At 43.4% G+C, this 57671-nt stretch carries 50 protein-coding genes and 2 tRNA genes (1 of these 52 only partly in view); 28 read left to right on the top strand and 24 right to left on the bottom strand.

The genetic code is table 11. The features are described 5' to 3' along the window. Window positions 1-227, top strand: partial view of a PAS domain-containing hybrid sensor histidine kinase/response regulator gene (locus OPS28_RS06355; protein WP_265608615.1) — the final stretch only. 3163 nt of this gene lie to the left of the window's left edge; the window shows 227 of its 3390 coding nt (coding positions 3164-3390); its start codon lies off the left edge, out of view; its stop codon occupies window positions 225-227. Window positions 228-721: 494 nt separating this feature from the next. Here the strand turns inward: OPS28_RS06355 and OPS28_RS06350 are convergent, their stop codons facing one another. From OPS28_RS06350 to OPS28_RS06340, 3 genes are all read right to left on the bottom strand, one after another. Then, window positions 722-1714, bottom strand: coding sequence for a 2-hydroxyacid dehydrogenase (locus OPS28_RS06350; protein ID WP_265608614.1), 993 nt, complete (start codon window positions 1712-1714; stop codon window positions 722-724). A gap of 924 nt (window positions 1715-2638) precedes the next feature. Continuing rightward, window positions 2639-3280 (bottom strand): response regulator transcription factor, encoded by a 642-nt coding sequence (locus OPS28_RS06345; RefSeq protein ID WP_265608613.1) that lies wholly within the window; start codon window positions 3278-3280, stop codon window positions 2639-2641. 104 nt (window positions 3281-3384) lie between these two features. Next, window positions 3385-5691 carry a TonB-dependent receptor gene (locus OPS28_RS06340; protein ID WP_265608612.1) on the bottom strand — a complete coding sequence of 769 codons (2307 nt, stop codon included), beginning with the start codon at window positions 5689-5691 and terminating at the stop codon, window positions 3385-3387. A 235-nt stretch (window positions 5692-5926) separates the two neighbouring features. On the opposite strand from OPS28_RS06340, the gene OPS28_RS06335 reads away from it, so the two are divergent. From OPS28_RS06335 to OPS28_RS06310, 6 genes are all read left to right on the top strand, one after another. Continuing rightward, on the top strand, window positions 5927-7222 hold the full coding sequence (locus tag OPS28_RS06335; protein ID WP_265608611.1) for a GntP family permease: 1296 nt from the start codon (window positions 5927-5929) through the stop codon (window positions 7220-7222). Between the two features lie 8 nt (window positions 7223-7230). After that, window positions 7231-8418: an E22 family MetX-like putative esterase gene (locus OPS28_RS06330; RefSeq protein ID WP_265608610.1), complete on the top strand. Its 1188-nt coding sequence runs from the start codon at window positions 7231-7233 to the stop codon at window positions 8416-8418. A gap of 7 nt (window positions 8419-8425) precedes the next feature. Next, on the top strand, window positions 8426-9433 hold the full coding sequence (locus tag OPS28_RS06325) for an extracellular catalytic domain type 2 short-chain-length polyhydroxyalkanoate depolymerase (protein WP_265608609.1): 1008 nt from the start codon (window positions 8426-8428) through the stop codon (window positions 9431-9433). Beyond that, on the top strand, window positions 9426-10193 hold the full coding sequence (locus OPS28_RS06320; RefSeq protein WP_265608608.1) for a 3-hydroxybutyrate dehydrogenase: 768 nt from the start codon (window positions 9426-9428) through the stop codon (window positions 10191-10193). The genes OPS28_RS06325 and OPS28_RS06320 overlap by 8 nt, the downstream gene beginning before the upstream one ends. 76 nt (window positions 10194-10269) lie before the next feature. Further along, on the top strand, window positions 10270-11145 hold the full coding sequence (gene nadK / locus OPS28_RS06315; RefSeq protein ID WP_265608607.1) for an NAD(+) kinase: 876 nt from the start codon (window positions 10270-10272) through the stop codon (window positions 11143-11145). A 103-nt stretch (window positions 11146-11248) separates the two neighbouring features. Next, window positions 11249-12247 carry an NADP-dependent oxidoreductase gene (locus OPS28_RS06310; RefSeq protein ID WP_265608606.1) on the top strand — a complete coding sequence of 333 codons (999 nt, stop codon included), beginning with the start codon at window positions 11249-11251 and terminating at the stop codon, window positions 12245-12247. An 84-nt stretch (window positions 12248-12331) separates the two neighbouring features. Here the strand turns inward: OPS28_RS06310 and OPS28_RS06305 are convergent, their stop codons facing one another. After that, window positions 12332-13435: a serine hydrolase domain-containing protein gene (locus OPS28_RS06305; protein WP_265608605.1), complete on the bottom strand. Its 1104-nt coding sequence runs from the start codon at window positions 13433-13435 to the stop codon at window positions 12332-12334. A 599-nt stretch (window positions 13436-14034) separates the two neighbouring features. On the opposite strand from OPS28_RS06305, the gene recN reads away from it, so the two are divergent. The 4 genes from recN to OPS28_RS06285 all read left to right on the top strand — a co-directional run bounded on the left by recN (window position 14035) and on the right by OPS28_RS06285 (window position 17695). Beyond that, the gene (recN, locus tag OPS28_RS06300) at window positions 14035-15720 is read left to right on the top strand and encodes a DNA repair protein RecN (RefSeq protein WP_265608604.1); all 1686 of its coding nucleotides are present in this window, start codon (window positions 14035-14037) and stop codon (window positions 15718-15720) included. A gap of 92 nt (window positions 15721-15812) precedes the next feature. After that, on the top strand, window positions 15813-16169 hold the full coding sequence (locus tag OPS28_RS06295) for an outer membrane protein assembly factor BamE (RefSeq protein ID WP_265608603.1): 357 nt from the start codon (window positions 15813-15815) through the stop codon (window positions 16167-16169). A gap of 176 nt (window positions 16170-16345) precedes the next feature. Further along, window positions 16346-17008, top strand: coding sequence for a hypothetical protein (locus OPS28_RS06290; protein ID WP_265608602.1), 663 nt, complete (start codon window positions 16346-16348; stop codon window positions 17006-17008). 228 nt (window positions 17009-17236) lie between these two features. Continuing rightward, window positions 17237-17695, top strand: a complete 459-nt coding sequence (locus OPS28_RS06285; RefSeq protein WP_265608601.1) for a hypothetical protein — start codon at window positions 17237-17239, stop codon at window positions 17693-17695. A gap of 127 nt (window positions 17696-17822) precedes the next feature. On the opposite strand, the gene OPS28_RS06280 is transcribed toward OPS28_RS06285, so the two are convergent. The 3 genes from OPS28_RS06280 to OPS28_RS06270 all read right to left on the bottom strand — a co-directional run bounded on the left by OPS28_RS06280 (window position 17823) and on the right by OPS28_RS06270 (window position 20642). Next, window positions 17823-19121, bottom strand: a complete 1299-nt coding sequence (locus OPS28_RS06280) for a DUF445 domain-containing protein (RefSeq protein ID WP_265608600.1) — start codon at window positions 19119-19121, stop codon at window positions 17823-17825. 69 nt (window positions 19122-19190) lie between these two features. After that, on the bottom strand, window positions 19191-19985 hold the full coding sequence (dkgB, locus tag OPS28_RS06275) for a 2,5-didehydrogluconate reductase DkgB (protein ID WP_265608637.1): 795 nt from the start codon (window positions 19983-19985) through the stop codon (window positions 19191-19193). 426 nt (window positions 19986-20411) lie between these two features. Then, on the bottom strand, window positions 20412-20642 hold the full coding sequence (locus OPS28_RS06270) for a hypothetical protein (RefSeq protein WP_265608599.1): 231 nt from the start codon (window positions 20640-20642) through the stop codon (window positions 20412-20414). Window positions 20643-20658: 16 nt separating this feature from the next. Here OPS28_RS06270 and OPS28_RS06265 point away from each other — a divergent pair, with 16 nt between their 5' ends. Further along, window positions 20659-21291: a YIP1 family protein gene (locus tag OPS28_RS06265; protein WP_265608598.1), complete on the top strand. Its 633-nt coding sequence runs from the start codon at window positions 20659-20661 to the stop codon at window positions 21289-21291. 69 nt (window positions 21292-21360) lie between these two features. Here the strand turns inward: OPS28_RS06265 and OPS28_RS06260 are convergent, their stop codons facing one another. The 6 genes from OPS28_RS06260 to OPS28_RS06235 are packed head-to-tail and all read right to left on the bottom strand — an operon-like array spanning window position 21361 to window position 25922. Then, window positions 21361-21948 (bottom strand): HD domain-containing protein, encoded by a 588-nt coding sequence (locus OPS28_RS06260; protein WP_265608597.1) that lies wholly within the window; start codon window positions 21946-21948, stop codon window positions 21361-21363. A gap of 54 nt (window positions 21949-22002) precedes the next feature. After that, entirely contained in the window at window positions 22003-22929 is a 927-nt protein-coding gene (gene rluB, locus OPS28_RS06255; protein ID WP_265608596.1) for a 23S rRNA pseudouridine(2605) synthase RluB, read from the bottom strand. Between the two features lie 46 nt (window positions 22930-22975). Continuing rightward, the gene (gene scpB, locus OPS28_RS06250) at window positions 22976-23569 is read right to left on the bottom strand and encodes an SMC-Scp complex subunit ScpB (protein ID WP_265608595.1); all 594 of its coding nucleotides are present in this window, start codon (window positions 23567-23569) and stop codon (window positions 22976-22978) included. Further along, entirely contained in the window at window positions 23556-24428 is an 873-nt protein-coding gene (locus OPS28_RS06245; protein ID WP_265608594.1) for a segregation and condensation protein A, read from the bottom strand. The genes scpB and OPS28_RS06245 overlap by 14 nt, the downstream gene beginning before the upstream one ends. After that, on the bottom strand, window positions 24425-25045 hold the full coding sequence (locus OPS28_RS06240) for an L-threonylcarbamoyladenylate synthase (protein ID WP_265608593.1): 621 nt from the start codon (window positions 25043-25045) through the stop codon (window positions 24425-24427). Before OPS28_RS06240 ends, OPS28_RS06245 begins: the two co-directional genes overlap by 4 nt. Before the next feature lie 4 nt (window positions 25046-25049). Continuing rightward, a complete protein-coding gene (locus OPS28_RS06235; RefSeq protein WP_265608592.1) occupies window positions 25050-25922 on the bottom strand; it encodes a PHP domain-containing protein in 873 nt (290 codons plus the stop codon). A gap of 256 nt (window positions 25923-26178) precedes the next feature. On the opposite strand from OPS28_RS06235, the gene OPS28_RS06230 reads away from it, so the two are divergent. The 7 genes from OPS28_RS06230 to OPS28_RS06200 are packed head-to-tail and all read left to right on the top strand — an operon-like array spanning window position 26179 to window position 33110. Beyond that, window positions 26179-27774: an anthranilate synthase component 1 gene (locus tag OPS28_RS06230; RefSeq protein ID WP_265608591.1), complete on the top strand. Its 1596-nt coding sequence runs from the start codon at window positions 26179-26181 to the stop codon at window positions 27772-27774. Continuing rightward, window positions 27774-28388 (top strand): aminodeoxychorismate/anthranilate synthase component II, encoded by a 615-nt coding sequence (locus OPS28_RS06225; RefSeq protein WP_265608590.1) that lies wholly within the window; start codon window positions 27774-27776, stop codon window positions 28386-28388. Before OPS28_RS06230 ends, OPS28_RS06225 begins: the two co-directional genes overlap by 1 nt. Continuing rightward, window positions 28381-29412 carry an anthranilate phosphoribosyltransferase gene (trpD, locus tag OPS28_RS06220; protein ID WP_265608589.1) on the top strand — a complete coding sequence of 344 codons (1032 nt, stop codon included), beginning with the start codon at window positions 28381-28383 and terminating at the stop codon, window positions 29410-29412. The genes OPS28_RS06225 and trpD overlap by 8 nt, the downstream gene beginning before the upstream one ends. Further along, the gene (trpCF, locus tag OPS28_RS06215) at window positions 29405-30802 is read left to right on the top strand and encodes a bifunctional indole-3-glycerol-phosphate synthase TrpC/phosphoribosylanthranilate isomerase TrpF (RefSeq protein ID WP_265608588.1); all 1398 of its coding nucleotides are present in this window, start codon (window positions 29405-29407) and stop codon (window positions 30800-30802) included. The genes trpD and trpCF overlap by 8 nt, the downstream gene beginning before the upstream one ends. Before the next feature lie 17 nt (window positions 30803-30819). Beyond that, the gene (gene trpB, locus OPS28_RS06210) at window positions 30820-32007 is read left to right on the top strand and encodes a tryptophan synthase subunit beta (RefSeq protein ID WP_265608587.1); all 1188 of its coding nucleotides are present in this window, start codon (window positions 30820-30822) and stop codon (window positions 32005-32007) included. After that, window positions 32000-32809 carry a tryptophan synthase subunit alpha gene (gene trpA, locus OPS28_RS06205; RefSeq protein WP_265608586.1) on the top strand — a complete coding sequence of 270 codons (810 nt, stop codon included), beginning with the start codon at window positions 32000-32002 and terminating at the stop codon, window positions 32807-32809. Before trpB ends, trpA begins: the two co-directional genes overlap by 8 nt. A 1-nt stretch (window position 32810) precedes the next feature. Beyond that, window positions 32811-33110 carry a YciI family protein gene (locus OPS28_RS06200; RefSeq protein WP_265608585.1) on the top strand — a complete coding sequence of 100 codons (300 nt, stop codon included), beginning with the start codon at window positions 32811-32813 and terminating at the stop codon, window positions 33108-33110. 62 nt (window positions 33111-33172) lie between these two features. Here OPS28_RS06200 and OPS28_RS06195 read toward each other — a convergent pair whose 3' ends face one another. Further along, window positions 33173-33637, bottom strand: coding sequence for a pyridoxamine 5'-phosphate oxidase family protein (locus tag OPS28_RS06195; RefSeq protein ID WP_265608584.1), 465 nt, complete (start codon window positions 33635-33637; stop codon window positions 33173-33175). 253 nt (window positions 33638-33890) lie between these two features. Between OPS28_RS06195 and OPS28_RS06190 the strand changes: the two genes are divergently transcribed. The 4 genes from OPS28_RS06190 (at window position 33891) to OPS28_RS06175 (ending at window position 37498) form a co-directional block, all read left to right on the top strand. Then, window positions 33891-34175, top strand: a complete 285-nt coding sequence (locus OPS28_RS06190; protein WP_265608583.1) for a PepSY domain-containing protein — start codon at window positions 33891-33893, stop codon at window positions 34173-34175. After that, window positions 34175-34849 (top strand): response regulator transcription factor, encoded by a 675-nt coding sequence (locus tag OPS28_RS06185; RefSeq protein ID WP_265608582.1) that lies wholly within the window; start codon window positions 34175-34177, stop codon window positions 34847-34849. Before OPS28_RS06190 ends, OPS28_RS06185 begins: the two co-directional genes overlap by 1 nt. Next, on the top strand, window positions 34846-36183 hold the full coding sequence (locus OPS28_RS06180; protein WP_265608581.1) for an ATP-binding protein: 1338 nt from the start codon (window positions 34846-34848) through the stop codon (window positions 36181-36183). The genes OPS28_RS06185 and OPS28_RS06180 overlap by 4 nt, the downstream gene beginning before the upstream one ends. Window positions 36184-36511: 328 nt before the next feature. Continuing rightward, window positions 36512-37498, top strand: a complete 987-nt coding sequence (locus OPS28_RS06175; RefSeq protein WP_265608580.1) for a WD40 repeat domain-containing protein — start codon at window positions 36512-36514, stop codon at window positions 37496-37498. Between the two features lie 161 nt (window positions 37499-37659). Here OPS28_RS06175 and OPS28_RS06170 read toward each other — a convergent pair whose 3' ends face one another. Continuing rightward, the gene (locus OPS28_RS06170; protein ID WP_265608579.1) at window positions 37660-42213 is read right to left on the bottom strand and encodes a chemotaxis protein CheB; all 4554 of its coding nucleotides are present in this window, start codon (window positions 42211-42213) and stop codon (window positions 37660-37662) included. 216 nt (window positions 42214-42429) lie between these two features. On the opposite strand from OPS28_RS06170, the gene OPS28_RS17065 reads away from it, so the two are divergent. Beyond that, window positions 42430-43128 carry a phosphatase PAP2 family protein gene (locus OPS28_RS17065; protein WP_265608578.1) on the top strand — a complete coding sequence of 233 codons (699 nt, stop codon included), beginning with the start codon at window positions 42430-42432 and terminating at the stop codon, window positions 43126-43128. 261 nt (window positions 43129-43389) lie between these two features. On the opposite strand, the gene OPS28_RS06160 is transcribed toward OPS28_RS17065, so the two are convergent. Next, complete coding sequence (locus tag OPS28_RS06160) at window positions 43390-44430, bottom strand: AI-2E family transporter (protein WP_265608577.1); 1041 nt, start codon at window positions 44428-44430, stop codon at window positions 43390-43392. 87 nt (window positions 44431-44517) lie between these two features. Here OPS28_RS06160 and folX point away from each other — a divergent pair, with 87 nt between their 5' ends. From folX to OPS28_RS06145, 3 genes are all read left to right on the top strand, one after another. Then, window positions 44518-44880 carry a dihydroneopterin triphosphate 2'-epimerase gene (gene folX, locus OPS28_RS06155; protein WP_265608576.1) on the top strand — a complete coding sequence of 121 codons (363 nt, stop codon included), beginning with the start codon at window positions 44518-44520 and terminating at the stop codon, window positions 44878-44880. A gap of 9 nt (window positions 44881-44889) precedes the next feature. After that, on the top strand, window positions 44890-45786 hold the full coding sequence (locus OPS28_RS06150) for a TIGR01777 family oxidoreductase (RefSeq protein ID WP_265608575.1): 897 nt from the start codon (window positions 44890-44892) through the stop codon (window positions 45784-45786). 199 nt (window positions 45787-45985) lie between these two features. Beyond that, complete coding sequence (locus OPS28_RS06145) at window positions 45986-46180, top strand: CsbD family protein (protein ID WP_265608574.1); 195 nt, start codon at window positions 45986-45988, stop codon at window positions 46178-46180. Between the two features lie 1217 nt (window positions 46181-47397). Here OPS28_RS06145 and OPS28_RS06140 read toward each other — a convergent pair. Both OPS28_RS06140 and OPS28_RS06135 read right to left on the bottom strand, forming a co-directional pair. After that, window positions 47398-49920, bottom strand: coding sequence for an ABC transporter permease (locus OPS28_RS06140; protein ID WP_265608573.1), 2523 nt, complete (start codon window positions 49918-49920; stop codon window positions 47398-47400). Further along, complete coding sequence (locus OPS28_RS06135) at window positions 49921-50619, bottom strand: ABC transporter ATP-binding protein (RefSeq protein WP_265608636.1); 699 nt, start codon at window positions 50617-50619, stop codon at window positions 49921-49923. A 21-nt stretch (window positions 50620-50640) separates the two neighbouring features. Between OPS28_RS06135 and OPS28_RS06130 the strand changes: the two genes are divergently transcribed. Further along, complete coding sequence (locus OPS28_RS06130; protein WP_442863971.1) at window positions 50641-51309, top strand: arylesterase; 669 nt, start codon at window positions 50641-50643, stop codon at window positions 51307-51309. 48 nt (window positions 51310-51357) lie between these two features. Here the strand turns inward: OPS28_RS06130 and OPS28_RS06125 are convergent, their stop codons facing one another. The 6 genes from OPS28_RS06125 to OPS28_RS06100 form a co-directional block, all read right to left on the bottom strand. Continuing rightward, entirely contained in the window at window positions 51358-52632 is a 1275-nt protein-coding gene (locus OPS28_RS06125) for an amidohydrolase family protein (RefSeq protein WP_265608572.1), read from the bottom strand. After that, complete coding sequence (locus OPS28_RS06120; protein WP_265608571.1) at window positions 52629-54050, bottom strand: amidohydrolase; 1422 nt, start codon at window positions 54048-54050, stop codon at window positions 52629-52631. The genes OPS28_RS06125 and OPS28_RS06120 overlap by 4 nt, the downstream gene beginning before the upstream one ends. A 152-nt stretch (window positions 54051-54202) precedes the next feature. Next, the gene (dusC, locus tag OPS28_RS06115) at window positions 54203-55153 is read right to left on the bottom strand and encodes a tRNA dihydrouridine(16) synthase DusC (protein WP_265608570.1); all 951 of its coding nucleotides are present in this window, start codon (window positions 55151-55153) and stop codon (window positions 54203-54205) included. A gap of 422 nt (window positions 55154-55575) precedes the next feature. Continuing rightward, a complete protein-coding gene (locus tag OPS28_RS06110) occupies window positions 55576-56490 on the bottom strand; it encodes a M14 family metallopeptidase (RefSeq protein ID WP_265608569.1) in 915 nt (304 codons plus the stop codon). A gap of 537 nt (window positions 56491-57027) precedes the next feature. Beyond that, window positions 57028-57103 (bottom strand) — tRNA-Glu (locus OPS28_RS06105). A 216-nt stretch (window positions 57104-57319) separates the two neighbouring features. Then, window positions 57320-57395 (bottom strand) — tRNA-Glu (locus OPS28_RS06100). Window positions 57396-57671 lie beyond the last annotated feature (276 nt).

Below are 57671 nucleotides of genomic sequence, written 5' to 3'. Positions count from 1 at the left end.
ACCTTGACCATGGTGAAGTCGGTACTGATGCAGTTCTGCAGTTGCGAGCTCACTGGGAAAAGGAAGTGAAGGGCATATTAATTACGGCAAATCGAAACGAAGGTATTCGAGACGAAGCTGAGTCAGCGCATTTATGTTATTTGCCTAAACCCATAAAATCTATCGCGTTGAAAAGAATGATTAAACAACTTCTTAATGAAGATCTTAAGGTTTATGGCGATAACTGATTATGCAAATTTCCTTCCCGCCCCCTTTTTGCTTCAGTACAAATTGCTGCGTTCCACGCTACGCTGCAACTGCATCCTAGTTCGACGTTACTTTATGGTTGTCAGCTAAACGTTTTAATCACTACCATTAAGCGGCATTAATTTGTGCAGAGTCGGCACGAGAACTATTCAACGTTTTACAGGTCACTTTATTGGAGTAAAAGGGTGGTTAGTGAAAATTTGCATCTATTACATAACTGTCCTCAACCGGCTTGGCTGAGCCAGCTTCGCATCATATCGAGAATAAAAACCTTTGCCCCTTCAGAGTTCTTTACAAATGCCAGGGAATCCTAAAGCCAATGCCAGAATAAGGCGCTTTATCGTAAAACGATACCCCGCGCATTAGGGAATGTGGTCAACTAACAAAACCTTCTAGCACATAAATATTTAGTAGACGTGCTTTTCCGTTACTCCAGCCCTTTATCGTAGCACAAGAACATGACAAAAAAGTGAGACTAACTTGCCACAACCACATGAACCTGTTTTAAATTACCCTTCGCAAATTGAGCTATATTGTTCATTGTTGTACGGGCGATTTGCTCAAGGGCTTCTTTTGTAAAGAAGCCCTGGTGTCCCGTAATGGTTACATTCGGAAATGTTTGCAGCCGAGCGAAGATATCGTCTTGAATGAAGGTGTCAGAGTAATTTTCAAAAAACAATGTACTTTCTTCTTCATAAACATCTATCCCCAAATAGCCTATTTTTCCTGATTTCAGACCGTCGATCACTGCTTTAGTATCTACTAATCCGCCCCTAGAGGTATTGATCAACATAACCCCGGCTTTCATTTGTGCGATTGCATTTTTATTAATTAAATGGTGAGTTTCAGAATTTAATGGGCAGTGCAGTGAAATAAGGTCAGAACTTGCTAACAATTTGTCTAATTCCACTCGTGGCGGTTCATGAGACCCGGTGGGATGATACTGGGGATCGGATACAATTATATTGCAACCAAAACCCTGCATAATATTAATGAACTTTCGACCTATGTTACCCGCACCGATGACACCAACCGCTTTTTTATACAAATCGAACCCTAATAGGCCGTCTAGCGAATAATCATTTTCACGTATACGATTGTGGGCGCGATGAATATTTCTATTTAGGTCTAGGATTAATGCGCATGCATGCTCAGCTACGGCATGAGGTGAATAAGCGGGTACGCGACATACTGTAATGTGGTGCGCCTTTGCAGCCTCAAGATCAACGTTATTGAAACCAGCACATCGAAGAGCTATGAGCCTTATTCCCTGGTCTCCCAATTGCGCAATAACGTTCGCATTTATGTCGTCATTCACGAAACAGCAGACACCATCAAACCCTTTGGCAAGAATGGCTGTGTCTTGGCTTAGCCTTACTGCGTGGAACTGCATATCGTAGTTAGCGCTGTTAGCCTCAGTTATAAAGCGCTTGTCGTATTTTTTACTACTAAACACGCATATTTTCATTTCACCGCCCCGGGTCTTGATACAAAAATTAGTAACAACAGCATTCGCCGATAACGCATACAAGACACTTGCCCCCTTTGGGGGCTGGATACAAGTTATTCCGTTATATACGAGCAATTTTTATATCTTTGTTGATCACAACATCTTTACTACACCTTATTGCCGCACGAACTACTATTTTAATAATTTTTAGTACATTGGTTAATTTAACCTATCCTTCTTCCATCGCTGTCCATTCGTATTAACGTTCTCAATTAATATATATGAGATAGCACGCTTCGATAAATTATTGCCGCCAGTGAAGATCATAGGATAGTTGCTTTAGTGATTTTTTGGCTTAACAGCCAGTTCTTATACACGTCCGCATCCGGAAGCTCTTTTGCGCAACCCGAATTTGCTTTTAAAACCACATGAATTAACTTTAGCCAGCAGAACTTACTCTGGGAAGTTTTATTGGAAAGTTTTATTTAAGCTTCATAAATTTTTGTAATATGCGGTTCTCTGCATCCCAACCTTTTACGGCGTTGCTTCAAAAATTCAACCAGACGGTCATTCAGGCGCTACAGCGAGACGGTGCAAACATAGATGCTAAGGTTTGTGTCACGAATAGAAATCACCACCGCGGTAGTGAATTTTTAGGTAAGAAAAAGTGAGTCGCTCGATTAACATTAATACTTATGCTTTTGATTATTTATGATTGGATGAACAGGTTTAGTGCTCACAAAGATATTCTTTCCAAAAGTCGAGTTCGCCCCACTCTCATTCTAATCAAACGGGGGAGAATACGCTTCCAGGGTGTAAGATTAAGGCAAACCAGCATCATTAAATACTTTTCTATCGTACGATTCTGCGAACCTGCGTAGCACGCCTACGGCCCCTGGGTTGACGTGACGCTTTTTACTTTTTTATCCAGTTTATTTTTGTTTAGATTTTTTCTATCAACTGCTTAAAGATGATGCCTGCTTGTGTACGATTAATCACGTTCAGCTTGCGAAGCACTGCTGACACATGTTGTTTGACGGTAGATTCAGAAATGTCGAGATGGTAGGCAATTTGTTTGTTTAGCAGGCCGTCTGCAATTAGTTTCAAAACCATGAACTGGTGAGGGGTAAGTTGTGTCATACGTTGGGCAAAATCCTGCTGTTCTTTGTTATGCAGGTCAGGTAATGCACCGCTAATGGTTTGAGGCAACCACTGATCACCTTCAATAATCTGTCTAACGGCATCGTTAAGCACGGGCAATGGGGTGGACTTTGGGATGTACCCGCTTGAACCTAAATCTATTGCTTTACGAATTAACTGTGGATTTTCTTCGGCAGACACCATGACTACTATCACATCTGGAAAACATGCTCTGATTTCACTTAATCCGGTTAAGCCTTCGTTTCCGGGCATATTAATGTCTAAAAACACAACCTCAACGTCAGGATCTGTTTGTAGAATTGAATGCGTTTGCGGATAAGATTCAGCTTCGACAAGGTTTTCGCCAACTATGTCGGCAAGCGCATACCGCATAGCGGCGCGGAATATAGGATGATCGTCAGCAATGAGTACTTTTGGTTGCATGAGGAAATTATGGTGTTTTTTTTACTGTGTAGAATCTGAAGAAAAAATGCAAGAAATTAAAAGAAAGGGCGACTGACTTTATGTATCGCCCTTTCTCGGTTTGGTTAGAATCGATAACCGACTGTAATATGAACAGTGCGCGGATCGCCATAGTATCCAATTAACGTTGTATCGCCGCCGAGGCCTGGGCCCAGTTCACCGGTGTCTGGATCAGGGGTGACAAAGTCATATCCCCCCACCAGGTATTCTTCATCGGTGATATTTTTCAAATGAAGTCCACCGAACCAATTACCATGTACACTTTCCCAGCTCACACTAGCGTTTACCATGCCATAGGCATCTTGTTGAATCAGGTCACTGGTTTCAAATAAAAGATAGCCATCGCGATAATAATAGTTTGCATTAAAGATAAAACTACCCCAGCTCGTATCAAGCAAATAATTAGCGGCGAAGTTAAAGGTATTCTCCGGCGTTGAAGCTAAGCCGATTAAGGGCGGAATTGCATCATTTTTAACGATATCGAAATCAATATAGCCATAAGCAACGTCGAACTGTAAATTGTCTGTTGCCACATAAGTCATCTCAATTTCTATCCCCTGGCCTTCCGTTTCAGCAGCATTTCTTAAGCGTTGCTGTAGCGCAGTTGGATCATCTGAGTCACCTTCAACCCCAATGTATTGGCGATCCTTATGCACATAGCTAAATAACGTGGCATTAAGGCGTAAGCTATCCGTCAGATCTGACTTCATGCCTAGCTCGAACGAATCTACTACTTCAGGCTTTACGCCAGGCTCTGGGCCACTCGCTCGGGGATTAAACGTCCCAGACTTAAAGCCTTGAGAGTAACTGGCGAAAAACATCATGTCACGGTTCATCTGGTACTCAACCCCGACTCTAGGGGTAAAGCGCGACCAACTTTCAACTGCGGGACTATCCAAGACATCGTCACCATTCGCATCTCTACCTAACACTTGCGGTACCAACTCTCCTGCTGGACGCTCGTACCCATCGAACCACCCGGAATAAGGGTATAAATTATAAAACACTAAACCGTTGTTAACGGTCGCTGATTTTTCTTCGTCGGTATAGCGGGCACCTACTGAAACTGAAAGTTGCTCGGTAATATCGTAATTAACTTGAGAATAGACGGCCCAACTTTCACTGTTGTTACAGCCACTGACTTCGCGGGTCAAGCCCGGTGTACTGAATGCTGCACGTCCTAAAAAGCCTAAAATAGCATCAAAGTTTCCACAAGATTCGCCGTCGTAGTAATAGACGCCAGACACCACTGAAAAGTCATTTCCGCTAAAATTAGCTTGCAACTCATGGGTGTCATTTTCGTCTTTGTACTCGGCCGGAACGTCAAAAATATCGAGTGATGTATTATCAAAATCAATATTAGTTGGAGAGTAGCTTTCACGATGAGAACCAATATATTTAAGTTCCAATGCATCATTCACATTATATTGAGCGAGCCAATTGTAACCCTCCAACTCTACTTTGTTCCAGGTAGGTAAGCTGGTATACGAATCAAATTTAGAGTCAGGTACAGGTGCATCGACCAATAAGCTTGGAAGTAGTCTGTAGCCGCCTTTTGCATTGGAATCATCTTCCGTTTTATCCCAACCAAAACGGAAGAATAAATCATCCGTTGCGTGCACTTCTAACGTCAATCGTGCAGCCCATAAATCCTTGTTATAGTTTTCGCGATCCTGATCCGGTAAAGCAGACTGCAAATAGGTTCCAAAGCCATCCCGGCTCAGGTTTGCGTATCCGAACCCCATATACACTACATCTTCGATGACAGGATATTGGCCTGTTACTTTCACATCTTGTTGGTTGTAACTACCTAAAGTAGCCTGCGCAGTAAATTGCGGGTCACCAGACATTTCTTTGGTGACATATTTAACCGCACCGCCAATGGTGTTTTTGCCGTAAAGGGTGCCTTGTGGGCCGCGCAATACTTCGATACGTTGAACATCTAATAAATCTAACACTGCGCCTTGAGGGCGTGCCATGTACACATCATCAATATATATTCCTACGCCGGGTTCATATCCCCAAAGTGGATCTTGCTGACCAACGCCTCGGATAAAAGCAGTTAAAGTAGAGTTTGTACCTCGGCTTGTTTGCAGCGTAGTATTCGGCGAAAACTGTTGTACTTCCGTAAGTACGCTTATTCCTTTTTCGGTCAACTCCCCTGCCCCTATGGAGGTGATAGCTACAGGCACTTCCTGTAATGATTCAGTTGTCTTTCGGGCAGTGACTTCAATTCGTTCAAGCTTTGAGCCTTCCTCTACTAGGCTTTGCTCTTGCGCACTGGCGAAAGAAGTGCTGAAACAGGCAATCGCGACAGCAGTCGCGCAGAGTGTCCTGTTAAAGCCTCTGACGTGTGTTAATGGGTGTTGCATAGCGGTTTCCTATTCGTTTTTGTTCTAGTAAGGCTAAATGGGTAATGTACATGGGTACTTATGTCACGACATCAGCGTAACTGAGTACTTCTCTAACCACTTTAAAACAAGCTAAAATTTTTTTATGTAGTACCATCGTACTATGGGCAAGTGCCTGAGTTCAGTTCACAATTTACTCAAATTCTGACTATCTGTATTTTTCAGATAAAGAGAATAACAATAAGCGGAATACACTATGTTAAGTTTAATAGGCCTGATTGGCGGTCTGGTTTTATTGATTGTACTGACTATTCGAGGAATGAATTTATTCATTGCAGCTCCAGCGTGTGCTTTATTAGTTGCACTCACCAGTGGCTTACCCGTTTTTATTGGTGAAAACAATTTTGTTGAAACCTATATGAGTGGCTTTTCTGGTTTCATTGCCAGCTGGTTTTTCATGTTTTTACTCGGTGCTATTTTCGGTAAATTTATGGAAGACACGGGCGCCGCAGATTCGGTGGCGCGCTGGATCGTCGGTAAGCTTGGTTTTAAACATGCCGTGTTAGCGGTAGTCATGGCGTGTGCCATATTGACTTATGGCGGTGTAAGCGTTTTTGTGGTGGCTTTTTCGGTCTACCCTATGGCGTTGAGCCTGTTTAAAGATGCCAATTTGCCGAGACGCTTTATTCCTGCCACCCTGGCGTTTGGTTCGGTTACCTTCACGATGACATCTGCTGGCTCACCTGAAATCCAAAACTGGATCCCAATTAAGTACTTAGGTACTTCACCGTTTGCAGGATGGGAAGTCAGTTTAGTGGTGGCCATATTCATGGCCAGTTTTGGTTACTGGTGGCTAAAAAAAATGATTGGCAAAGCAGTTGCCAATGGCGAAAAATTTGATAGCCGCGAGTACGACCCGCATATTCCGGAACGTGATTATCCCCATCCGATGACAGGCTTAATTCCTCTTTTTGTTGTACTTATTTTATCTTTTACCTTACATGAAGCACTGGCACAGTTGGCGTTAATTGTGGCATTAGGTGGCGGCGTGTTAACCATAATGCTGATTAACTACAAGCATTTTCACAATATGTCACAGGCGATTAATCTGGGTACAACAGGCGCTTTAATAGCCATCGGCAATACGGCCGCCGTCGTCGGGTTTGGATCAATTGCAAAAAGCACGATTGCCTTCCAGCAGACTGTGGAGTTGATGACACAGATTCCGGGAAATGAATTAATTGGTGCCGCCATTGCGGTCAGTGTTATCGCCGGCTTGACTGGTTCAGCTTCAGGCGGGCAGGCAATTGCACTCCCCTTAGTCGCTCCTCATTATTTGGATCAAGGCGTAGAACCGGACCAATTACATCGAATTGTTTCAATTTCTTCCGGCGCACTCGATTCCTTGCCTCACAATGGCTATGTGGTCACCACTATTCGTGCAATTTGTCATGAAACTCACAAGGCAGCTTATAGCGCTGTAGCCGCTTTAACCGTCGTTGTACCACTTATTGGCCTAGTCATGGCTATCGGTCTGTTTTCGATAATGTGAGGTAAAGAATGTATAAGTTTGCTCTTATCTGGTTAGTTCTGTGCTTATCCACGGTCACCGAAGGAAAACCTGCATCTGAAAATTTATTAGTTGAGAAACAGATATTTACTACACACCAGTTTGAGCTGTTCAACGGTAAAGTGCTACCTGAAGTAAAAGTGGGTTGGGAAAGCTACGGGAAACTAAACGCGGATAAAAGTAATGCGATACTCGTTACCCATTATTTTACCGGTACCTCCCACGCCGCGGGGAAATATCACTCTGACGATGAAACAGCAGGCTACTGGGATGCGATAATAGGGCCGGGTAAAGCCATTGATACCAATCGCTACTTCGTGGTAAGCGTCGATTCACTCGCCAACATTAATGCTTACGATGAGAATGTGGTTACCACGGGCCCAGCCAGTATCAATCCGCAAACGAATCAACCCTGGGGGTTAGACTTCCCTGTGGTGACAATTCGCGATTTTGTCAATATTCAAAAAGCCGTGTTGCAAAGCTTAGGAATAGAAACTCTTCACGCTGTAATCGGACCTTCTATGGGATCAATGCAGGCGTTGGATTGGGCGGCAGCTTATCCAGAACAAGTCAAACGAGTAATCTCTGTGATTGGTTCGGGTGAAAGTGATGCCTGGACCACAGCCATGCTTGAACAATGGACCTTGCCCATTAAGCTTGATCCCAAATGGAATAACGGAAACTATGCCAAAGATCACCCTCCTGTTGAAGGCTTGGTGGCATCTTTAATGTTAATAACTCAACAGGCTCTCACCCCAGCGTTCTTTAATAACCAAGGTAACATGCTTAGTTATGCGCCGCTGGAACGAGGGCCGCTTAACGATATTAACATGTCCCACACTATTGTTAATTGGCTAAAGCAGCGTGCCGCATCAAGAACAGAAAAGATGGATGCTAATTCTCTGCTTTATCTGGCGCGGGCGTGTCAGCTATATGTAGCGGGCCACCAACACTCTTTAAAAAAAGGGCTGAAACGCGTCACCGCGCCCAGCCTGTTTTTACCTTCAGAAAGTGATTTATTATTGATGCCATATCTGGCAGAGGGCCCTCATCAACTATTAAACCAATCCAGCAAACTACTTACTCTTGAAGGTCAATTTGGCCATCTGGAAGGCGTAGTGAATGTTCAGCAACATGCAGAAGCTATCACTACATTTTTAAATAACCCAGTCAGGTAACCTTAATATGAAGATAGCGCACCTTTCTTTACTGTCAGCAATATGCCTGCCCGTGTATGCAATCGCTGATAGTACTTCGGCAAAATTAAAACTCGATTTATCAGACATAACAGTATCGGGTTTGTCATCCGGAGGCTATATGGCAACCCAATTTCACATTGCTCATAGCGATAAGGTCTCAGGCGCTGGAATCATCGCCGCAGGGCCTTACTATTGTGGCCAAAACGATATCACTGTGGCACTCAATCAATGTGTCAGCAAAATGGAAACGCCAGTCGACCTGGCGCTATTAAATAATTCAGCGACGAAGTGGGCTCAAGAAGGTAAAATTCCTTCGCTGGAAAACCTTAAAGGCGATAAGGTCTGGCTGCTGCACGGTACTAAAGATAGTAAAGTAACTCCCGCAGCCACCGAGTTATTACATACGCAATATAAAAACTGGGTGGGCGTACAGAATGTGACATACGTGAATGACAAACCCTTCGCTCATTTATTCCCTACCAAAGAAAAAGGCGGTTCTTGTTTGACATCCGATGCACCTTATCTGGGTAACTGTGATTATGACGCTGCGGGTGCAATGCTTCAAGCCGTCGTGGGTGATTTGGCGCCACCGTCTGGAGAACTTTCAGGGGAAATAGTTGAGTTCAGTCAATCTAAATTAGCTGGCGAATCAGCTAAAACTATGGCCGAAACCGGCTATACCTATATTCCAAAACCTTGTCTTGAAGGCGCAGAGTGTAAAGTCCATATAAGCTTTCATGGCTGTAACCAGTATGCGGAAGCAATAGGAAAAGACTATGTGCTCAATACAGGCATTAACGAATGGGCAGATAGTAACAACATAGTAGTAGTCTACCCACAAACCAAAAAATCTATATTTATGCCCCTTAACCCACAAGGTTGCTGGGATTGGTGGGGGTATACCTCTGCCGACTACGCCACTGCTGATGGTCACCAAATTACAGCGGTAATGACTATCGTCGAGAAATTAGCTGCAGGTGACAATAATGATTAAGCGAAATATTCTGATAACAGGCAGCGCCAGCGGTATTGGATATGGCATAGCAGAACATTTAGCCGCGCAAGGGCATCACGTAGTTTTAGCGGATATAAACCTTGAAGCAGCCACCACAGCAAGTGAAAAATTAACAGCACAAGGTTTACGCGCCACACCAATAGCGTTAGATGTGAGCGACGCTGAGCAAGTACGAAAAACGGCTGAACAATTGTCCTCCACGCCTATCGATATCTTGATAAATAACGCAGGTATTCAGCATGTTTCTAAACTGGAACTTTTCCCAGCTTCAAAATGGCAACAGCTCATTAATGTAATGTTGGTGGGCCCAGCTTTATTGACCCAAGCTTTTTTACCAGGAATGCGTGAACGCAATTTTGGCCGCATTATTAATGTGGGCTCTATCCACTCCGTTATCGCCTCACCCTATAAATCGGCCTATGTGGCGGCTAAACATGGGTTATTAGGCTTTGCCAAAACCGTTGCGTTAGAAACGGGCGATTGTGATGTAACCATCAATACCCTTTGTCCGGCGTATGTTAAAACCCCCTTAGTGGAGCAGCAGATAAAAGCCCAGGCCAAAGAGAATGGCATATCTGAAGACGATGTGATCAATAAAATTATGCTTGAGCCAATGCCTAAAAAAGCTTTTATCAGTATTGATGAGCTGGCAGCGACGGCAAGTTTTTTAATAAGTGACAATGCGCGAAACATCACTGGGCAAACGATGATCCTCGATGGCGGCTGGACCGCACGCTAAAATTTCCTTAAACCCATTTAAATGTGCTAATGTCCAAAATAGAAACCCGATTTTTATTACGGACATCAGCACCTTAATGTTATACAAAACCGTTGGCTTAATTGGTAAACCAAGCCATGAAGCGACCCAAGACAGTCTTGATGAACTTATTGCCTATCTAAAAAACAAAGGGTGTGAAATCCTGATTGAAGAAAGCCTTGGCGCAGAGATGACAGATGCCGATAGTCAGTTTGCTAATTTAGTTACCATCGGTAAACAAGCTGACCTCGCGGTGGTGGTGGGAGGCGATGGCAGCATGTTAGGTGCCGCAAGAGTCCTATCCCGTTTTGACATTCACGTCGTTGGGGTTAACCGCGGTAATCTGGGGTTTCTTACTGATATTAACCCGGACGAAATTTCGTCTCAGTTAGATTTGATTTTTGCCGGCGAAACCGTAGTCGAACAACGCTTTTTACTCGAGGTAGGCGTTTATCGTCACGAACAGTTAAAAAGCAACAATTGTGCTGTAAATGAAGTGGTTCTCCATCACGGTAAGGTTGCCCATATGATGGAATTTGAAATATATATCGATGAACAATTTGTTTTTAGTCAACGCTCTGACGGATTAATCGTAGCTACACCAACTGGTTCCACTGCTTATTCACTTTCTGGTGGCGGCCCCATCATTATGCCTCGACTCGATGCGCTTACATTAGTACCAATGTTCCCTCATACACTCAGCTCCCGTCCCATTGTTGTAGACGCCAATAGTGAAGTCTCTATGCGCGTATCGAAGGTCAATAGCGACAGCTTACAAGTCAGCTGCGACAGCCATATTGTGTTACCTGTTTTACCCGGCGATGAAATTCGGGTGCGTAAGAGTGCCGATACACTGGCGTTAGTACATCCTAAGGGATACAACTACTTCAATGTACTGAGGAATAAGCTGGATTGGGGGAGTAAGCTATATTAGTCATATTTTATTCAGCGTACGATGTATAAATGTTAATGTTGTTAAGTTAGACATCATCCCCACTACCTGTAGATACTAATCAAATTAGATAAGGAAATTATGCATGTCTAACTACCATGAAGTCGTCTTGGTTCAACGTCCTACAGACGGAAAAATCGGCCCTCATTTATTCGAAACCAACAGTAAGCCTATACCGTCGCCTGGTGAAGGGGAAATGCTTATCAAGCAAACCCATATGTCTTTAGATCCCGCTATGCTGGGCTGGATGAGTGACGATAGAGAGAGCTATATTCCACCCGTAGAACTGGGTGAGGTTATGCGCTCAAGCGGTGTAGGCGAAGTGGTAGAGTCAAATCATTCAGACTTTAAAGTTGGCGACAAAGTAATGGGTATGACAGGCTGGCGTGAGTATCTGGTCAGTGATGGACAAGGTTTTAATAAACTACAACCGGGCGTTTCAGAAGAGATGGCATTATGCGTTTTTGCCCTGCCCGGCTTAACCGCTACCACAGGTTTATATAGTTTTGGCGAACCAAAAAAAGGCGAAACACTCGTTGTTACCGGCGCAGCTGGTTCGGTGGGTTCAATTGTGGGACAACTTGCCAAAGCCGACGGTTTGCGAGTCATCGGCGTGGTAGGCACAGATGAAAAAGCTGACTGGATAGTTAACGATTTAGGGTTCGACGGCGCAATAAATTACAAAAAAGATGATCTGGCCGCTAAGCTCGCAGAATTAACACCAGATAAAGTGGATGTGTTTTTTGAAAATACAGGAGGACCTATCCAACAGCATATTTTTAACCGTATGAACGCGCATGGTCGCATTGTAGTGTGTGGGATGATCGCTGACTATCAGTCTGAAAAACCTTCTCCCGGACCTAACTGGATACCGTTAATCAAAAAACGCATCAATGTACGTGGATTCGCCATGCCCGATCACTGGGATGAAATTCCGCAACTTCTCGGAAAATTAACCCCTTACGTTCAACAAGGTAAAATAAAATATCGCGCTCATACTGTAGAAGGATTAGAGAATGCGATCAAAGGGTTAAATATGCTTTTTGAAGGTAAAAATACGGGCAAGATGTTGTTAAAGCTATAGGCGAATAGTCGAATTAGGGAGAGAAAGAGACACTTGTGTCCCTTTCTTCTTTTTAGCAGCTACGTGAAAACTCCATACGGTACTCTATTCCAACCGTTTTCTGTTTCGGTTTAACCCTTCTGCGCCTACTGCGATTTCTTTTAGTTCAAAAGTCATTTTGCGAATAGGAAAAGCGCGTATATTTGCCAGCACTATCACAGTTAATCTGTCATCAATGTAGCGATGCAGGTTTGAATAAAATCCATCCATAGATCCTCCGTGCCGGGTTAACGTGCCCACGGTTTGAATTTGGGCAGCGCGCTGGTACTCTCTAACGCGAAAGCCATACCCATAGTTTCCAAACGCTTCTGATTCTCCAGAAAAAGCAAACTCAATCATTTCTTGCGATAAAAAATTATTTCCATACAAAGCTTGCTCCCATCTAAACAAATCATCGACCGTGGAATAAATATCACCAGAACCTAACGCATAAGAAACAATATTTTCATCATGTTTAACGCCGAAAGCCTCCTTTCTATAGCCTTTAGCTCTATTTGATGGAATATGACCTAATCGCTCCACTCCTGAATTTTTCATGCCCAAAGGCGTAAAAACCAATTCTTGCATTGCCTTTGCATAGCTTTTTTCAGTAATATTTTCGATTACCATCGCAGCCAAATGATGATTCAGGTTGGAGTATTGGTACGCCGAGCCTGGAACAAATGACAATTTCGAGGTATTGATTATGTCCAACATGTCCGCAGACGTAATATCTTTTTCTTCGAACTGAGTTAACCCTTCTAAATGGGGCACCAGGCCTGATTGATGCTTTAATAAAAGATGGAGCGTAAGCTTCTCAGAAAGCGTCTTTTTAAAATCTGGAATATATGTACCAAGCGGCTCGTGTAAATCAAGTTTTCCCTTATCGACAAGCCTAAGTATGGCAACAGCAGTGAATGATTTTGTAAGCGAGCCAATTAAAAACTTCTTACTCACTGTGTTTGGTAAATTTGATTCGATATCTGCGTATCCGTATGCTTTTTTAAGTAATATATTTCCCTTTTCCGCAACCAAAACTACGCCTTGAAATTGCTCCTGTTGAACGTAATGTTGTACTTGTTGATCAAGTTTTTCAGTTAAGATCAGTTCAGCTCTCGCATGAGCTATTCCACACAACATTATTGCTGCCAAAAAAATAAATTTATTCATAGATATGTTTCCTTACCAAAGTATTCTTTCCATTAATCGTAAAGCGCTGTACTGCCGAACTTATACTATCTACGCATGACTAGTCACAAGCGCCATTGACCAACACTATCTGTGCGTGTGCATTGTGCAAGAGCTTGTCCCTTTAAACTCCGAGAAAATCTTTAACGAATGTGATTTATTGATACCACCCTTGCAGGGCAATTGAACTTAATATCCGAATTTTCAATCTGTTAAACGAATAATAGCCAACTTGCGAAAGACTGGACGCCCCGCCTAAAATAATAGTCTGAAGCATTTGTCACCATTCAAAACAAACTGCTATGTCCATCGGTTCAATGAGTTCAGGTTATATTGTTTTACCTAAAGCCCCCCCTAGTTTCGACAGAACTGGTAATTGAGGAGTCAAATGGCAAATCAATAAAATTCATCCCAATTTATTGAGTATTAGGTTTATGCGGTGGGGTTGAATAAAAAGAAAATAGCTATCTATGGATAGGGCCAGAAGGTGAAATTATAGTAATGTCAAAAATTCCACTTTACATTACCGAGATACTGTATATATTTACACTAACTGTATATTTATAAAGTATTGTGAGTATATGCTAGTTCATCTTTCAGTTAAAAATTTCGCTATTGTCAAACAGCTTTCAGTTAGCTTTGAACAGGGCATGACGGCCATTACCGGTGAAACAGGTGCGGGTAAATCCATTGCAATAGATGCATTAAGTTTGTGCTTAGGTGCCCGGGCTGATGCAAATGCTGTGAGAAATGGCGCAGAAAAAGCTGAGATAGTAGCGCATTTTTCGTTGGCTGATAATCAGGCAGCTGTAAAATGGCTTGATGAACTCGAGTTACGTACTGAAGATGAAGCTGATGTATGTTTTATCCGTCGGGTTATTTCTCGTGAAGGCCGCTCAAAAGCGTTTATTAATGGTTCCCCCGTCTCTCTTCAGCAACTTAAGCAGTTAGGCCAATATTTTATCTCTATTCATGGTCAAAACGCCCATCTGCAACTGCTTAAAGAAGAGCATCAACGCCAATTGGTAGACAGTTTCGCCAAGCACGATAATTTATTACTGGCAGTGAAGCAGGCTTATCGAGACTGGCAGACAATTCAATCTGAACATATACGTTTGCAAGACGAAGCGCAAACGCGCACCGATCGCCAGCAATTGTTAGCATACCAAGCGGCGGAGCTGGATGAATTCGGCTTAGCTGAAGACGAATTTGCCGAGCTTGAAGTAGAGCACAAGCGGGTAAGCAATAGTCAAGCTCTGCTAGAAGAAGCGCAACACAGCGTATTTACACTTTACGAAAATGACGATGCCAACGCCCTATCAATGATTCAGGGGGCACTGGATAAGCTTGAACAATTGCAAGAAAGCGACGCAAACCTGGCCCCCGTTGTCTCAATGCTTAACGAAGCGTCTATTCAGGTTGAAGAAGCCGCGAAGGAATTGCGTCGATACTGTGATAAGTTTGATTTAGATCCGGAACTAATACAAGAGGTTGAAGCGAGATTCGCTAAAACGATGGAATTATCGCGTAAGCATATGGTGCCGCCAGAAGAGCTATATCGTCATCACCAAACTATTTTGTCAGAACTTAACGTTTTGCAAGCTGACGAGACAAAGCTGGAGGGATTGCAACAACAAGTAGATGATGCGCGTACCCATTATCTGGCACAAGCGAAACAATTGACCGAATCGCGCCAAGAAGCAGCACAAAAGCTAAGCACTTCCGTGGAAAAACAAATCAAGCAAATGAATATGCCTCACGCCCAGGTGAGTATTGATGTAACGACTCGGGAAGATATACGCCCGGGAATAAACGGAGTAGACGAGGTTGTATTCAAAGTATCCACTAACCCTGGCCAATCCCTTGAGAAGCTCGAAAAAGTGGTCTCCGGTGGAGAACTCTCACGTATAGGTCTAGCGGTACAGGTTATAGCGCAAGATAGTCATGTTACGCCAACTATGATTTTTGACGAAGTGGATACAGGTATAAGTGGACCCACCGCCTCAATCGTCGGTAACTTGTTGCGACAGTTAGGAACGAAGTCTCAAGTAATGTGTGTAACTCACTTACCACAAGTTGCTGCTCAGGCGCATAACCAACTTTTTGTAACGAAAGTCAGTACCGAAGAGCAAACTGAAACACGCATCCTCCCTTTGACAAAACAGGATCGTATAGATGAGTTAGCTCGGCTATTAGCTGGCGATAAAGTAACAGATACTGCCCTGGCCAACGCGCGGGAATTATTGAAAAGTGTTGAATCGAACTAATAAGCAGTTGATTGGTCCTATCGTACGGGGTAGCATGCTTCCCCGCTAAATTACAAAATTAACGATAAGGCTTGTCCGCGGATCTGTATGTCATGAAGTTGTTACAATCATTATTTATTATTACTTTTATAAGCAGTCTGGCAGGCTGTACTGATTGGATTTATCGAATCGATGTTCCTCAAGGTAACTTCCTTGAAGAAAAAGATGTCAAAAAGTTACGCATTGGCATGTCTAAAGAACAGGTCATCTATGTATTGGGCCGTCCAGTCGTCAAAGACTCGTTTAATCATGATACTTGGTATTATGTATATGATATGAAAAGAGGAATGAGCAAGCGAGGTGAAGATTTTCAGAAACGCCTTATTATTCAGTTTGAAGAAGACAAGCTAATATCAGCAGAAGGCGATTTTGAGTTATCTGACGACTTCAACACCCCTCTAGATAAATAATTGACCAATTTTAGCCTGGAAGACCATTAATTAGTATTTCAGGCTACCCTTCTATTTATTGCACCCGCATTAAGCTAGCTAACCAACTGATTTTTATATAATTTAATTAGTGGCATGCTGACTGCTAACATCTGATACAAAAGCTAATTAAATTATAAAAACAGTCAGGAAATGATATGCAATTTAAATTATTCGTACCCGTTTTAGCTTCTGCTTTATTAAGTGGTTGTATTATCCACGTTGGTGATGGCTACCGTGAAAAAGCGGGCAGCTCCATTAGTACCGTTTTAGGAGGTATCGATATCGAAGAAGGGTATCTCGTAGGCGATTTATCCACGGTAAACGGTGGTATTAAATTGGAAAACAATGTAGTTGCTGAAGACGTTGACACCGTAAATGGCGGTATTGAAATGGGCGATAATGTCAGTATAAAAGACGCCAATGTTGTGAATGGCAATATTGAAGCTGGAAGAAATCTTCGCGCCGATGGAGATATTACCACCATTAATGGCGATATATTGTTAAAATCCGGTGCTGATATAAAGGGTGATATCGAAACGGTTAATGGTGATGTTAGCTTAAATGCTGCCCGGGTCGGCAGAGATATCACGACACGCAATGGCGATATCGAACTGACTGAAGCAACAACGGTAATGGGTGATCTTGTGTGGCAAAAAAGTGATAACAATAGTTGGACCGATAACGCCAGTATCCCTGTTCTTAGAATAAGTGCGGATAGCATCGTAGAAGGGGAAATCAAACTATATCGAAAGGTCGAATTAAAACTGGATAACCCCTCCCTTAAAACAAAAGTGCGTTATCTCTATTCTCAAGAATAATATGGATTGCCGGTTATTTTAAATAATTTTGTTTGGGCAACCCTGAAAAAACACTTGATTACAGTTGTAGTTTAATCATGATTACAACTGTAGTTTAATTGTCGGATGTTTCGTTTGTTAAAGGTATTAGCAACGGTTTTCATAGGGTTATTGTTCTTAACTGCCTGTTCGACCACGACGGTTCATTTAAATACCCGCTATTTAAACGCACACCAATAAGCTGAATTGGTGTCGTTACTTTATAAACACAATTTTGAAGTAAATAAAGTCGAGCATCCCTTTCCTCTTAGCATCGTTCGCTCAACCTTAATATACTCCCCCTTGTTGACTAACCCGGAAGCGCTTACGATACTTGAGTCTATTTTACCCCATGCTGGGTATTCGTTATCTCGAAGCAATGCTTTGGTCGAGGGGAAACATTGGTATACAAAAAACAATATAGGATTTTACCCTATTCCCGATGATGTTGAACTCGACTCCACTAATCAGCCTATAGATTTATCTTATGAATATAAAAGTAAGGATTGTGAGAGGGAGCTTGCCCTCACACTGGATACCACAGGCAGGTTCAGACTGACATCTCAGAATGAGCGTACACATCAAATTGAAGGCACCAGGAGAGTAACTGATTTCCCTATATCGTGCTCGAAGGAACGAGTGTATTTACAAATTTTTACTTCGAAGTAAAGCATTCGGAATTGACTGACCAAATTTCAAATGTTGCAATAATCTCCCTCGTTTCTTTAAATTCGCATCCCATGCTACCCCCTTGTACCCTTTCTTATGGCGAACGTATTTAAAGTAAGTATTATTATCAATGGAGCATTTCGATACCTATCTCTGTCAGATAAAGCAAACACCCTATGAATCCCCCCACGAGGGTGCCGTTTATGCGAACCTTTTGTAAATCTCGGCCGATATTCAGCTCAATTTGATAAGCCATATCGCGTTCGTCCCAACTTTCGATAGTACGTTGGATATGGTTGGTTAAGAAATCAGCCAATTCGGGGGCCATATAACGCCCAGCTTCGGCAATATGCCTGTTAATTGACGCAGCCAGTTTAGGATCGCTGTCTATTGCCTTACCTAAATTTATCAGGGCGCCAGTGAGGTGCGTGCGAAAGTGACCATTATCCTCGTTTAAATCTTGTTTAATGCGTCCGTTCAAGTCGTCCCAAATCTTTGTCAGGTACTTATGAAGGGAGGGATTTTCCAGCAGCTTGGCGCGCAAATCGTCTAGTTTTTGTGCTAACTCAGGTTCTTGTCGGACCCGCTCGATATATTCATGTAAATAATCATCAAATGCGGTACGTACAGGGTGCTTGGGATCTTCATTGATATCGACGATCATACTGGAAATAGCCTTTACTGCGATATTGGCTCCTTTTTCACTTAACCAAGCCGAGGGTAAAAACTTTTCCAACCGACGATGCTCGGTGCGCATCCATTCGTGAAGTTTCAAAGAAATCATCGCTTGCGTGTCGGGGTGTTCGCAAACTGTAGCGATACGGTGAATAATCTGATTTAAAATTTCTTGATGGCGATTATCGCGTGTCAGTATATTTAATGTCCCTCCTGCAAGTGGTCCTAAATCAACGCGGTATATTGCACGCTTAAAGCCTGCAATTAGAAAAGCCTGAATCGGTTTATCGTCGACCACATTAAGCGCCCCAGCAGCCAGGTCGCTAACATAACGACTCACTTTAGCTGCATTCACCGTAACTTTTAGCCAACGCGCTGTACCTTGAGCAGGTTTACTTTCCGCTATAAGCATTTCTATAGCCTGCGGGTTAAAAAACTTTTCCTTAACAAATGCAGACAAGTTTTCGGCAATGACCGACTTATTATTTGCCACTATGTTGGTATGGGGAATGGGCCAACGAGCAGGTATTGGTTTGAACAATGCAGTAACAGCAAACCAGTCCGCAAGTCCACCCACTAACGCGGCTTCACTTGACATTTTTATCAGGCCAATAACAAAACCATAGTCTACTGCCAAAGCAGATTGCTTTAATACACTGGTTAGCAGGAAGAGGCTGGCTGCGCCAATTAACCAACCTAGCGCTCTACGTTTTGATCTTTTTAATGCTAACTCTCTTACTGACTGGTCCAACTTTCGTTCCTATAAATCACTAATTAATTCCGTCCACTTTGAGTGGGCGCTGTTTCTTATAATGGTGACCTAATCCCAATTCGGTGCAAAGTCAGGGTCGACGATTCGTTCTCCCTTTTCCAAATCATCGATTCTGGTAATATCTTCCTCATCAAGCTTAATGTCTTGGGAATCAAAGTTACTTTGTAAATGCTTTCTGTTTGTTGAAGAAGGGATGGTAAACATGTTGTTCTTTTCTGCCCACGCTAAAGCAATTTGAGCAGGAGTGGCATTATATTTTTCAGCGATTTGATTTAAAGTTTTATCTTTCATGACTTTACCTACCGCCAATGGCATGTAAGCAGTTAATTTCATATTATGTTGATAACACGCTTTTGCCACCTGCCTGTTCTGCATAAAAGGATGACACTCGACCTGATTTGTATAAATAGCATTTTCCCCAAGTATACTCACAGCTCGGTCCATCTGGGTTAATGTAAAGTTAGACACGCCAATATGACGACATAGCCCCTGCTCTTTCGCTTGAGCTAAGCAATTCAAATATTCCTCCATCGGTATTTTATCCGACGGGTAGGGCCAGTGAACCAATAGTAGATCTACATAGTCTGTTTTTAGTTTTGAAAGGCTCTCATGCACACTAGGAATAAAGTCCGATTTACCTAATTTTTCGTACCACACTTTGGTGGTAAGAAAGATACTCTCACGGTCAACCCCACTCGTTTGAATCGCGTCGCCGACCTGCTCTTCATTACCGTAAATTTGCGCTGTATCAATGTGACGATAACCTATCTCTAATGCATCGAGTACTGACTGTCTCGCTACTTTTCCTTCTAGCCGAAAGGTTCCCGCTCCTATTTGTGGCATTTTTTCCACGCTAGTCTCCTATGTTGATAGTTGATTGGTGAGTTAGTATTAAAATGAAATGAGTCTGACATGGCTACGTCTACCTAGTCTCTAGAGATCCAACTTAAATAAGATTCGCAATACGAGTCGGCATGTTTCTTTGCTTTCTTTGAGGAAAGCTCGTACTACTTTTGCGCTGACTAAGCTCACGTGAGAACGGATGGGATGATACGGTCTTCAATACACCGACGCGTATATTGATGCAGTGATAACGAAACAGCGTTAATTATTCCCACCGCGCTTAGTCGACAATATTACTTCGGGGTAAAATACTGTATAGCACCGCTATATGTTGGTTTTAGATTGCGACCATTGCTCTTGTTCTAGATCGAGATAAGGTTGCGGCGAAAATAAAAACTACTGGCCACGATTATAGTTTCATTCTACCTAATCTCTGGCGTAAGCGTAGAACACATGGTGCACCTCACCTTCTCGTGCAAAAATAAAGTTATGGGCAGATATAGCACCTTGCGTCCACCACACCCGAATAGCAATGGATATGTACCTCTGAACTACCAAACGATAGCTGCTAGAAAAGCGTTGCAGGTTTCCCAGCGTTTTATTATGGTTAAGCACGTTATTTAAAAAGCGAGCGCGTGAATTAACTTTTGTGCTCATTTGGGAGTCGTAATAAATGGAATACGAGCATTCATCATTCAATCCTTGGCGATCAATCTGGTTTACCCCTCGGCGTACAATTCAGTACATCATTGACACCAACCCTGAGAAATACGTCATTGTTCTTGCTGCATTGTCGGGTTTTAATCAAGCACTCGGTCAGTCGATAACGGAGGATGGTAGTGAAAGTCTTGGACTGATTCTTAAACTCACGCTTGCATTATTTTTAGGTCCCTTAATTGGAATTATTGGTCTCTATATTTTTGCAGCATTGACGAGTTTTACCGGCAGATGGTTAGGTGGCGCTAGCTCTTCGCTCAATATCAGGGCAGCAATCGCCTGGTCATATGTTCCCAATATCGCGTCTTTATTCTTATGGGTCCCATTTCTTTTGATGTTCGGAAGCGAGCTGGCAAATCCTCACTCCCCTCACGTGGCAACAGGTATGACCCCAGCCTTTGCGATAATCATACTTTCCTTGGTTTCTATCGTATTGGGGATTTGGTCGTTTATTATTGCTATAAAATGTATAAGTCAGGTGCAAAAATTTTCAATATGGCGCGCCCTAGCAAACATTATCTTGGCAGGTTTAGTCATTGCCATACCACTTCTGGTCATCGTTATGTTGTTCTTTGGATTTAACATTTAACATTTAACAACGAACGAAAGTTATAGGGGCCGTGGTAAATTTCGCAAAGCCGCTACGCCCCCTCACTAATTAGATTAACCACCCTTGTTTTTCGGCATAGTCAATTTGCTGGCACGCATATTCCCAAAGTGTAGGGGCTGAGTCCTTCAAATACTGATTTCTGGCAAGTACTTTCGACTTATTCACTTTGTGCTTTGCCCAGCTTCCCCCTTCATTTTGTACGTTCTGAATTAACGGTAAAATGCGATCTATTGCTTTAGCGAAGCGACTATCAGCCGTTTCCGCGTTTTCAAACTCCATCCACAGGTCCAGCATGATTTTTGATTGGGGCTCTGGCAGCAAACCGAATATACGATACGCCGCGTTACGTTCTATTTCTTCTTGATTATTTAATGCTGCGTCGGAGGCAAAGGCGAACGTATCACCAGCATCTATTTCAACCACATCATGAATTAACAGCATTTGGATCACGCGGCTAATGTCGATTACCTCATCGGCATACTCTTGCAACGTAACGGCTGTTAAAGCGATGTGCCAGCTATGCTCAGCACTGTTTTCCTGACGATTATTATCGCATTTAATGAGCGCTTGACGTTGAACGCCTTTAAGAAGATCCAGTTCGTTTATGAACGTAAGTTGTGCTTCCAGTTTCTGCAAGACAGATCCTTATTTATTATTGGGACGGTGCATGGCTAAAGTTAAGCTACTTATTTAGCGAGGTTTTCTTCTTTTTCGTTCGTTTTTGCGGGGAGAAACGGCTGGCTCAAACGCATTAGCGGATTGCTTTGTCTTTCCCTCTGCACTACGCGTGCGATGTTTTTTAACCGAGCGACGCATGCGGCTGAGGCGTGCATGATCGAGTTTGTTTTGTCGAGCATCGACAAGGCTGTCAGTTTCATTAGGAAGCTGAACTAACTTTCGTAACGAGTTAACTTCATCTAATGGCAGCTCAACCCACGCGCCTTGTGGCAATCTTTTCTGTAATTCAATAGTGCCGTACTTCACACGTATAAGTCTACTTACCTGGGCCCCTTGAGACTCCCAGAGACGCCTTACTTCTCGGTTTTTTCCTTCGGAAAGAGTGACATTGTACCAATGGTTCATGCTGTCCTCGTCAGAGGGACGCGCTTTTATACTGGTGAACTTTGCTTCTCCGTCTTCTAACTGCACGCCTTTTTGAAGCCTATTGAGCGTTTCTTTGCTGACTTCGCCGAAAACCCGAACAGCATATTCCCTTTCTACTTCACATTTAGGGTGCATCAAGCGATTCGCCAGCTCACCATCATTGGTAAACAACAATAAGCCGCTGGTATTGATATCTAGTCGGCCAACGGCTATCCAACGGCCCAGACGTATATTAGGCAGACGTTCAAAAACCGTGGCGCGTCCTTCTTCATCATGGCGCGTACAAATTTCACCTTCCGGTTTGTTATACATTAACACCCTGCATACAGGCTTTTCAGTCTGTCGTGAAAGCAAATGGCCATCCACACGTAGTTGTGCGACCGCGTCTACACGATCTCCCAGCGTAGCCACTTTACCGTCTACGGACACTCTGCCTTCTTCGATCCAACGCTCCATCTCACGACGGGACCCTAAACCTTGATTAGCAAGAACTTTTTGTAATTTTTCGCTCATTGATGATTTGGCTCTTTATTCAGAATAATGAGGACGATGAAGTAAGCTATTCATTCGCCGACTCTGTTAATACGTAGTTCGTTTTGCCCTGATCAGTTTGTTGTGCCAAGGCGTCAAATGCGTCAGTAGAGGGTAGTTCTGCTAACGACTGTAATGAAAAATAATCTAAAAAACCGATTGTAGTTGCATAAAGGGCGGGGCGGCCGGGAACTTCTTTGTGCCCAACGCTGCGTATCCAGCCCCGTTCCATCAGTGTTTTCATTATATTGCTACTTACTGCTACGCCACGAATCTGCTCTATTTCTCCGCGGGTAATAGGTTGCCTATATGCTATCAAAGCAAGCGTTTCCATCATTGCCCTGGAGTATTTTGGTGCATTTTCCTGCCAAAGCATACTTAAAAATGGGCTTAAGCTGTCTAGTGACTGAAAGCGATAACCACCCGCTACTTTAACAAGTTGGATACCACGTGGCTGATAATCTAATTGAAGCTCTTTTAGCACTTTTTTTAGCGCCCGATCACTTACAGTAAATTCAATCAGCACAGTAGCTCGAAGCAGATTTTCCGAAACGGGCTTTTGAGCGACAAAAATAGTCGCTTCTACAAGCTGTTTAAGTTGCTGATGGTTAATCTTTTTCATGACTGCCTAATTTAACATGGATCTTGCTGTAAGGCCCTGCCTGAATACAAACAATCAATTGTTCTTTAATCAATTCTAAAATAGCAAGGAAAGATACAACTACGCCTGGTTTACCTTCACTTACAGCAAACAAGCTTTCCATCGGACTGAATTCATGCGCATTTAACGCTGCTAAAATCGCCGCCATACGCTCGCGCGTGCTTAACGCTTCTCGTTCGATAGTGTGGTGCTCGAATGCCGCCGCACGTTTCATTGCTTGGCTAAAAGCTAAAACCAACTCTTGTAATTCTACGTGTGGTTGTATTTTTATGGGTTGAATTGCTTCATCCAACATTACCTCACACAAGAATACATCTCGCTCAAGCCTGGGTTGCTCATCGAGTTCCTGGGCGGCTTTCTTCAGTACTTCATATTCTTTTAGTCGTCGTATTAATTCTGCGCGGGGATCTTCCTCATCTTCGCTATCAACCTCTCTTCTTGGCAAAAGCAGTCTGGATTTTATTTCTGCCAAAATAGCTGCCATTAACAAATATTCAGCGGCCAACTCCAGTTTAACAGATTTCATAACTTCCACGTACTCCATGTACTGGCTGGTTATCTGCGCGACGGGCAAGGTCGTAATATCAAATTTTTGTTTGCGAATGAGATATAGCAACAGATCCAAAGGACCTTCGAATGCTTCTAGAATAACTTCCAGTGCATCCGGTGGAATATACAAATCCTGAGGTTTTTCTATTAGCGCTTCACCGTTAATGAAAGCCAGCGGCAAAGGTTGCTGCACTGGCTCGGATATCGGTGCGGATTGCGCCTGTTCTGGCGTCACTTCCTGGACATCACTGCCCGACGCGTGATGGCTCATAGGAACGGAGAAGTATCCCCTGCCCCTTCTCGGACGATCACCGGCTCATCATTTGACAAATCAATAACAGTAGTGGGTTGTTCACCAATACAGCCACCGTCGATTATAAGTCCAACTCGCTTTTCCAGTTTTGAGCGGATGTCTTCAGGATCTGACTCTGCCATGGTTTCACCCGGTAATATAAGCGATGTAGACATCATGGGTTCGTTCAAGGTTTCCAGTAATCGTTGGGCTATATTATTACTCGGTACTCGCATACCAATTGTTTTGCGCTTAGGATTTTGTAAACGTTTTGGCACTTCGCGAGTGGCTTTTAAAATAAAAGTATAAGGGCCAGGGGTATTATTTTTCACCAACCTAAATACCGTATTATCTACCTTCGCATATACCGATAACTCTGACATATCTCGGCACATAAGTGTGAATTGGTGTTCAATGTCGATACGCCTTACCATACAAAGCTTATCAAGCGCTTTTTTATCATCCATTTGACAGCCAATGGCGTAACCCGAGTCGCTGGGATAAACTACCACTTCACCACGACGAATGAGATCACATGCTTGATTAATCAAGCGCTGCTGCGGATTTTCAGGGTGAATAGTGAAATACTGACTCATAATATTATCCAGAGTGTGCAAAATTCCAATTATGCCAGACAGGCGTGAGAGCGTCATCAATCTGCACATTTCGTCCAAGCTCAGTCCAGCGCGAAGGAAAATGAAAATCGGAGCCTGCAGAAGCAAGTAAGTTATGTTCCTTTGCCAATTCATTTATGATTTGACGTTTATCTGCTGCTATACCGGGAAACACGGTTTCAATTGCATCGCCATTTGCTTCCCTGAAATCATTCACCAGTCTACGTAACCACTTAGTGGTCATATCGTAGTGGGCAGGATGGGCCAGTACTGCCTGACCACCAGCCTGTTGAATAACGGCAACTGCATTTTTGATTTCTGGCCAACGTGCTTTGTAAAAAGCGCGCTTGCCTTTACCCAGATACTTTTTAAACACCTTATCCATCGACGCCACGTGATAATCAGCGACCAGTACTCTGGCAAAGTGCGCTCGTGTTACTTGCCCTTTACCAGCTAAAGCAAGCGCTTTTTCTGTCACACCATCAAAACCACACTTAACCAGTTTTTCACCCATTTTAATCGCGCGATCGTGGCGGATATCAGCTTGATTAGCTAAAAACTTATTTAAATTAGAATGGGCGGGATCTATATTTAAACCCACTATATGAATATCAAAACCATGCCAGCTACAGGATATTTCTACGCCATTGACTATCGTCAATGGGCGATTTTGCTTGGACTGAAACGCATGAGCACTTTCTAGTGCTGCTACTGTATCGTGATCAGTGATGGCTAAAACATCTACCTGCATTGTATGAGCACGAGCAATTAGTTCTTCAGGCGAGAGTTGGCCATCAGATAGCTGAGTATGACTATGTAAATCAATTTTTAACTGTTTTTGAAAATTTTCAGTTGACACTAGGGACTTTTTGTTTTCTTCTATTAGTAACAGTATACGTGCTAAGCACGTCGAATCCTAACCAAGTTTACCCATTTTTAATAATTAGGTATTTAGTAACCATGCAAACAACCCCGGTCTCTTCGATGACACTAATTAACTGGTGGTGGCACTCCCTCTCTTAGCGGGCGGAGCATGCGTTGGTGTATGTTTTTTAAAGAAAGGCCCGTTTTTAACGGGCCTTTTTTATTTTCACGATTCAGGAGTTGCAGAAAAAATGAGTTTAGCCGAGTTAGGCAATCAGCCAGGGATAGTAGAAACCATTGTTCGACGTTGTCAGTATGTGAGTGACCCTCTGCAAGCATTCGAAATGCTATGTGAAAAAGGAAAACCTTCGCTATTGCTTGAGTCGGCTGAAATTGAAAGCAAAGATAATTTACAAAGCCTACTACTGGTTGATGCAGCACTACGAATCGAATGTAACGGTCGCACTGTTATCTGTGAAGCGCTCAACGATAATGGGGCAAGTGTATTGCCTCTATTCAGGCAACACTGTCCACATGGCATTTCCATCAATGAAGAAGGTCACACTGTAACCTTAAATGTGCCTGATACACCTTCTAATTTCGATGAAGACAGCCGCCTCAAAGCAGTGAGCGTTTTTGATGGATTACGAACACTCTTAAAATCCGTCTGTGCACTGCGGGACCACCCCCACTCGGTGTTTCTAGGGGGGGCGTTCGCTTATGACCTGCTGGGTTCTTTTGAAAACCTGCCCAAGGTTAATGTAAGTGAAAACACGTGTCCTGACTATGTATTCTACCTGGCAGAGACGTTACTTATCACCAATCACAAAACGCAGGAAACAGAATTGCTGGGCAGCGTGTTCAGCGGCGAACAGGTTGCTCAAAGCTATTTTTCTGTTTCTCAGAAACTGGAACACATCAGTGAACAACTTAGTCGCTTAAAAAGTACTGAGGTACTTCTTACCACGAATGAGCCCCACTCCAACTGTGTTAGAGTAGATAAATCAGACGCTGTTTTTAAGCAAGATGTCCTGCATCTTAAAGAGCACATTCTGGCAGGCGATATTTTTCAGGTAGTACCATCGCGAACGTTTTCACTACCCTGCCCCTCTCCAAGAAAATCCTACGCCAAACTTAAACAGACCAACCCCAGCCCCTATATGTTTTATTTACAGGATAGAGACTTCTCGATATTCGGGGCCTCGCCAGAATCCGCTTTGAAATATGAAAAACAAAGTAACCAGGTAGAGATTTACCCCATTGCGGGCACGCGCGCCCGAGGCAAACGACCCGATGGTAGTATCGATGCTGACTTAGATAGCAGGGTTGAACTTGATCTACGAAATGATGACAAAGAAAAAGCAGAACATATTATGTTAGTCGATTTGGCTCGAAATGACGTGGCAAAAGTCAGTCAACCTGGGACCCGCTATGTTAAAGATTTACTTAAGGTTGATCGCTATTCCCACGTTATGCATCTGGTGTCTCGCGTAGTCGGCCAACTAAGAAATGATTTAGACACGCTACATGCCTATCAGGCTTGCATGAATATGGGAACATTAGTTGGTGCCCCCAAAATAAGCGCAGCGTCCCTAATTCGTGAAATGGAACAAAAAAGAAGAGGCAGCTATGGAGGCGCAGTGGGCTATATTAACGGGCGGGGCGATATGGATACCTGTATCGTAATCCGCTCTGCATTTGTACGGAATCAAACAGCCTATATTCAGGCTGGCGCTGGCGTGGTGTACGATTCTGATCCACAAGCGGAAGCGGACGAAACCCGCAGTAAGGCACAGGCGGTGGTAAGCGCGGTTCAAGCCACCAACAATACGCAGGAAGTAGCCTGATGAAAAACGAAGTGTGTATTTTTCTTATCGACAACGTAGATTCATTCACTTACAACCTAGTCGACGAGCTACGCGCCCTTGATTTCGAACTAATCATTTATCGTAACACCGTAAGTGCAGCGCATATTTACGCTAAGATGCAAGAAAAGACTCGCTCAAAACGGGTTTTGCTGATGATTTCACCCGGACCTGGCGCTCCTCATCAGGCAGGCTGTGTGCCAGCTTTATTGGCCAAAATTGCAGGGGTATTTCCGGTGCTAGGGATCTGTCTTGGCCATCAAGCAATTGTGGAGCATTACGGCGGTATTGTTGGCAGGGCAAAAGTGGTTATGCACGGGAAAGCCTCAGCTATTGAACATACCGGTGAGGGTGCTTTCACAGGCTTACCTCAGCCTCTTATGGTGGCTCGGTATCATTCGCTTGTCGCCACATCGCTGCCGTCAAATTTGCGATGCATTGCCTATTACGAAGATAATCCTATGGCAGTCCTGGCAAAGGAAGATCGAATGCTGGGATTTCAATTCCATCCGGAATCTATTCTAACCGCTACTGGTAGCAAGCTGCTTAACCAAAGTATAGCGTTCTTAACGTCCAAGGAGGTAAACCATGCTTGATGTTTTTCCCATCCTGAATAAATTGTTTAATCAGGAAGACCTGACCCAGACACAATCATTTGCGCTATTTAACAGCATTATGCATGGTGAACAGCCAGACACGATTATCTCCGCTGTGCTAATTGCACTGAAACTTAAAAATGAATCAGCCGATGAAATCGCTGGGGCGGTTAGTGCAATGATATCGAATGCTACCCCTTTTTCAACGCCTGACTATCCCTTTGCGGATATTGTGGGAACAGGAGGCGACGGTCATAATACCATTAACATCTCAAGTGCTGCGGCAGTATTGGCTGCTGCGTGCGGGGTTAAGGTTGCGAAACACGGGAATAGAAGCGTCTCCAGTCGCTCAGGTTCGGCCGATCTTTTTCGACAATGTGGGATCGAGCTGGAAATGCCCCCATCCACTGCAAGAAAATGTTTAGATGAAGCTGATTTCTGCTTTCTTTATGCGCCAGTTTATCACGCCGGAATGCGGCATGCGGCACCGGTTAGAGCTGAACTGAAAACCCGCACCATTTTCAATATTCTCGGACCATTAGCTAACCCAGCGCGGCCAAGCCATGGGTTATTCGGTGTGTACAGCCCCCATTTACTTGAGCAATACGCGCGTACACTGATGTTATTAGGACAGCATCGCGCAATGATTGTGCATGGCAGTGGACTGGACGAATTGGCCCTTCATGGCGAATCAATTATTTTAGACTTAGAGCATGGTGACGTTCGCCGTCTGACAGTTACCCCCGCAGACTTTGGTCTAAGTGAGCACCCTATCTCTGCGATTGAAGGTGGCGAACCTGCCGATAATTATAAAATGATTAAGGCCGCGCTGGCTGGTGAAGGCAAAGAAGCGCATCGTGCTGCTATTGCTATGAACTGCGCTGCTCTTTTAAAACTAACTGACACCGTGTCTTCATTTCAGCAAGGCACAGAACTCGCATTGTCGGTGATGCAAAATGGCAAAGCGCTAGAGATTTTAGAACGCGTTGCATCACTTTCCCAGCAACAGGTGCAACATGCGTAATATCTTACAGGAAATCGTACAAAATAAGCGTAGAGAACTCGAGTTCAAAAAGCGTGAGCTAAACGTAGAGCATATTAGATCGACGCTGTTACCCTCAAATAGAAGCCTATTCGACGCGCTTCAAGCTTCTCCTACTCGGTTCATTTTGGAATGTAAGAAAGCATCGCCTTCCAAAGGTTTGATCCGAGAGCCGTTTGATTTAGACGAGATTATTGATGCATATCTACCTCATGCAGATGCAATTTCCGTACTTACGGATGAAAAGTATTTTCAGGGTAAGTATGACTATTTAAGCCATGTCACCAGTCGTGTTTCAGTACCTGTGATAAACAAAGATTTTTTCATTGATGAAATGCAGATATATCTGGCGCGTTATCATAGTGCCGATGCTATCTTGTTGATGCTGAGCGTTCTTAACGATGATGAATACTTACAATTGGCGAAAGTGGCTGATTCATTAAACCTCGATGTATTAACGGAAGTGAGTAATGAGAACGAAATGCAGCGGGCAATTGAATTGAAAGCCAACATCATTGGCATCAATAACCGTAACTTGCGTGATTTGTCTACTGATTTGAAAACCACCACGCGTTTGGTTCCCATGTTAAAAAATGCTAATCACGAGTTTGTAGTGGTCTCAGAATCGGGTATTTACACACATCAGGACGTACTTTCCCTCGCGCCATTCTGTAATGGCTTTTTAGTTGGCAGCTCTTTAATGGCGCAAGAAGATGTTTCGCTTGCTGTGCGTAAATTAGTTTTAGGGACAGTAAAGATATGTGGCATTACCTGTCGGGAAGATGCCCAAATCGCTTTTGCCAATGGCGCATCTTACGTAGGGATGATTTTTGCAAAACAATCACCCCGTAGTATTTCATTAGACGAAGCTGAGCACATAGTGACGCTTGACGCTGGCGCATACGTGGGCGTATTTACTGACTCTACCGCATCAGAAATTGCCGACATATCCCATCGACTTTCTCTTTATGCTGTGCAGCTACATACCCCCACCACTGATGAATTTAGAAAAAAACTTAGACAATTACTGCCTGAGCAATGCGAAATCTGGCAGGCGTTAGGTGTTAAACGTGCGTTACCGACCCAATTTGCATTAATTAATCACTGCGAATATGTCGATAAAATCTTACTGGACTGTCAGATCGATGATTCGTTTGGGGGAACCGGAAAGCAGTTTGACTGGTCACTTATTGGTGATATTAAAGATAAACAAAAAATTATCTTAGCCGGCGGCATTTCCCCCGATAATGTCAGTAAGGCCGCTGCCACAGGCGCAGGGATGATTGATGTTAATTCAGGGGTGGAAAACAAACCGGGTGATAAATGCGCCAGCAAAATTAAAGCGCTGTTCGCTAGTGCTCGTGACTATTAGTAAATACAGGATTAAGAATGAACAAACTTAACTCGAGATTCGGCGAATTCGGCGGCATGTATGTGCCAGAGCTATTAATTCCTGCGCTTGACCAATTGGAACAAGCCTTTATTGATGCCCGTGAAGACGCCACATTTCAAAAGGAATTTACCGGATTGCTGAATGACTACGCAGGCCGTCCTACCCCCCTTACCTTAACCCAGAATTTGGTCAGTAACCCATTGGTTAAGCTTTATTTAAAGAGAGAGGACCTATTGCATGGCGGTGCACACAAAACTAATCAGGTATTAGGCCAGGCATTATTAACTAAACGTATGGGGAAAACCGAAGTTATTGCTGAAACAGGTGCCGGTCAGCATGGTACAGCCACAGCATTAGCGTGTGCCTTAATGAGTTTAAAAGCTCGTATTTATATGGGGGCGAAAGATGTAGAAAGGCAGGCTCCTAACGTATTCCGTATGCGATTAATGGGCGCGGAGGTCATCCCAGTAAGTGCCGGTTCAGGCACCTTGAAAGATGCGGTAAACGAAGCCATGCGTGATTGGTCAGCTAATTATGACAAAGCCCATTATCTTTTGGGCACGGCTGCCGGCCCTCACCCCTTTCCCACCATTGTACGTGAATTTCATCGAATGATTGGTGAAGAAATCCGCGAACAGATTATTCAAAAAGAAGGCCGTCTTCCTGATGCGTTAGTTGCTTGCGTAGGCGGGGGATCGAATGCAATTGGTATGTTCGCCGATTTCATCGAACAACCAGAGGTAAAACTGATAGGTGTTGAGCCAGCTGGGAAAGGGCTACACACACATTTGCATGGCGCTACCATCTGTAAAGGAAGCAAAGGTATTCTACATGGATCTCATACCTACATTATGCAAGATACAGAAGGTCAAATTGAGGAAAGCTATTCTGTTTCCGCAGGCTTAGATTACCCGGCGGTGGGCCCCCAACATGCTCATTTGGCGCAAACAGGACGTGCGGAATATGTGGCGGTTACCGACGAAGAAGCGCTTCACGCCTTTCAGTTGCTCGCTAAAAAAGAAGGCATTATTCCAGCGCTTGAATCTTCTCATGCGCTTGCACATGCATTGAATATGGCGGATGAAGCAGACCAGGAAACGATTATTGTAGTAAATCTTTCTGGTCGCGGTGATAAAGATCTAGCCCACGTAACCAGCATTCTGGGAGACTCGTTCAATGAGTAGATATAATTCACTTTTTTGCCAATTAAGAGAACGTAATCAAGCTGCGTTTGTTCCTTTTGTGATGATTGGCGACCCGGATCCAAACTCCTCTTTTGATATAATATGTCAGCTCATTGAGAGTGGCGCTGATGCATTAGAGTTGGGATTTCCTTATTCTGATCCTATTGCAGATGGTCCTACCATACAGAAAGCTGCCATCCGCGCTTTAAAAGCTGGCGCGACACCCTCGCGGTGTTTCGCTGTGCTAACCAAAGTACGTTCCCGTTATCCTGACATTCCTGTGGGTCTTCTACTTTATAGTAACCTGGTTTTGGCGAAAGGCATGAATGCATTCTATCAGCAAGCGAAAGATGCTGGGGTAGACTCTATCTTAATCGCGGACGTACCGCTAAGAGAAATTGAGCCGTTTAAGCAGGCTGCAAATAAGTCAGGCATTGAACAAATTTTGATTGCTCCCCCAAATGCCTCAGATGAAGCATTAAGTGACGTTGCAAAAGCATCCTGCGGATATACGTATGTGCTAGGTCGAGCTGGGGTAACTGGAGCAGAAACCGATGCTGATCTTGATGCCAAAGCGCTACTTGATAAACTCCATCAGGCCAATAGCGCCCCCTCACTACTAGGATTTGGCATTTCTAGACCTGAGCAAGTTAAGCAAGCAGTAAAGGCGGGTGCTGCAGGCGCGATAAGCGGCTCTGCAACGGTTAATATTATTGAAAGAAACCTAGATGACAAACAGCAGATGCTAATGAAGCTTGATGAATTTATTGCATCTATGAAAGCGGCGGCTAACAAGGATTAATATGCTTTACATAATTAATGCCACCGATGCTGCTGGCAGTCTTAACCAAAGGTTGGCAGCAAGACCCGCGCACCTAGAGCGGTTGCAAACGTTAAAAGATGAGGGCAGGCTTATTTTGGCAGGTCCGTTTCCTGCCATCGACAATAGCGATCCGGGACCAGCAGGTTTTACAGGTTCGCTTATTGTAGCGGAGTTTGATTTGTTAGAAGCGGCTAAAGCCTGGGCAGAGGATGACCCTTTCATTCAAGCAAACGTTTATGAAAAAGTAGAGGTGAAACCGTTTAAAGTGGTATTGCCCTAAAACCATACTAAGCCCCGTCCACGGGGCTTAGTGCTCATTTTATAAACCCAAAAAGCTCGCTATTAAAGATTCACTTTCTTATGCTCACCCATATCATCTTCCTTCATACGCTTCCCAGTCATTAACTTAAATACGCCTTTGATACCAGGGTCAGCATTCCAAATTTCAGCATTTTCTAATTCAAAACGCATCATTTTCAGGGCGGGGTCATCCTTACCATTGTCATACCAGGCCTCTACATGGTTAGACCAGTATTTATCAATAATTTCCTGACGGGTTTCTTCCACCAGATTCCCTTTAATACACGCGAATACTTCATGACTGCGGCCAGTAAAACACACCATGGCGGGACCACCGGGCGCAATACGATTATCCTTTTTAGTGTAAAACCAGAATTCGTGATCAGCATCTTTGTCGAGTTGAGCGTGCATGGGTTCTGCATGGTCTTTAGCGTTGACCAAACTCACCATGACATTAGGACTTTCTGCCATTGCTTTCCACATTTTCGTTCTAATATCAGTTGACATAGTTCGCACTCCTTGTTGAAAAAACATTTTTTTAATAAGTTCAGCACTGTAAACGGGACAATTTATTGATCAGATTGTTTATTAATAACTTTTAAAGATTTCGCGCTCCCTCAACTTAAGGGAATTCTTTACTTAATTCAGGATATGTTCATCAAAATTATCTATGCTAGGATTAGCAAATGAGGCTCGTTTGCTTATTAGTTGGAATACGGTCGCTAGGAAGAGCGATGTCAGGTTTCTCAAAGAGAGAGTTATGAAAACGTTCATACAGCATACAATGATTTTGATAGTGATGACGTGCTTGTCTATCATGCCAGGGTATGCGCACCAACAGGATAATAATGGCCGCCAATTGGACAAAGCCCAGGCCGCAGAACGTGCCAAGCAACAAGTAAATGGCAGAATTCTGAGAATCGATAAAAATAAAGATAACTACCGGGTCAAAGTACTAAAAAAATCAGGTCGGGTAGTATCCGTCGACGTAGATAAACGGTCGGGCGAAGTTAGCCCTCCAAAGGATAAGGATAGAAAACGTTAATGCGTATTTTGATAGCGGAAGACGATAGCAGATTGCTCACCCAGCTCGATCGCCTCATGCAAACTAATGGCTATAGCGTTGATTTAGCGGATGATGGGGAACGTGCCCTTTTTCATCTTAATGAATATCCGTACGATTTAGCTGTTGTTGATATTGGCCTACCCAAAATCGATGGACTAGAGGTCATTCAACGCGCGCGCCAAAACAACGTACGTTGCCCTATTCTCATTCTAACCGCCCGTGATCGATGGCAAGAAAAAGTAGAAGGCTTAGATTCAGGCGCTGATGACTATTTAACAAAACCCTTCCACGATGAAGAACTATTAGCTCGTGTGAAAGCACTTATCCGACGTTCATCAGGACAAGCTAACCCCATCATACAAGCAGGCCCAATTGAACTGGATACGGTCAGTGAAGAAATTCGCGTGAATGGCAAAGCTCTGGAATTAACTGCTTACGAATACAGAGTGATGCAGTATCTGATGATGAATCCACAAAAAGTTATTTCAAAAACCGAACTTACAGAGCATATTTATGATCAGGATTTCGACTTAGACAGTAATGTGATCGAAGTGTTTGTAGGGCGTTTGCGCAAAAAAATTGACCCCGACATCACTCTCAAACCTATCGAAACACTGCGAGGTAGGGGTTATAGGATTAACCGGAATTTATGAAGGGTCTTTCCCTTCGGCTTCGTGCAATCATTCTGACCCTTATTGCACTTACGCTATTTATTCCTTTGACGGTTTTTACCCTCGATAGAGCATATACGGCCAGTTTAACTCAGGCCAAACAAGATGAGCTAAAGCTTATGAGCCTTGCTTTAATCTCAGCGTTTGAGCTCAATGGCGATATCCCTTATATGCCTGAGCTTTTGTATGAAGAGCAGCTAAACCTGCCCGACTCGGGTTACATTGGATTAATTCGTTTTCGCGACAAAACTGTCTGGCAATCTGCTTCTGCGTTACATTACGATATAACGCAACCCCCTCCTATCCCGGCGGTAGGTGAAGAGTTTTTTGTAGAAGACTACACTGCTCAATTCGATAAAAAACGCAGTCATTTTGCCTATGCATTTACCGCTGAATTTGCCGGAACGGAAGACTTCGAACCCGTTCATTTTTACATTTTTAATGAGAAGACCAAATTTGATCAGGAACGAAATGCGTTTTTAAAAACAGTATGGCAATGGTTGTCTTTGTTAGCTTTAGCACTGCTCATTTTATTATTAATAGGCATGGCTTTATTGCTGTCTCCCGTCAGAGAGCTCATCAATGAAATTAGTTTAACTGCTAAAGGTAAACAAGCGAGGTTAACCCATAACTATCCGGTGGAGTTTTCTGGCTTACAAAACAGTATTAACCAACTTATGCAAATTGAAGAGGACCAACGTAAACGCTATAAAAACAGCCTCGACGATTTAGCTCATAGCCTCAAGACCCCTTTGGCGATAGCTCTCGGTTCTCAACACCTCCCAGATGAAGCTAGAGACGCCTTAAAACAAATCGATAGCCTGATTCGCAGACAACTCAAACGTGCAACCATGGCGAAGTCAGGCTGGCAAGCCGGTATCGATATCAAGCCGATAGCTGCCAAAATTACGCACGCCATAAAAAAAATCTATCTGGATAAAGAGCTTTCTATTCGCGTTATTGGAGATGACATAACGTTTTATGGTGACAAAACCGATCTCATGGAAATGATAGGTAATATTTTAGATAACGCGGCGAAGGCAGCCAATACGGTCATTATTGTTACCCTCAAATCCTCTGAAAAATGGATAGAAATTGGTGTTGAAGATGATGGGCCGGGTATTCCAGAGCATCTTAGAGAAAAATTGATACAACGAGGTGAAAGATTTGATACATATGCAGAAGGTCAAGGTATCGGTATGGCGGTAGTCGCTGATCTGATAACTATTTATCAGGGAAGATTATTGATAGAAAAATCGCATTTAAATGGTGCAAAAATAACCTTGCAATTTCCCGCATCGCCAAGCATGGAGTGATACCTATGGGTTTGCCAGATTTGCATCGACAGTACGTTCATAAGTAAATTATTGTTTTAATGTAACGACAAATGATGATGTCCTCTCCCACTGGTTTGCGGCTGATAATTAATACCTCTTCGCGAAATATATTAAAGATAGCAAAAGACATTTATAAACGCGTGTGACCAATACGAAACCGTTATTAAAAAGTACTAGATGAGCGCAAAAGCTTAGTATGGAGCGTTAAGTGATTATAAATCAGGGTTTTACCTTCCTCATTATTGACAAATGATTTCCTCTTCGCCACCCTTGCAAACACATTGTATTAACATAAGTAACCTGTGCGATGAAGTATATCGTTTATATTATATGCAGCCTATGTTTACTCGCTGGGTGCGATAAAAACGTTACTGTTGAATCTACACTACTACACCGCTTTGCCAAACAACCCCTTAAGTCAGCTACGATGACCGACGATGCATCTTTGCTAGCATTGTTAACGAAAAACCAGGTCGTAAGCGTCTGGGACAGCATTAATCAAAAACTTAAATACGAATGGGATCGCACCCAATTGGGTGACGAAGATATGCAGCACGTCGAGCTATCTGAAAACAAACAGTGGTTGGCGATCGCGGGATATTGGAATATCACTTTAGTCAACCTTGAACATGGTCAGGTCATAGGGAGCTGGTATGTGCAAGGTAATCAACCAAGTGCAACCATTTCCTCATTGATGTTTTATCCTGATGGGCACAAAGCCCTCGTCGGTATGACCGACGGAGTGGTGCTTTCAGTTGATTTTCAAAGTGGCCTGGCTACCCGACACACGCATCACGACAAACAAATCACTCGACTTGCCTATTTACCGCATACGTCTACCATTATGTCGGGCGCTCGGGACAAAAAATTTATTTCTTTTCGAGAAGACGGGGAAATTATTTATCAACGTGAATTCAAAAGTCGCGTTACTTCCCTGATAAATGATAAACAATCCAATAAACTTTTCATATCTGACGCTCTCAAATCTCATTTGATTATGGATAGCGAAAGTGGAGAAACGCTTACAGAACTTAAATTTTTCGAAAACTTCCGATTTTTTCGCAGGGGGATTTTTTATCAACGAGGACGATATCTTATAACGTCGTCACCGAAATCCGTGCTTACGCTATGGGATGCCCAAACAGGCGACGAAGTGGCTTCATGGGAGATAACACGCTTTACATCTGAAGCCACCACCGTGTCCTTATCGTTAAACGAAAATAACGAGCTGATTACACTTAGCTCGGATGGCGCTTATCAAGTATGGGATATTGAATCTTTGCTTCCACAATAGAATAAATAGCGGGCTAATTATCCTTAATACAGATAAAACGATCCAACATTATCGACTTAAGTTCGCTGCTGCTTGTAAGGAAAGGTTTCATAAACCAGGCTCACATCATTAGCTGTATGAAAGCGACTTATCAGGCCTGTCAGTAATAGTACGAGTTCGAATTAAAGCGTTTCGGCAAATTTTTCCAACTCTTCAATTATAATCTCGACGCTGACTGGCTTATTAAGATGTCCATCAAAACCCGCCGCTTGCGTACTTCGTTTTGCTTCTAAATGTCCGTAACCTGTAACGGCTAGATATAGTGTTTTATCAGGTAAATTAGGTTTGAGCAGTTCAATAAGTTCAATTCCACTCATATCGGGTAAACCAATATCCAAGAGCGCAACATTGGGCCTAAAAGCGATATAGTTTTGTAAGGCTTCAGTTCCGGTATTGTAAACGCGTACATCACAACCTTTGAGGTCCAAAATCATTCCTAGACCGTCGGCCACCGTTTCATTGTCATCAACCAACATCACCCTTAACTTTTGCATATTTCTCAGCGTTGATGTTTTCTTATAAGATAGCTGTGGCAGATGCACTGAATCTGTGTCAGCCGATTCAGCCTCTATCGGCAAACTAAGCGTCACTAATGTACCTCTATTGCGCCCGTCGCTGTGTATGGAGACGGTGCCACCGTGTAGTTCGGCAATCTGTTTTACCAGAGACAAACCGATACCTAAGCCCGTATTTTTACTTTCGCTATTTTCTTTTATTTGCTGAAACGGCTCAAAAACTTTATCGCGATATTGCATATCAAGACCGATACCTGAGTCTTTAACATTAATAACCAGGTTGTTGTTAGATTTAATCGCTTCAACTTTGATACTGCCATTCTCTGGAGTAAACTTAGCTGCATTGTTTATCACGTTATTAATAACTTGCTGAATACGGGTACGATCGAGCTTGGTAATGATATTGTCTTCAGGTAAGACGAGATCGAGGGATTGCTTGTTTTGATGTACAGCGGGTGAGAAATTTTCAATAATTTCTTGCAATAACCGATTAACATTCACCGTCGATTTTTCGAGTCGGACTTCGCCTCTTGCAATTCGCGTTAGATCTAGCAATTCGTCGAGTAATGAAGACACCAAGTTGACGTTGCTGCGCATTGTATTTAATGCCCAATCCAGTTTTTTATTATCATGTTCAATAATTTGTACCGCACCACTGATCGATGCTAAAGGATTACGGATTTCATGACCTAAGGTAGCGAGGAAGTCATTTTTCTTCTCATCCGCTTCCTGCAATTCTTTGATGGCACTTTTAAGAGAGGCTTCTAGCTTCCTTTGGCGGGTAATATCTACCACCATACCAATCATCTTACTTGGTTGATCATCGGTGAAAACGACCTGACCGTTAGCTTCTACCCATGTCACTTTTTGGGTAGTCGAATGCACTACTCTATAAATCGCATGATAATGACCATCACTTTTTGGATCCATCGCCGCATCTACTTCAGCCGCCACTGCTTCACGATCGTCAACGTGAATGCCTTTGATAAAGTCATCCTGGCTAACTGAGCTGCCCCGAATACCCCAGATTTCATAAAGTAATTTATCCCAGTAGGTTTTACCGGTACTAATTTCCCATTCAAACGCTCCCATATGACTGGAATCTTTTGCAATCCTTAAGCGACTTTCATTATTTTTAAGTTGTTGTTCCATTTCCTTGCGATGTAAGGCGACGGATAGAATGTTTGCTGCGGACACCAAAAAATGAACATCTTCTTGATTGAAGCATCGTTTGTCCGTAGTGTGCACGGCCAAAATACCGTAGGGTTTATCGCTATTTTCAATGATACAGCTGATACCACTCACCACTTTATGATCGATGAGCAATTCAGGACCAGTGAACCGTTGTTCCGAAGCAAGGTCGGTTACAACGACGGGCTCGGGGGTATTCAAAGTAAAACCCGCTTGAGACGTGTTATCTGCTGATACGGTGGCTTTACCCACAATTCCGCTATTCCAACCTATACCCGCTTTAACTAACAACCGCTCTTGTTCTGGCTGATACTCAAGCACTTTACAAAAATCAGCTTGGAGCGTGTGCGTTACTTCTCTGACTAATTGGTCCATCAGATTGGCCGTATCTTCATTACTTAGCGCTTTTAATCCCAACTTAGCAATTACAGCATGCTGTTCACTACTGGCCTTTAATCTATTAGCCGTAACTTTTAGTGTAGTGACGTCAATAAAGGTAATAACTACCCCAACCACTTTCCTGGATTCTGTTTGATAAGGGAGTATTTTTCTTACGTACCATTGTTTTTCCGCTTGAATTTGCTTTTCACTGGACTCCAGGCTATCTAAAACACGCTGTGCCTCTTCGAACGTGTCTTCATCCAGCAATTCACGGTGAAGTTCATTAATTGGCTGGTCGATATCTTGAGAGCCAATTTTCAATAGCCTCTCTGCTGCCGGTGTATATCGCTTTATCTTCATTTCACTAGAAAGAAAGATAGTGGCTAAATTAGTGCTCGCAAAAAAGTTTTTGATGTCGTCGTGGGTGGTCGACAATTCATCTATTTTGTCTTTCAGTTGTGCGTTTACCGTCGTCAATTCCTCGTTTAAGGACCTTAACTCTTCCGTGCTAGCTTCTAACTCTTCATTCGAAGATTGTAATTCCTCATTGGTAGACAACGCTTCTTCATGGGCCGCTTTTAATTCTTCAGTGCTGGTTTCCAGCTCTTCAACAGTACTTTGTAATTCATCCTTGGTCTCACGAAGCTCTCTTTCCATTGCGTCAATCATACTATCGTGATCATGATTGTTAATTTGGTGACTAACTGAACCAAAGTCCTCATTGGAAGGGATTTCCTCAAAGGTTACTATGACGCTTCCATCGCCCTTTTTACTACTTGAGGTGGGCGTGATGGTGCATCGATAATTTATGTCAGGCTCTTGGGTTGAAGACGATTGTGGCAAGGTAATGGTGACCCGTTCGCCGGTTTTCTTAGCCTTGTATATCCCGCTTCGCATTCTCGTACGAATTTGTGGATTAATCATTGAATAGAGTTCTAATCCAGCCTGCCCGTCAGGCAGGGTAAGAAACTTATTTACGTTTCCATGAAAATACGTTACGCGGTTGAGGTCGTCTACAATTATGGAAGGCTTGACGGCTAACAGTAAGGTCTTCAATACCCGTTCTTCTTCACTATTTTGCTTAGCCCGTTGTCTATTAGACGATTTAGGGGTGGTACTTTTATGATTGAAAAATGTCGGTAACATCGAAGGGTAATGTTTAATTTCGTTCCGTTCTTTGCGTCCGTATATTCGCCACTTTGAAGACAGTGTTGTAAACAAATCTTTTTTTTCACCAACACTCTCTGAGCTGCCTAAAAACAAATAGCCCTCGGGAACCAACGCATAGAAAAATGATTTTAGTACTTTTTGTTGCGCTGACTTTTGAAGGTATATCAACAAATTGCGGCAACTAACTAAATGTAAATTTGAAAAGGGTGGGTCCGTATAAACGTTTTGCTGCGCAAATGAAATCTTATCACGTATACTATTTCGTATAGTGGCATATCCATCATTAGCAACATCAAAGTATCTATTGATAAAAGGCTCTGGTAATTCAGATATTATGCTATTGGGATAGCTCCCCCGCCGCGCAACAAGTATCGCTTCCTGATCGATATCTGTAGCAAATATACGCAAACCCAGCTCTTTACCTGACTTTTCTATTTGTTCTGTTAACAATATCGCTAAGGTATACGCTTCCTCACCACTGGCACATCCAGCGACCCAGACTCTTATGTCCTCCCCGTCATCTATTTCGTCAACAATACTAGCTAATACCTTACTATCTAATATTTCAAATGCTTCACGGTCACGAAAAAAATCCGTAACATTGATCAATAAATCCCGCATTAATGCATCGCGTTCATTCTGACTGTCACGTAATAACTTTATGTAATGTTGAGATTGCTTCTTACCTGTCAGACTCATTCTACGAAAGATACGACGTTTTACAGTGCTATCTTTATATTGGGTAAGGTCAAAATTTTCCTGTGCCTTGAATAACGCTCTGATTTCGTTCAGGTCACTTAGAGAAGAGTCAGCATTTTTAGTTAGCTGATGGTAAGGGTGCGATCCAAACTCAATTAAAAGTTCAGGAATTTGTTCTATCGGTAACACTTCATCTACAACGCCTGCATTAATAGCAGACTTTGGCATACTAGGATATTCTGCTGTTTCTGGTGATTGTACTACAGCAAGCCCACCAGCAGCTTTTAGCGCTCTCAATCCTGCTGTTCCATCACTTCCTGCACCCGAAAATACCAAGCCTACTGCTTTAGACTGGTACACGTCAGCCATTGAACGAAATAAATGATCGATGGCCATCCTACAGCCACGATGTTCGGTCTGCTCTACCACTTTAATGCAGGAATCGTTTACCTCAATAAACTTATTAGGAGGAATAATGTAGGCTTGTCCAGATTCTATTTTTTGACCATCTTTAGCCTGACAAAACTTAAATGAGGTTTCGCGCGCTAATATATCGGCCAGCATGCTCTCGTGATCTGGAGAAAGGTGTTGAACCACTAAAAAAGCGATATCAACGTCATCTGGCACTTTATTAAAAAAACGCTTTAATACATCAAGGCCACCAGCCGATGCCCCCACCCCAACTATGAGAGGGGAGCGTTGTTCTTTGTTATTGCTCATTTAACATTCATTGGTTTTTGATGCACAGCTTTCGATTAAACGAGGGTATCAAGTAGCGTGCGTGGCGTCTAATGAAATCCGTTGCTTCCTGTTATCTGATTTTCGCACTGCAATAAATGCACAGTAAATGAGCAATTTGAATTAATGGATTCACTAATCTGCTTACTCAGAATAATAGTAAAAAAAATCAAAGCTTGAAAAAAGGATTTGATGTCTGTGATAGTAAATAAACTAAAAAACAAACTCCCTTCTTCTTTAGATTTGCCTTTGTTAGTAGTAGCCGCTGTGTGCAGTTTTGCTATCTGGACATTTGTTGAATTAGCAGACGATGCACCTGAAGGCGACTATCTGGAGATAGAAAATAAAGTACTTACATTTTTTAGAAGTACGGCCGCCCCGGAAAACGCCATCGGTCCACAATGGGTTGAGCAAACCGCGATGGAGATCACCTCTTTAGGTTCCATTCCTGTGCTCTCATTAATAGTTATTTTATGTGTTTTCCATATGCTGCTAATTAAAAAATACGGAATGGCTATGCTCGTTACCCTATCCACTATCTTAGGGGGCACACTCACCTTTTATTTGAAAGAAGTTTTCGAACGAGCCCGTCCTGAAAAGGTTTCTGCATTAGTCGACGTAATGACTTACAGCTTTCCAAGCGGACATGCGATGACTTCATCAATTGTATTTATGACCCTCGGCGCACTTTTGGCACAAACGGTTCCAAGAAACATTGAGAAGATTTATTTTATTGCCACAGCGTTATTCTTAAGTTTTATCATTGGTTTAACCCGCGTGTATCTTGGCGTACATTATCCAACAGATGTGATGGCGGGATGGGCAGCAGGCACCGCTTGGGCATTATTATGTTGGAGCATTCCCCATATATTTGTCAGGGTGAAACGAAGTCATTGACACCCCGTCTTCTACCGCACCGAGAACGAGGAATGTATGCTGTCGAGGCGGCAGCGGTAAAGAAATGCATGCACCTTTTAATTGAATCTAACAATGTGTAAATGCCTTCTAGTTTCTCCTTTCTGGCACCGTTTTTTTATTTACTGCTAAATTGCGCTCATGCTTTAAAATATGGCGCCCCTTGGCCGTACTGGAGCGGATTGCCAAACATTGAAAGCTTTCCAGCACTGTAAATATATACCCTAGCCGGCGGTGATTCCTCTATATCATAGGCTTTGTCTTTTCGCCTTCGCTGGAAAGTAGTACTGCCAGCCAGCGACTTTCTTCTCGAGATTCAAGCGCAATTTTAACGATCATTGTTAACGGAACAGAAAGTAGCATACCGACGCTACCGAGCAGCCATCCCCAAAAAATTAACGACAAAAATACTACCAAAGTAGATAACCCCATGCCTCTTCCCAATAATCTGGGTTCGACCATGTTCCCCATAATGGTATTGACCAGCACAAATCCCAACGCGACCAAACCGGCGGAAGCCACACCATATTGTACAAAACCAATTATCACAGCGGGTATTGCCGCAATTATTGAACCGATATTAGGAATATAGTTCAGCATGAAGGCTAATACAGCCCATAGCAGGAAGTGGTCGATATCCATCACGTACAGCCATACCCCAATAAAAATTCCTGTGGCTACACTCACTACCGTCTTGATAGCCAAATAACTGTTTACAGATTGGATAAAACGGTCCACATGTTTCATCTTCATATCGGGGTCAGCCAATGCAGTATGCAAACGCTTAGGGATGCTGTCTGACTCAAATAGCATAAAGATAACGGTGAGCAGAATTAGCAGCAGATTCGATAATACACCTCCCATTCCACTAATAAAATTAGTGGCGACCGACATCGCCATGCCAGGATCCAGATAGGAAGCGATTAAATTTCTATCGATATGAATATTAAATGTCGCCAAACGCTCAGCAATCCAGGAAAATTCGTCACCCAACTTTAGCTTATATGACGGCAAATTTTGTTTAAAATCAGTTAACGATTGTCCTACTAGCCCTGCCAATAAAAAACCGATGAAGACGATTATCAGGATCACGAGTGTCACTGATACCCACTTAGGAATTTTACGTCTGGAAGCCCAGTTGATGAGGGGGCTACATGCGATAGCAATAAAGCCAGAAAGAAAAAAGGGCACCATAATAGCACTGGCAGCTTTAATGCCAGCCAATACGATTACAAGAGCTGCGAGGACAATGAGTACTTTTGCTGTGGGGGATCGAAGTTCCATATTGTTTGATTTGTTTTTTTGCTATCCTAAAATTCGTTTCTTAATTTACCGCGAGTCGCGAGTAACTACAATTTATAAGAGAAAACAATGACGTTGAATGAGGCTACGATAAAAATAAAAAACCTGCGTCTAAGAACCTACATCGGCATCAATGAAGATGAAATTGCTAATAAGCAGGATGTAGTCGTTAATGCAAAAATCGTTTACGACGCAAAACGCGCAACTGACAGCGATAATATGCAAGATGCGCTAAACTATAAAACGGTGACTAAAGCAATAATAAAGTTGGTAGAAGATAACCGTTTTGCGTTATTGGAAAAACTTACTGCCGATGTGCTGGAAATTGCCGCTTCGCACCATTGGGTGACATTTGCAGAAATTGAAATAGATAAGCCGCATGCGCTGCGTTTTTCTGACTCAGTGTCACTTACATTATCTTGTAATAAGTAAGGAAAACTAATGCACATCCTTATTACGGGTGGTACAGGGTTAATCGGTAGACATTTAATCAAAGCCTTAGTTGGTAAACACGATATCACGGTACTCACCAGGAATATTGAGCGTGCTTCGACGATACTTAAACAAAATATTTCGTTTGTGCAATCGCTTGAAGAATTAACCGATTTCTCGAAATTTGATGCGATTATTAACCTTGCTGGAGAACCTATAGCAGATAAGCGCTGGACGGAGCGTCAAAAAAACAAAATTTGTAAAAGCCGATGGCAACTGACGCAAAAATTAGTGGATAAAATCAAACGGGCGAGTTCCCCCCCGGAAGTATTTATATCGGGATCGGCCGTTGGCTACTACGGGCGACAGGGAAAGCATACGGTCACTGAAGAACAACATCAGGTACATGAAGAGTTCACTCATACTGTTTGTAATGAATGGGAAGCCATCGCTGAACAAGCAAAAAGCAAAATTACGCGGGTTTGTACTATTCGCACAGGTATTGTCCTTGCCAAGGGAGAAGGTGCATTAGGAAAAATGGCGCTGCCATTTAAACTGGGAATGGGGGGCAAATTAGGAGACGGTGAACAAATAATGTCATGGATACATATTGATGACGAAGTAGCCGCTATTTTATATTTGCTGACAAATGAAAACTGTGAGGGTCCCTATAATTTAACCTCCCCCCACCCCGTGAGCAATGCGGAATTCTCCAAACAACTCGCGCACACCTTGCACCGACCTAACCTTTTTACCGTTCCTGCTTTTGTGTTGAAAACAATGTTAGGCGAAACCTCTGACTTACTACTTACCGGTCAGCGGGTATTACCTTCCCGATTATTGTCGCAAGGGTTTGAGTTTAAGTATCAGTCTCTCGATAGCGCATTAGACAATCTATATGGCTAACCCTTTACATAGATATGAAATTATTACTTGATGCGGGGCGTCTAGGATAACTAACTCCTTGGTGGTATAACTAAATATCCTTTCTTTTTCATTTACATAGCTAATGTATCGACAACTTTCAGCTTGGTATGCGCTTTGCAAAATCGTTAGCACCATTTCCAAAATGGTTTTTTTACTGCTATCTACAAGGAGATAGATTATGAATAATGATCGTATTGAAGGTAATTGGAATGAAATGAAAGGTAAAGTTCAGCAACAGTGGGGTAAATTGACCAACGACGACCTCGATCGCATCGATGGCAAGCGCACTGAACTCGTAGGCAAGCTCCAGCAACACTATGGTAAAAGCAAAGACGAGGCTGAACGTGAAGTAGATGATTACTTTGCCCACTAAAATCCTATGCTGTGAATAGAAGTAAAAGAGTGGCTTAACGCCTAACGCCAGTCAGTTACACTGACTGGCGTTGTTCTTTTAGGTGGAAAGTTCTTTTTATTTTAGTTTTATGTATTGGGTTTGCTTCAATAGACGATGGGTTTACCTTCTTTCAAACCACTGCACCGTACCTTACCTACCCCATTCACCCCACCTCGAATAGGGTCTACAGTCGTCGACACTATGTGATAGGTTTTCATTGATTATTTTAATAAAGGGCTTGGCTGCTTCATTGCACGCGTTAATACGTGTGTTCGTGGCTGAGGCATGCGGGTTAGGCGTATTTATTCTTGAATCGCATTAAAAACGTGAATAACTTCCTCTGCAATGGTTTTTCACGATGATAGGTACTTATTCTGCTCCAACGTGTTCGAAATTTTAACCAGTCTACTTTAGCAAGGTGTAGCGAAGCAAAGTTAAGCGAAAATAAACCAGCTTAAGACGAATCAAATGCCGATTCCGAAACGAGAATGTAGCGTGTAGAATCTAGTGTGTGCTCTTGAGTAGCGTCTATCCCCTGATCGTTCAGAGTCATCAACATGAATCGTTTCCGATAACCTTATTATTTTACGCAGTTGACTAGCTAGTCGCATAGAATAAGCCACAAACTTATTGAAAACAATTTTACTAAAACTGATTAGACTTCACTAAATTAGCGATAGTTATCAAATGGTTACGCAATCGGCCAACACACGCCATTGACTAGCAAAAAATTTCCACCCTTGCCTATTTCATACGAAAAAATCTGAAGTTTGCTTTACCCTTGCCCGCAAAACTTTATGAACGGTAACCCCACCTCCCCTTTACCGAGCAAAGCGCACTAGGCTGATCAATGGCTTTTTCTGACGATATATTTATGTATTGATAATTAACCACTACATCGTTTAAAACTGCGACTTTCTTGCAGGTCTCGTAAAGACACAAGGTTCAGTAAACGCCCCCAGTATTCACGCGGGCGGGAGAAGATTAAACAAGAAGTCAGGGATATTAAGGTCTCAAAAAAACGTAAAATGCGGAAGGGCCAAACGCCTTCACAAGGTTTATAGAAAATCCGATACCCGTTACCTGATACCGGATTTTGTTGTTTAAAAAAGGTGGTCAACCGAGCACTCACCTCACTAATGTGAGCGGAGTTCAGCTTTACGCCTGCACTATAATTACCAATAACTAACCAGGGGTTACACCATCCGTCGCAATAACGTTGTAGTATTGAGAGTTAATAATCGCCAACAGCCTACCGCGCCTAATATTCCTACCACTAATGCCCCTGCGATAGGTGCGAGTAGCCAATACTCAAGATGAATCCGAGCGTCCATCTGAAAAACCTGGGTTTGTAGCATATAAAGACTTAACTCGTTTGCCAATGCAGCCATGAAACCTGCAACCAAACCAATGATTACAAATTCATAAATGACGCTTAATCGTATAAGCCTGCCTTTGGCACCCAACGTTCGAAGTATGGCCAGTTCCTGTTGGCGTTCGTCCATACTAGCCTGCACTTGCGCGATCAGTACCAGCGAGCCTGCGGCTAACACTAAAATCAGAATAAACTCTACGGCGACAGAGACTTGATCGACGATATCCCTTAGTTGATTGATACTGGCGTCCACATCAAATAGGGTGACTGACGGAAATGGGTGCATCAAACCAGTAATATCCGCTTTCCGATCCGCTTCTAAGAAGAAGCTGGTTATGTATGTGGGTTCGAAAGCAGCCATTGCCTTCGGATGCAGAATAAAAAAGAAGTTAGGTTGCATAGTTTGCCAATTTACTTCGCGAAGACTGGTAACACGACTTTTAACGATCTCACTGCCGATATTGAACGTGAGTATGTCACCCATCTCAATATCCAACCTTTTGGCGATTTCAGATTCTACTGAAACGGGATAAATCCCATCGACAGCCTGCATAGAATTGGAACCGTGCCATACGCCTTCACTGACTTCATTTCCATTTTGTAGCTTATTGCTCCAGGTGAGATTGGCTTCTCGACCTAAGCCGTCTCTGCCCTCCGAGGGTTGTTCGTCTTCTTTACTCACACGGGTATTAACTTGCTCATCATTTACCGCTACAAATCTTCCTCGAACAACAGGGTAAAACGACTCTACGTTTACCTCCTTATCAGCGAAATGTTGCTCTAAATTATCCTTTTGCTGGGTAGTAATGTTCGACATAAAATAGTTTGGCGTGCCTTCGGGTAGTTGCGCCCGCCACTGCGCTACCATATCATTGCGCATCACTAGCACCACCAACAACAGCATAATAGTTATAGAAAAACTTATAAGCTGAACGCTGTTATCCATCGCTCTGCGTCGGATACGCGCCCATGCCAACTGCCACGGGCCTATTCGCCCGACACCTAGTTTGCGGCCTAACCATATCAATCCGAAGGTGACGACCAGTAAACTTAAAACCAGCACAATGCCCGAGATAAATAAGATCGCACTAATTTTTAGATCCTGACTGTAAATCCACATTAGCAGGAAAACAGCGCCTCCTGCAGCACCAAACTGCAATGTACGTGAGCTTAATCCAGAGTCCATATCGCGCCGTAATACGCGTAACGGTGGCACAGAAAACAGGCGCATTAGGGGATACAAAGAAAATAAAATGGCGCACACAGCTCCTGTAAACACAGCAATCAATAAAGGCCGCCAATGCCAAACCGTAAGGGAGACTTCTACTTTGTCGGCCAGCAGCATCACCACCAATTGTTGTATCGCGATGCCAAAAGCAATACCTACCGCAATACCTACCACAGTAATAAAGCAAATTTGCAGGGTATACACCCGTCTGATCATATTTTGTGTAGCGCCTAATGTTTTCATGATAGCGACAGGATCAAAATGTCGTTGACTATAACGCTGGGCTGCCACGGCGATCGACACTGCGGCAAGAACAATAGCTAACAGGCTGGCGAGTAAGAAATACCGTTCCGCGGTGGCCACTGAGCGCCCTACTGGCGACTCATCATCTTTGATTGTGCTCCAGCCATGTACATCGTCATTTAATTGCGGTTGCAACCAATCATAAAAGCTATTGATCGCGCTTGTCTCGCCAGTAAAGTAACCGCGGTACCCAACGCGACTGCCTGGTCCCGTTATTTTCATTGCAGGAACGTCAGCTATGTTCACTAGCAACAAGGGATCGGTCGCAAACACATTAAAACCTGCGTCGGGGATCCCTCCCAATACTTTATCTACGATGAATTGAGCGTCACCAATTTCAACTACATCGCCAAGCTTGATTCCCAATAGTTGAAATAAACGTGAATCCAGCCAAGCGTGGCCCTGCGGAGGTACTCTCTGCGTATCTTTTTCTACTCCAAATGGCTGATCACTGACAGTTATAGTGCCCTTTAGCGGATAGTTATCGCTTACCGCTCTTAAATCTATCAAAGACATATTCTCGCCACCAAACACCATCGAACGGGCTCGTAACTTTCGCGAGATTTTCAAATCTTCGGCTAATGCGCGTGCAAACCATTCCTCGGGAATGGGGTCGCTAGAGCGAATTTGCGCGTCCGCAGCCAAAAATTCCGCTGACTTATCGGTAAGCGCACTTTGCAAACGTTCGCTAAATAGGGAGAGGGATAAAACAGCGCTGACTGATAACACGATGGCAAGCAAAATAATAGTTAACTCGCCTCGCCGCGCCTCGTGTTTAAACAAGCGCCAAGCTAAATTTAACACCATATTCATTTAGCTTGCCTCACGAGAATAGTTGGACGTCTGACTTTTTTTTTCAGTTAATGCACCTGCTTGCATGACCAATTGTCGATCACACTTTGCGGCAAGAGTCTCATCGTGGGTAACTAATACCAGCGTAGTACCTTGCTCCTGATTTAAGTTAAACAACAGGTCTTCTATTTTGTGACTATTTACCGCATCAAGGTTTCCTGTGGGTTCATCAGCAAAAAGAATTTTGGGCTGACCGATGAATGCGCGGGCAATAGCAACGCGTTGTTGCTCGCCGCCGGATAACTGATTAGGATAGTGATGGGCTCGATGGGCTAAACCTACTTGCGCCAGGATTTCTTTTGCTCTGCCGGAAGGGTCGCTTAGACCCGTAATTTCCGCAGGTAACATGATATTTTCCAACGCCGTCAAACTTTGCACTAACATAAAACTCTGGAAGATAAAGCCAACCTTGGCACCTCGTAGTTGCGCCCGCCCCTCTTCATCTAAATCGTGTAATGACACATTATCAAGCCATATTTCACCTGTACTAACCTCGTCCAATCCCGCGAGTAAGCTTAATAAAGTAGATTTACCGGAGCCTGACGCACCCACAATGGCAATCGACTCACCGGGCTTGACCTGAAAAGAAATTGGTTGAAGAATCTGCAAATGTCCTTCACTCGTATTAACCGTTTTAGTAATCTCGCTGGTTCTAATTATTGAGGAGTTGTTGCTGTCGTGTTGGTCTTTCAAAGTCATCGCCATATTCAAATTACTTTCCTGTTATTTTTGTTACCGCTACTGGTCTTTTCAGATCATTTACATGCCACTACAGAAAATGAAAACCCACAAAAACCAAAGTTACTTATTCTAGGTGATAGCCTAAGCGCAGCTTATGGGTTAAAGCAACATGAAGGCTGGGTTAGTTTGTTACAAAATATCTGGAAAGACGAGTCGGTTCAGATTGAAGTAGTGAATGCTGCGATCAGTGGCGAAACCACTGATGGTGGTCTGGCTCGTTTACCGCGTTTATTGGAACAACATAGACCGAGTCATCTGCTTATAGAATTGGGGGGTAATGACGGATTGCAAGGTCATCCAGTGACAAAGATGCGAAGGAATTTACATAAAATGGTTAGTCTAGCTAAACAAGCCGAAATTGCTGTGTTATTACAGGATATGGAGATCCCAACTAATTATGGGCGTAAGTATCAGTCCTTGTTTTCAGATAGTTTTGAAACTGTAGCCGAAGAACAGCAAATCACACTTATCCCTTTCTTTTTACAAGATGTAGCAACGAAAGACAGTTTGATGCAGCGAGATGGCATCCACCCTAATAAAGCGGCTCAACCCATGATTGCTGAATACATGAACAAACAACTTACGCCGCATATTTTAAACACAAATTGAGCAGAATAAAAAATGGCCCGTTATGGGCCATTTTTTCGCTAATTCCACTTAAGGTCGAAGGTATTGAGGAGGGTGTGCGTATGATGTTTTTTGAGAAGAAAGGTAGCGGTCTCGCAACTTCGTCTGTCTCGATTCCATTTTTATAGGCTCACCATTCACGAACACTTGTTCAGCTGCTTCTGTGACCTCCAAGGGGTCACCGCTCCAAATAACAATATCTGCTCGCTTCCCCTGGGAAATAGAACCAATCGTATCTTGCATCCCCAATATTTTCGCCGGTGCTGAAGTCAAACTCGCCAATCCGGCTTCGTGAGATAAACCATTTGCCACTGCGTTACCCGCATGTTGCGCTGCAAGACGAATATTATGCGTGTCCATACCAATCGCTACTACGACGCCTGCTTTTTCAAGTCGGGCCGCATTAGCCAGAGTAGCTCCAAGCTGGTCAAATCCGCCAGGTAAATTGAATTCAGGGTCTATAATGACAGGAATATTATTATCGGCTAGCTGCTCTGCTACTCGCCATGCTTCTACACCATGCACTAAGACGACTTTAATATCGGGATGGCGTTGCTTAAACGCAATTACCTGACGAATATCGGCAGCACGATCAGCCTGCATGAAAAGCGGCATATTTCCATTTAACACTTTCTTTAATGCCGCGACATCCGCTCGGGAATTCATACCGTGCCAATCATCTTTAGCATCTAACTTACCGTCAACTGACGCCGCTTCAGCAAGCGCCGACTCCAGGGCAACCCAAAGGGCAGCGCGCGAACCACCGGATTCTTCTGCACCTTCGCTTCCTACATCTACTTTCATAAATGCATGAGCTTTAAGTAGTGGGTCGTCCCCCAAAGACATGACCGCACCTTGGCCATAGAAAAGGGTATCAACGCTTGAGATAGCAGTCGCAGCTGAAGTGACGCCTTCAATACGCGATATATTTACTAGAGAGGAATCTGGGTTTAAAGCATAACTTACGTCTAATGCCGCTCCCGTTTTAGTTACACCCGCTTTTTCTACCGAGCTGTCAACCACTCCCGCAGACATCGATACTTCAACTAATCCCAACGTTGTTAACGCACCTACAAATCCTGGGGTAATAACTTTACCGGTGGCATCAATTTTACGATAGCTGTCAGGAACCCGCAGGTCTTTGTCAATTTGCGCGATTTTGCCGTCTTTGATAAGAATTGTCGCTTTATCCAGTGTTCCCAATTTTGTCATGGTATGCACTTTGCCCCCGATAATAGCGATATTTTCAGCCAACACAGAGGTTGAAACGACTGCTGCGGTCAATAAACTGAGCATTAACTTCATTTTTTGTCTCCTTCACCTACCTGACCCAACTCAAAATCACTTACGGGCCATTGTTCAGGGTTTGCTCTGTCATACGCCAAACCACCATCTACGTAAACTTTTTCAGCTTGTGTATATGTCGAGAACGGATCGCCGCTCCACAGCACTACATCTGCATTCTTACCCGCTTCCAGTGATCCCGTCTGCGCGTAAATACCCAACGCTTTCGCTGGATTAGCAGATAGCCATTGCCATGCTTCGGCTTGAGAAATATTGATACCCGCACGGTTACCATCAGACCAAGCCTTTGCCGCTTCCTGATTCAATCGTTGGATACCTAAATCACTGTCTGAATGAACGATTGCACATGCCCCTGCTTGATGTACCAAAGAAATATTTTCTCGTATACCGTCATAGGCTTCCATTTTAAAGCCCCACCAATCTGCCCACATTGCCGAGCACACATTGTTCTGTTTCAACTTATCTGCAATTTTGTAAGACTCCACCGCATGATGAAATGTGCCTATCTTGTAGTTGAACTCTTTCATAACATCCATCATGGTGGTCATTTCATCCGCACGATAGCAATGCATGTGCACTAAAATGTCCCCCTTCAAGACACCTGCAAGGGTTTCCAGCTTCAAGTCACGCTTAGGTGGTTTGGGGTTTTTGCCTTCATCAAATTCCTTTTCGTAGCGCTCCCATTTAGCGATGTAATCCTGAGCGTCAGACCAAGCTTGACGATATCCAGCGACATTACCCATCCGCGTCATGGGGCCCCCTTTTTCACCATAAACCCGCTTGGGGTTTTCTCCGCATGCCATTTTTAAACCATGGGGCGCGTCGGGAAATTTCATATCCTGCATTGTGCGGTTAGGCACGTTTTTGAGAACTACTGAGCGTCCGCCAAAAAGGTTAGCCGAACCGGGAAGAATCTGCATGGATGTGACGCCACCAGCTAACGCTCGACCGAAACCTGGGTCCTGCGGCCATACAGCATGCTCAGCCCATACACCTGCCGTGACTGGATTAACCATTTCATTGCCGTCTGAATGTGACCGAGTGGAAGGGTTTGGATATACGCCCAAATGACTATGGGTGTCGATGATGCCTGGGGTTACCCACTTTCCACTTCCGTCAATAACCCGCACATCGGCTGGTTGCTCAATGTTTGCTCCTAGCGCGACAATTTTACCATCCGCAAAATAGATTGAACCCTTTTCAATCTTTTCGCCGGAGCCTGTCAGAATAGTGACATTCGTAATAAATGTCGGCTGTCCATCTATCGGTTTGTATGTACTTGGGTATGGATTCGGATGAATAGAAATTTTTTTATTGTTCGGTTGCTGTTCCTTCTTGGAAGTAGTGGCACACCCTGCTACTGCCAAGGAAAACAGACACGCCACCGCCAGGCTCAGACGTGAAGGTACTCGCTGCATTGTTTTTCCATAAAGTTAAGTTAACATTCACCTCCTCTATTTGTTTGGGAGGCTTGAATTTTCTACTGCAATTTAGTGCGCAGAACAAAACGTTAACTACCTAACCTAGCTGATAAAGCGGATTCGAACAAGTTAATGGTTTACAAATGCGGTTAAGCTACATTCACTTGCGAGGACTGACTGGCCAACACCGCTACAATATCGTGTGCATCATTCAATCGTTTGATTTGATTAAGTAAAGCGTCTGCTTGTGGATACTGTCTTCGCAGGTATCCGCACCATTGTTTAATTCGGTTTGGATAATATCGACCTTTGTCTCCAAATATTTCATAACCTGAATAGGAAATGAGCAAGTCCGCTACCTCGCCCCATGCCATCGGTTTGTCGTTTTGTTTAATGGTATTAGCTAAGTTGGGCATAGCCAGCGCCCCTCGACCCAGCATTAAATCTGTACACGCTGATTGTTCAATGCAATTTCGAGCATCAGCTGCATTCCATATTTCGCCATTGGCAATTACGGGGATGGCGATACGTTTTTTGATTTTGGCAATATAGTCCCAATAAGCGGGAGGTCTATACCCTTCTTTTTTAGTCCGTGCATGTACCACAAGGTGCGTCGCCCCGGCTTGCGCAATAGCTTCGGCATTTTCTACTGCCAACGTCTTATCTTCATAACCTAAGCGGATCTTTGCAGTAACAGGAAGCTCTGCAGGTACTGCATCCCTAACGCTTTTTACGATATCGTATAGGGTTTGCGTTTCCTTAAGCAACACTGCTCCCCCTTTACTTTTATTGACCGTTTTGGCTGGGCAACCGAAATTTAAATCAATGCCAGGCGAACCCAGTTCCACTGCTGTAAGCGCATTTTCCGCCAACCATTGTGGATGTTGTCCTAAAAGCTGAACTCTTACTGGCACGCCCGCGGGAGTTTTAGCACCAAACGCTAATTCGGGACACAACCTCATGAAGGTGCGCTTAGGCAGTTTCTGATCGACTACGCGAATAAATTCCGTTACACAGAGATCGAATCCCCCTACGCGAGTTAGCATGTCACGCATCAAGTGATCAACAACGCCTTCCATAGGCGCAAGCATAATTTTCATAGGTGAATACATTTGAAACAGTGGAGGAAAACGCGGCGGAGTTTAGCAAAATTCGATTAATACACCAACAATAAAGCAGAAAAAGAGGATATGAAATCAGAGGCAAGAATGTATGTGGATAGTTAACAAAACTACACACCAACTAAACATATCAGGCGTAATCTTTTATTAGGATCTGCGCTGTTGCGTACAAACATATATCCTTAATAAACAATCATCCCACATATTATGAAAATACCTGATAAAGATTTCCGAACAACCGGATTGGTAAACATATTTAGCATGGTATTGCCCCTAAAACTGCCTCATGCGGTGCCGGTACAATTCTGTCACCAGGCAACAAATAGAGGATTGACCCAGAACAGCTTACCATCCGATTATTTGAAACGAAGAGGCCAGCGAGAAGCTAGCCTTCAGTTAGGTTAAGAACTAGTTTCTTTTAAGTAGTTAAGTGCACCGACGATTGCAGCCACCTGCGCACGGTTACATTCTTCATCAGTTGTTTTCGGACTGTCGGGGTAAACTTCCGTGGTGGTAACGTATTCAGCTTCGGTCATGCCTCCACAAAGAAAAAGTTTCTTTTTGTCATAACAAATCACACCCTCAGATACTGTATCCGCACCAATAATTTTACCATTGGCATCGGACGGGGCTATGTGGGTAATATGTTTGACACTCTCGATGATCGCTTTTTGAAAATCTAATTGGGGGTTTCTAGTATCGGCCACCGTATAAAAGCCATCAGGAATTTCCCACTCATCGTGAATGACCCCATCTCGGGCGGCTAAAGCGGGCCTGAATTCAGAGTTATCTGTATCTGTTGTTTCATGCAAATCGATATGCATTTTAATTGGCGTATTAAGTGTTGCAATAAATGCCATTACCTGGGCGGATTCAGAAGCGAGCGAGTCGGGCATGAACGAACGATTAGGATCAAGCGCATGCGGATTCCATCGGTTAATGGTTTCGTATCCCCAAGGACTGATACACGGTACAATAATGAAGTTGAAATCTTCAGCATAGGCGCTTAGGTGTTCATTGATAAACAAGAGTGCGCCCTGAACGCCGCTGGTTTCATAACCATGCACGCCCCCCGTTACCAGAACGGTTGATTTGTTCTCATCTAACTTTTCGCTGACTACAGCATAAAGCGGATATCTCCGCTCATCATACGGTAACGCACCGTATTGATGGATTGAAAAACCACTTTTTTGCTTAGGTATCTTTGCTAAAACCTCTTCTTGGTAACTGCGCTTAATCTGCTGTGAATCACGCCACTGCTTTTTTTCTTCATCTGACCAAGGTTCGCCGGGACGCCCTATTGGATATTGTTCCATTCCTGTTCCTATGAAATTAACGAGGACTTTAAACCCGTTATGCTACCAATAAATAGTCCTGGCGTCATTTACCGCATCTCAAACGATGTCAGCTCTTGTTTATCAGTTGCTGCAAGACCACGCTAACCACGTAGCATCACCTTTCATACATGTTAGCAGTTCTTACGCTTCTCGATATCCATTAGCCATGATGGATGCTCACATTAAGGAAACTTATCTCACGCTTCGACAAGCCTTCTTCGGGAAGGGGGGAATTAAATTGTGCAAAAACGTAACAGTACAACGTTAAAGACTTGGTTACCGCGTGGAAAATACGTATTTGCACTACAAGCCGTTTCATTGATCGAAAAGGCCGTGACATTCTTCATTAACACAAGTTTTATAAAATCATTTCTCTTTCTATGTGTGGTTTACGCATTTACGCAAATAGCGTATGACATAAGGGCGTGAACTTGAGTAAAGAGTTTTGAACATAGATTTGTTAAACCTGAATAGAACGCATAAAAAAACCAGCCCGAAGGCTGGTTTTTTTATATATGGCGTCCCCTAGGGGATTCGAACCCCTGTTACCGCCGTGAAAGGGCGGTGTCCTAGGCCTCTAGACGAAGGGGACAGAAATTTTGCCCAGCAACGCGTTGCGTTGATAAATTTCTGTAAGGCAAGGTGAGCTGGCGAACCGAGCGACCTTATTTACCCTACAGACTTTCTGTCAGGCCAGTTACCGCGAAGTAAACTTCGCGGATTTTTTGTAATACGAGGTGAGCCTTAAATAAGAGCAACCTTTTCTTACTGGTTATCACTCGCAGTTACGGACTGCGACACCGTTATATGGCGTCCCCTAGGGGATTCGAACCCCTGTTACCGCCGTGAAAGGGCGGTGTCCTAGGCCTCTAGACGAAGGGGACAGAAATTTTGCCCATCAACGCGTTGCGTTGATAAATTTCTGTAAGGCAAGGTGAGCTGGCGAACCGAGCGACCTTTTTACCCTACAGACTTTCTGTCAGGCCAGTTACCGCGAAGTATACTTCGCGGATTTTTTGTAAGGCGAAGTGAGCCAGCGAACTGAGCGTCATTATTCAACTTACTAGATTTCCTGTCGGCGACAAATTTCTGTAAGGCAAGGTGAGCTGGCGAACCGAGCGACCTTATTTACCCTACAGACTTTCTGTCAGGCCAGTTAC

The organism is Alteromonas sp. ASW11-130 (genome assembly GCF_026183735.1).
Classification (GTDB): Bacteria; Pseudomonadota; Gammaproteobacteria; order Enterobacterales; family Alteromonadaceae; genus Alteromonas.
The sequence above is the reverse complement of the archived record's forward strand: the minus strand, read 5'-3'. Positions and strand labels throughout refer to the sequence as shown.

What these genes read in the sequence shown, in the direction of transcription:
- OPS28_RS06350 (WP_265608614.1), bottom strand. Translation starts at nt 1,714, where the DNA reads ATGAAAATATGCGTGTTTAGTAGTAAAAAATACGACAAGCGCTTTATA.
- OPS28_RS06345 (WP_265608613.1), bottom strand. Translation starts at nt 3,280, where the DNA reads ATGCAACCAAAAGTACTCATTGCTGACGATCATCCTATATTCCGCGCC.
- OPS28_RS06340 (WP_265608612.1), bottom strand. Translation starts at nt 5,691, where the DNA reads ATGCAACACCCATTAACACACGTCAGAGGCTTTAACAGGACACTCTGC.
- OPS28_RS06335 (WP_265608611.1), top strand. Translation starts at nt 5,927, where the DNA reads ATGTTAAGTTTAATAGGCCTGATTGGCGGTCTGGTTTTATTGATTGTA.
- OPS28_RS06330 (WP_265608610.1), top strand. Translation starts at nt 7,231, where the DNA reads ATGTATAAGTTTGCTCTTATCTGGTTAGTTCTGTGCTTATCCACGGTC.
- OPS28_RS06325 (WP_265608609.1), top strand. Translation starts at nt 8,426, where the DNA reads ATGAAGATAGCGCACCTTTCTTTACTGTCAGCAATATGCCTGCCCGTG.
- OPS28_RS06320 (WP_265608608.1), top strand. Translation starts at nt 9,426, where the DNA reads ATGATTAAGCGAAATATTCTGATAACAGGCAGCGCCAGCGGTATTGGA.
- nadK (WP_265608607.1), top strand. Translation starts at nt 10,270, where the DNA reads ATGTTATACAAAACCGTTGGCTTAATTGGTAAACCAAGCCATGAAGCG.
- OPS28_RS06310 (WP_265608606.1), top strand. Translation starts at nt 11,249, where the DNA reads ATGTCTAACTACCATGAAGTCGTCTTGGTTCAACGTCCTACAGACGGA.
- OPS28_RS06305 (WP_265608605.1), bottom strand. Translation starts at nt 13,435, where the DNA reads ATGAATAAATTTATTTTTTTGGCAGCAATAATGTTGTGTGGAATAGCT.
- recN (WP_265608604.1), top strand. Translation starts at nt 14,035, where the DNA reads ATGCTAGTTCATCTTTCAGTTAAAAATTTCGCTATTGTCAAACAGCTT.
- OPS28_RS06295 (WP_265608603.1), top strand. Translation starts at nt 15,813, where the DNA reads ATGAAGTTGTTACAATCATTATTTATTATTACTTTTATAAGCAGTCTG.
- OPS28_RS06290 (WP_265608602.1), top strand. Translation starts at nt 16,346, where the DNA reads ATGCAATTTAAATTATTCGTACCCGTTTTAGCTTCTGCTTTATTAAGT.
- dkgB (WP_265608637.1), bottom strand. Translation starts at nt 19,985, where the DNA reads ATGCCACAAATAGGAGCGGGAACCTTTCGGCTAGAAGGAAAAGTAGCG.
- OPS28_RS06270 (WP_265608599.1), bottom strand. Translation starts at nt 20,642, where the DNA reads ATGAGCACAAAAGTTAATTCACGCGCTCGCTTTTTAAATAACGTGCTT.
- OPS28_RS06265 (WP_265608598.1), top strand. Translation starts at nt 20,659, where the DNA reads ATGGAATACGAGCATTCATCATTCAATCCTTGGCGATCAATCTGGTTT.
- rluB (WP_265608596.1), bottom strand. Translation starts at nt 22,929, where the DNA reads ATGAGCGAAAAATTACAAAAAGTTCTTGCTAATCAAGGTTTAGGGTCC.
- scpB (WP_265608595.1), bottom strand. Translation starts at nt 23,569, where the DNA reads ATGAAAAAGATTAACCATCAGCAACTTAAACAGCTTGTAGAAGCGACT.
- OPS28_RS06245 (WP_265608594.1), bottom strand. Translation starts at nt 24,428, where the DNA reads ATGAGCCATCACGCGTCGGGCAGTGATGTCCAGGAAGTGACGCCAGAA.
- OPS28_RS06240 (WP_265608593.1), bottom strand. Translation starts at nt 25,045, where the DNA reads ATGAGTCAGTATTTCACTATTCACCCTGAAAATCCGCAGCAGCGCTTG.
- OPS28_RS06230 (WP_265608591.1), top strand. Translation starts at nt 26,179, where the DNA reads ATGAGTTTAGCCGAGTTAGGCAATCAGCCAGGGATAGTAGAAACCATT.
- OPS28_RS06225 (WP_265608590.1), top strand. Translation starts at nt 27,774, where the DNA reads ATGAAAAACGAAGTGTGTATTTTTCTTATCGACAACGTAGATTCATTC.
- trpD (WP_265608589.1), top strand. Translation starts at nt 28,381, where the DNA reads ATGCTTGATGTTTTTCCCATCCTGAATAAATTGTTTAATCAGGAAGAC.
- trpCF (WP_265608588.1), top strand. Translation starts at nt 29,405, where the DNA reads ATGCGTAATATCTTACAGGAAATCGTACAAAATAAGCGTAGAGAACTC.
- trpB (WP_265608587.1), top strand. Translation starts at nt 30,820, where the DNA reads ATGAACAAACTTAACTCGAGATTCGGCGAATTCGGCGGCATGTATGTG.
- trpA (WP_265608586.1), top strand. Translation starts at nt 32,000, where the DNA reads ATGAGTAGATATAATTCACTTTTTTGCCAATTAAGAGAACGTAATCAA.
- OPS28_RS06200 (WP_265608585.1), top strand. Translation starts at nt 32,811, where the DNA reads ATGCTTTACATAATTAATGCCACCGATGCTGCTGGCAGTCTTAACCAA.
- OPS28_RS06195 (WP_265608584.1), bottom strand. Translation starts at nt 33,637, where the DNA reads ATGTCAACTGATATTAGAACGAAAATGTGGAAAGCAATGGCAGAAAGT.
- OPS28_RS06190 (WP_265608583.1), top strand. Translation starts at nt 33,891, where the DNA reads ATGAAAACGTTCATACAGCATACAATGATTTTGATAGTGATGACGTGC.
- OPS28_RS06185 (WP_265608582.1), top strand. Translation starts at nt 34,175, where the DNA reads ATGCGTATTTTGATAGCGGAAGACGATAGCAGATTGCTCACCCAGCTC.
- OPS28_RS06180 (WP_265608581.1), top strand. Translation starts at nt 34,846, where the DNA reads ATGAAGGGTCTTTCCCTTCGGCTTCGTGCAATCATTCTGACCCTTATT.
- OPS28_RS06175 (WP_265608580.1), top strand. Translation starts at nt 36,512, where the DNA reads ATGAAGTATATCGTTTATATTATATGCAGCCTATGTTTACTCGCTGGG.
- OPS28_RS06170 (WP_265608579.1), bottom strand. Translation starts at nt 42,213, where the DNA reads ATGAGCAATAACAAAGAACAACGCTCCCCTCTCATAGTTGGGGTGGGG.
- OPS28_RS06160 (WP_265608577.1), bottom strand. Translation starts at nt 44,430, where the DNA reads ATGGAACTTCGATCCCCCACAGCAAAAGTACTCATTGTCCTCGCAGCT.
- folX (WP_265608576.1), top strand. Translation starts at nt 44,518, where the DNA reads ATGACGTTGAATGAGGCTACGATAAAAATAAAAAACCTGCGTCTAAGA.
- OPS28_RS06150 (WP_265608575.1), top strand. Translation starts at nt 44,890, where the DNA reads ATGCACATCCTTATTACGGGTGGTACAGGGTTAATCGGTAGACATTTA.
- OPS28_RS06145 (WP_265608574.1), top strand. Translation starts at nt 45,986, where the DNA reads ATGAATAATGATCGTATTGAAGGTAATTGGAATGAAATGAAAGGTAAA.
- OPS28_RS06140 (WP_265608573.1), bottom strand. Translation starts at nt 49,920, where the DNA reads ATGAATATGGTGTTAAATTTAGCTTGGCGCTTGTTTAAACACGAGGCG.
- OPS28_RS06125 (WP_265608572.1), bottom strand. Translation starts at nt 52,632, where the DNA reads ATGAAGTTAATGCTCAGTTTATTGACCGCAGCAGTCGTTTCAACCTCT.
- OPS28_RS06120 (WP_265608571.1), bottom strand. Translation starts at nt 54,050, where the DNA reads ATGCAGCGAGTACCTTCACGTCTGAGCCTGGCGGTGGCGTGTCTGTTT.
- dusC (WP_265608570.1), bottom strand. Translation starts at nt 55,153, where the DNA reads ATGAAAATTATGCTTGCGCCTATGGAAGGCGTTGTTGATCACTTGATG.
- OPS28_RS06110 (WP_265608569.1), bottom strand. Translation starts at nt 56,490, where the DNA reads ATGGAACAATATCCAATAGGGCGTCCCGGCGAACCTTGGTCAGATGAA.